This window comes from Pseudoalteromonas sp. H105 (assembly GCF_001469215.1).
GTDB lineage: Bacteria > Pseudomonadota > Gammaproteobacteria > Enterobacterales > Alteromonadaceae > Pseudoalteromonas.
Genome location: NZ_LOFH01000016.1, coordinates 1 through 57671 on the forward strand (window position 1 = coordinate 1; position 57671 = coordinate 57671).

Sequence of the window (57671 nt, forward strand, 5' to 3'; positions counted from 1 at the left end):
CCTTCTTCACACACGCGGCATGGCTGCATCAGGCTTTCGCCCATTGTGCAATATTCCCCACTGCTGCCTCCCGTAGGAGTCTGGACCGTGTCTCAGTTCCAGTGTGGCTGATCATCCTCTCAAACCAGCTAGGGATCGTTGCCTTGGTGAGCCATTACCTCACCAACTAGCTAATCCCACTTGGGCCAATCTTTAGGCGAGAGCCGAAGCCCCCTTTGGTCCGTAGACGTTATGCGGTATTAGCAGTCGTTTCCAACTGTTGTCCCCCACCTAAAGGCATGTTCCCAAGCATTACTCACCCGTCCGCCGCTCGTCAGCAAAGTAGCAAGCTACTCTCTGTTACCGCTCGACTTGCATGTGTTAGGCCTGCCGCCAGCGTTCAATCTGAGCCATGATCAAACTCTTCAATTAAAAGTTTTTTGTCTTTCGACAGCTCAATGAATTCTGAATTTATTTAATATCTTTCGATATTGAATTGACTGTGCTGCAATTCCTACCGAAGTAGTTATTGCTGTTGGTCACTCAGTTTCAATTGAGACTCTAAATTTTTTTGCCTCACTACCTAAGTAGCTTGGCTGTTAGAACTCAATCTGTACGAGTGCCCACACAGATGATTGCTTTATATTGTTAAAGAACGTTTGAGTTGCTTTAGCGACTCAAGGGAAGCGAAGTTTACGCTTTCCAATTTTTTTGTCAACACTTAACTTAAAAAATTTTTAATGTTAAGTTTTACTCGACTCACTTACCGTTTGTTCAGCGCTTTTCATTGCTGCCTGCCGGGTCAGTGGATGCGCATTATAGGGATTATTTGGAGGCGGTCAATGCTTTATTTTAGTTTTATTAAATTAATTGCAATTTAGTATAATATCCATACAAGCAAAGGGCTGTAGAGACAATTTAGTATAATAAACAAACAACAATATACTTATTTATGAGAGAAAAAAAAAGCGATACATCATTAGCCATGCATCGCTCTTATTTTTTCATAGATTACTATTGTGTACTAATTTCCCAAACCGCAATTGAACCTGAAATTTCGTTACCAACAATTAACAACGCTTGATTAGTTGCACTTTCAGCCGCGGGGATAAAACTCATCCCTTCTGGCGCAAGATCGCCGCTGACTTGTGATCCAGTTTCTAAGCCCCGATTGTAGAAGTAATCTTGAAACTTCACATCGTAAGGGTTGGTTATATCAAATACCATTATCCCACCCATTCGCTCTAAACCTACAAAAGCAAATAATCGGTCATTTATTTCACCTAATGCTAAAGCCTCTGGTTCAGCACCTTTATCATCTGATCGAGTATCGCCTTTGTTTTCGTCTTCATTATTATTAAATGCGTCACCATGAACAGAAGCTGTAATACGACCTATCGTATCTCCCGAGTCAAATACCACCAGCCCGTTACTATCCCAAATAGTAAACGAACGCGCGCCATACGCATAAAGTGCCTCGTATTGACCATCTTCATTATTATCGCCTTTTACCGTGGTTACTTTTAAACGACCAATATCGTTATCATCGTTGTTTAAGTAATCAAAGTTGCTAGCAAGAGTTAAGTCTTCAACACGGCTTTCGTCTATATAAGCAAGGCACCCATCGTCTTCATCATAATCTAGGCCACCTTTAGCTGTGCAATCTGCTTCATCAGTTGTATCAAAAAAGTACTCACGCGCATCGCCTTCATTCGCTGAAACAATAAAGTTTGCACCTTTCCAGCTAAAGCTTGAAATTGTGTCTGGTTGATACATGCCATATAGACCTGGGTATGATTTTAAATTTACACCACCATCTTTATCTGAGGCGTCAATTTGTAAATTAGCCCATGCTTTGAAGCCCAACCCTTTTAGCTCAAGGCTATTATCTTCAAGGTTAACAATAGCGAGGCCGTTATTTTCTTGAATTGATACATAAGCGTATTTATTATCTTTAGAAATGCTTACATATTCAGGCTCTAAATCCATCGCAACAGTGGTACTAATTAAATTGCCATTAATAGTGCGACCCGTTGGATTTGCAAAAACGAGTCCTTTCGCTTCAAGTGCTGCTTGCTGGTTGTTATAAGCAGCAAAACCAATATTCGTGGCGGTATCTTCAATCACACCCTCTACGACATCGATGATACTAATTGAGCCTTCTGGATCAATACTGTAGTCACCATTCGGTTCACCTTCATTTGCAACAACCACTTTTGTTCCGTTATGAGTAAACGTAACCATATCTGGTAAAAAACCAGCCGTAACGTTCTTAATGAATACAGGGCTGTCGCCACTGATGTCGTAAAACGCAATATGACCCGCTTCTCCAACGTTCTTTGCAGCCATCGCTACCGCGAGTAATTCATTATTTGAATCAATTGCTATGCTGTTTGCATCGCCTGGTGTATTTTCATTGAGGGAAAGTGTAATTGCAGTGCTCAAATTCGTGGTATTAATTATACCTTCGTTATCTTTTACAAGTGCGGCAGTATCAAAGGTATCAGCAGGGATAATATTTATCACAGCGGCATCACCTGAACTATTTATTGCGTATATCCATTTTTTTGATTTTTGATATGCGACAATTTCAGCTGCGCCTTCAGGACTTTGTGCATTGAGCACCGCACGACCAACAAGATTTATATTGAGGCCTGAATTTGCATTAGTGCCATCTATACCATCTGTTCCTGCGATTCCTTGCGCACCGGGCTCACCTTGAATACCGTTTACCCCATCATCCCCCTCAAGAGAGCAACCTGTAAGTACCGATAGAATAGATAGCGCAAGTAGTGTTCTTCGTAACATTATTATTTCCTTAGTATTGTAATTGGTTAAATATCAACACAAAGGCATGACAACAATATGGCACTTTTATTTAATTACTTTTATGCAATAAAAAAGCGAGTTTTTAAACTCGCTTTTTTAAAAGAAGAATACTTAATTACTTTTTAACGGGTCGCTTCCAACCATCTAGATTTCTTTGTTTTCCACGGGCTACAGCTAGTTGTTCATCTGCAACTGAGTTTGTAATAACAGAACCGGCGCCTATAGTGGCTGTTGCACCGATATTAACGGGTGCGACAAGTGAGGTATTTGAACCAATAAATGAATTATCACCAATAATAGTTTTAGATTTATTCACGCCATCGTAGTTACACGTAATGGTACCTGCACCGATATTAACCTTTTCACCAATTTCAGCATCACCAAGGTAAGTTAAGTGATTTGCCTTAGAACCTTTACCTAGACGCGATTTTTTCATCTCAACAAAGTTACCGATGTGCGAATTTTCTTCCATAATCGCACCTGGGCGCAAACGTGCAAAAGGACCCAGCGTACATTTATCAGCAACGCTTGCATCTTCAATTAAGGTATTTGCTTTTATAATCACATTATCGCCAACGGTACAGTTTTTAAGTACACAGTTAGGTCCCACCTCAACGTTATTACCTAAAGTAACTTTACCCTCAAATATAACGTTCACGTCAATCAGTACATCTTCACCTGTTCTCACTTCTCCGCGTACATCAATACGTGCAGGATCAGCAAGAGTTGCACCGTTTAGCATTAACTCTTCTGCTTGCCATGCCTGATAAGCACGCTCAAGACCTGCAAGTTGCACTCGGTTATTTGCCCCTTCAACTTCCATTGGGTGATCAGGTTGTGCAGAGCTTATTTCCACACCTTCGCTATGCGCCATGGCAACGATATCTGTTAAATAATATTCACCTTGGGCATTCTCGTTAGATAGATTACCTAACCAGCTTTTTAATAGCTTGCCATTTACCGCCATAATACCGGTGTTTACTTCAGTAATTAATAACTGCTCTGGTGTTGCATCTTTTTGTTCAACAATACCAACCAATTTTCCATCAACACGTAACATACGACCGTAGCCATTTGGGTTTACTAAGTTAACGGTTAATACTGCTAGGCCATTGCTAGGGGTTGCAGCAAGTAAACGCTCAAGGGTTGACTGCTTAGTTAGTGGCACATCGCCGTACAAAACTAAAACGGTGTCTTCGTCATGAATATGAGGATTGGCTTGCGCTACCGCGTGACCCGTGCCTAATTGTTCAGCTTGTAAAACCCAATTTACGTCGTTATCGGCTAGTTGTTGTTGTAATAATTCTCCGCCGTGACCATAAACTAAATTAGTTGAAGTCGCACCCAGTGCGTTGGCGTTATCAATAACATGTTGCACCATAGGTTTACCTGCAACTTTATGTAAAACTTTTGGAAGCGCTGAACGCATACGAGTACCTTTACCCGCAGCTAAAATAACTGTCGTGAGTGACATTAAAACAATATCCTTCTTTCTTTGTTTTAGTTAACTAATGCAACCAACACCTCAGTTTATGTGGTGACGCATGCCACTTCATGTGCGCATACTCGCAACAAAACTAATCCTGTGCTACGTACCTAAACTAGGTGAGTGTTTGCTTATATGCCTTTATTGTAGCGAGGTTTGGCGAAGGATATAAGTATAAGAAGTGATCTAATGCACTCTTTGCATCAATAATTTATTTTAAGCACAAAAAAGCCCACATAAAGTGGGCTTTTAAAAAACCAGATAGGCTTACTTATTACGTAATTGCTGAATAACACGTAGCTGGGCAATTGCCTCTGCTAGTTGAACAGCTGCTTGGTTATAATCTAACTCAGCAGTGCCACCTTGTGCCATTTGTTGTTCAGCGTCACGTTTAGCTTGCTCAGCAGCTTGCTCGTCAAGGTCTTCACCACGAACAGCTGTATCAGCAAGTACGGTCACTATGTTCGGTTGAACTTCTAGTGTACCACCTGCAATATAGATGAATTCTTCTTCACCAAATTGCTTAACTAAACGTACCATACCAGGTTTAAGGGCAGTTAGTAGTGGAGCGTGACCGGCATTTACACCTAACTCACCTTCACTACCACTTACTTGAATAGATTCAACTAAACCAGAAAATAATTTCTCTTCAGCGCTTACTACATCAAGATGTACAGTCATAGCTGCCATACTACCCTCCTAATTACATGCTTTTGGCTTTTTCTTGAGCTTCTTCGATAGAGCCAACCATGTAGAACGCTTGCTCTGGAAGGTCATCAAACTCACCGTTTAAGATGCCTTTAAAGCCAGCAATTGTGTCTTTAAGTGAAACGTATTTACCTGACGCACCTGTAAACACCTCTGCCACGAAGAATGGCTGAGATAGGAAACGTTGGATTTTACGTGCACGAGATACAAGTTGCTTATCTTCGTCAGAAAGCTCATCCATACCTAGGATTGCGATGATGTCTTTAAGTTCTTTATAACGCTGAAGAACTGTTTGAACGCCACGTGCTACACCATAGTGCTCTTCACCAATTACTTGTGGATCAAGCTGACGTGAAGATGAATCAAGAGGGTCTACCGCTGGGTAGATACCTAGTGATGCGATATCACGAGAAAGTACCACTGTTGCATCTAAGTGAGCAAACGTTGTTGCTGGAGATGGATCCGTTAAATCATCCGCAGGTACGTATACCGCTTGGATTGAAGTGATTGAACCTGTCTTAGTAGATGCTATACGCTCTTGTAGTACACCCATTTCTTCAGCAAGTGTAGGCTGGTAACCTACTGCTGATGGCATACGACCAAGAAGTGCTGATACTTCTGTACCCGCAAGTGTATAACGGTAGATGTTATCTACGAAGAAAAGTACATCGCGACCTTCATCACGGAACTTCTCAGCCATAGTAAGACCAGTTAACGCTACACGTAAACGGTTACCTGGAGGCTCGTTCATCTGACCGTATACAAGCGATACTTTATCAAGTACGTTTGAATCGTTCATTTCATGGTAGAAATCGTTACCCTCACGAGTACGCTCACCAACACCTGCGAATACTGAGTAGCCGCTGTGCTCGATTGCGATGTTACGGATAAGTTCCATCATGTTTACGGTTTTACCAACACCGGCACCACCGAATAAACCAACTTTACCACCTTTAGCGAACGGACATACAAGGTCGATTACCTTGATACCTGTTTCTAAAAGTTCAACTGAGCTTGATTGCTCTTCATATGAAGGTGCTGCACGGTGGATAGACATACGCTCGTCTTCACCGATTGGACCTGCTTCATCAATAGGCTCACCAAGTACGTTCATGATACGACCTAGGGTCTTTGTACCAACTGGAACTTGGATTGCTTTGCCTGAATTTTCTACTGAAGCACCACGACGTAAACCGTCAGTAGTACCTAGTGCGATAGTACGTACCACACCGCCACCTAGCTGCTGTTGAACTTCTAAAGTCAAACCAGCTAAATCGCCATCTGTTACTTTTAGCGCGTCATATACGGCTGGCACGCTGTCTTGTGGAAATTCGATATCCACAACGGCGCCGATAATTTGGACGACCTTACCTAAACTCATGTCTATTCCTCTCGTTAATCTTTGCCTGAAGCATTAAACTGCTGCTGAACCAGAACAAATCTCACTAATTTCTTGTGTGATTGCTGCTTGGCGAGCCTTGTTATAAACAAGCTGTAACTCGTCCATAAGGTCACCAGCATTATCAGTTGCAGCTTTCATTGCAACCATGCGGGCAGCCTGTTCAGAGGCAGCGTTTTCAACTACACCTTGGTATACTTGAGATTCAATGAAACGTACTAACAAAGACTCTAAAATAGCCTCTGGGTTTGGTTCATATAAGTAATCCCACGCATGTGTAGATACTTCTTCTTCAGCTTTTGGCAAAGGGAGTAACTGATCTACTATTGGCTCTTGCTTCATGGTATTAACAAAGTTGTTATATACCAGGAATAAACGGTCAATTTTGCCTTCTGAAAATGCATCTAGCATTATTTTTACAGGACCAATTACATCCTGCACAGAAGGTGTATCTCCAAGACCTGCTTTTTTAGCAAGTACTTGACCACCAAAACGTTGAAAGAAGCCAGCTGCTTTACTACCTAAAGTAGCAAAATCAGCATCTACGCCTTTCTCTTTCCACGCTTTAATCTCTAATGCAACTTTTTTAAACTCATTTGAGTTTAAACCGCCACATAGACCACGGTCAGTAGAGATAACAATATAACCAACTCGTTTTACTTCACGCTCTTCTAAGAACGGGTGAGTAAAATCAAGATTTGCTTGAGCAACACGACCAATCACTTTACGTAATTTTTCAGCATATGGACGGCTTGAAGCCACTCGTTCTTGCGCCTTTTTCATTTTAGACGCAGCAACCATTTCCATTGCGCTGGTGATCTTTTGAGTATTTTTAATACTGCCGATCTTGCTTTTAATCTCTTTTCCGCTGGCCATGACTCTCTCTCCGAATCAAGGTGAGCTTTAGCAAACTAAAGCGCACCATTAATAACTAAATTACCAAGTTTGCGTAGACTTGAACTTCTCTAGAAGTTCTTTAAGCTGCGCTTCGATCTCGGCGTTGTAGTTACCTGTTTCATTGATTTGAGCCATAAGCTCTGCGTATGTGCTGTTTGCATAAGAAAGTAAAGCTGCTTCGAAATCCATGATTTTAGCGATTTCGATATCTTTCAGATAACCTTTCTCAGCTGCAAATAACGACAAAGACATTTCAGCAACAGACATTGGCGCGTACTGTTTCTGCTTCATTAGCTCTGTTACACGCTCACCATGCTCAAGTTGAGCACGAGTAGCATCATCAAGGTCAGACGCGAACTGCGAGAACGCAGCTAATTCACGGTACTGAGCTAGGGCTAGACGGATACCGCCACCTAGTTTCTTAACGATTTTAGTTTGTGCAGCACCACCAACACGCGATACCGAGATACCAGCATTTACTGCCGGACGAATACCTGAGTTGAATAAGTCAGTTTCTAAGAAGATCTGACCATCGGTGATAGAGATAACGTTTGTCGGTACGAACGCAGAAACGTCGCCGCCTTGAGTTTCAATGATAGGCAATGCCGTCAATGAACCTGTTTTACCTTTCACTTCACCATTAGTGAATTTTTCAACGTAATCAGTGTTTACACGTGATGCACGCTCTAAAAGACGCGAGTGAAGGTAGAATACGTCACCTGGGTATGCTTCACGGCCTGGTGGACGCTTAAGTAGCAATGAGATTTGACGGTAAGCAACAGCTTGCTTAGATAAATCATCATATACGATTAATGCGTTTTCACCACGGTCACGGAAGTATTCACCCATAGTACAGCCCGAGAACGGTGCTAAGTACTGAAGTGCCGCAGATTCAGAAGCAGATGCTACAACTACGATAGTATTTGCAAGTGCACCGTGCTCTTCTAATTTACGTACTACGTTAGCAATAGTAGATGCTTTTTGACCAACCGCTACGTACACACACTTAACGCCTGTGTCTTTTTGGTTGATGATTGCATCGATTGCTAGTGCAGTTTTACCTGTTTGGCGGTCACCGATAACAAGCTCACGCTGACCACGACCAACTGGGATCATAGCATCGATAGATTTGTAACCAGTTTGTACTGGCTCATCTACTGATTGACGCTCGATTACACCTGGTGCAATTTTTTCTACAGGTTCAAAACCGTCGTTATCTAAAGCGCCTTTACCATCGATAGGAGCACCTAGTGTGTTAACAACACGACCAAGTAGACCCGCACCAACAGGAACTTCTAAGATACGACCAGTTGTGTATACTTTTACGCCTTCTGTAAGGTCAGCGTAAGGACCCATTACTACTGCACCAATTGAGTCACGCTCAAGGTTTAGTGCGATAGCATAACGGTTGCCAGGAAGCTCAATCATCTCACCTTGCATACAGTCAGCTAGACCGTGGATGCGAATGATACCGTCAGTAACAGATACAATTGTACCTTCGTTACGAGCTTCACTTACAACTTCGAACTTCTCAATACGTTGTTTGATCAGATCAGAAATTTCAGTGGAATTAAGTTGCATGCTCTTTTTCCCAATTACGATTGTAGTGTTGTGGCTAAGCGGTTTAATTTTCCGCGTACTGAGCCGTCGATTACAGTATCACCAGACTTGATAATAAGTCCGCCAACAACTGTAGCGTCTTCACTACAATTCAGCTTAACTTTGCGTGCGAAACGTTTTTCAAGTGTCGCTGCCAATGATTCTTGCTGCTCTGCAGCAAGAGGAGTTGCCGAAATCACATCAACATCGATTTCTTTGTCATAGTCTGCTTTTAAAGCAGAAAATAACTGAGCAACATCAGGCAGTGCAATCAAACGTCCATTTTCAGCCATCACCTTCACTAGGTTCTGACCTTGTTCGTTGAGCTGCTCACCACATAAGTTAATAAATAACTCAGCTTGTGCTGAAGCAGTAGGCAATCCAGCTAAAATGCTTGATGCTTGTTCATTGCTGGCAACGTGGCCAGCAAAGAACAACATATCATTCCAGCTTTCAATGGTGCCTTTCTCAACGGCAAGTTCAAAAGCCGCTTTAGCGTATGGGCGAGCGATAGTAGTCAATTCAGACATGCTCATACCCTCCTAATTACAGCTCAGCGACAAGTTTTTCAACGATGTCACTATGTGCGGCTTGATTGATTTCGCGCTCTAAAATACGTTCAGCACCAACCACTGCAAGAGTAGCTACTTGTTTACGTAGCTCTTCTGTTACACGGTTACGCTCTGCTTCGATTTCAGATTGCCCTTGAGCAATAATTTTTTCACGCTCTTGCTGACCACGAACAGTTTCTTCGTCAACAATTAGCACGGCACGCTTTTTAGCTTGTTCAATGATATCAGCCGCTTGAGCTTTTGCATCTTTAAGCTGATCAGCAGCTTTCTTTTGCGCAAGTTCTAAATCTTTTTCGGCTCTATCAGAGGCAGCTAAACCATCTTCGATTTTCTTTTGGCGAGCTTCAATTGCACCGTTTAGTGGTGGCCATACGAACTTCATACAGAATAGTACGAACACCGTAAACGCAATTAATTCACCGATAAGAGTGGCGTTTAAGTTCACAACCGCTCCTCCTTAAATAGTAAGCTGTTCAAAAAATAAAATTAAAGTACGAACAACAATACCATCGCGATACCAACACCAATCATTGCTACAGCATCGATTAGACCAGCTAGGATGAACATCTTAACTTGTAGTGAAGGAGCAAGCTCTGGTTGACGCGCACATGCTTCTAGGAATTTACCACCCATGTTACCGAAGCCGATTGCAGTACCGATTGCACCAAAACCGATAAGTAAAGCTACAGCGATATACTTAAGACCGATCATTAGTTCCATTTTTTTCTCCAAAGTTTCAATTGTATATTAAAGTTAAAGTAAAATTGTAAATCTAGTAATTAGTGATTATCAGAGCTAGCCATGCTTAAGTAAACGATTGTAAGCATCATGAATACGAATGCTTGTAGTACGATTACTAAGATATGGAATACTGCCCAGATAAAGTGCAACGGAAGTTGCATTAAACCAACTGCGCCGATCAAGATGAAAATCAACTCACCAGCATATAAATTACCGAACAAACGCAGTGCTAGCGAGAAAGGCTTAGCAACAAGAGCAATAAGTTCAAGTAACAAATTAAATGGGATCAAAAGAATTTGAACCAATGTGTTGTTTGAGCTAAACGGGTGAAGCGTTAACTCTTTAATGAAACCGCCAATACCTTTGATTTTAATTGAGTAGCCGATCATCAACAAGAAAACACCTAGCGCTAGCGCTGCGGTTAAGTTGATGTCAGTTGTAGGTACGATTTTCATGTATACATCGTGTGAATCCATACCGAACGCAGTTTCGCCAACAAAGCCAGCAAATGCAGGTAAGAAATCAACCGGTATTAAATCCATTAAGTTCATTAAGAATATCCAAACGAATATCGTTAATGCTAATGGTGCAATCAGCTTGCTCTTACCGTGGAAGGTATCGCGTACGTTGTCACCAACGAACTCTACGATCATTTCAATAAAACATTGAAATTTCCCCGGTACACCCAGTGTTGATTTTTTTGCGGCACTACGGAAGATCCATAAAAAGATAAGACCTAAACCGATAGACCATGCGAGGGTATCTATATGCCATGTCCAGAAACCACTATCCGCACATGCTTTATTGAAGGCAAGACCGGCATCGGTCGAGCACATCTTAGCATTGGTTAAGTGGTGCTGAATATGGCTAGATAGAGTAACTTCTTCTGCAGCCATGTTATATCCCAAAAGTTAATGTTTAAAAAAAACGGGTGCAAACAATCCAGTTAATAAAGCTAGTACATAAAGAGTAAAAAAAGGTAATAACATTACCGTAAAATGCTTTAGTACCAGCGCAAACAATATGATTGTTAGCAAAAATTTTAGTGCGTTACCTCGTTTTAAGGAGCTATACGCTTGATTTACCCTACTTGCACCCATATACCTGAATGCATAGATGGCAAATACACAGTGAGGAAGTACCGCAACAGCGCCTCCAGCTAATGCTGATAGACCGGCGTTGACTCCCCAACCGATAAAAATAATGATGGCAGCAACCAATGCTACACTACCTTGCAAACAGATTAATTTAAATGCAGCCAATTGATAAGGCGCTGCTAACTTATTAGTCACGTTTCGTTAACCTTATTAGCGTTCTATTTGTCAGGGTATGAAAACTGGCGAAATTATACTGAATCCTGCCAGTTTTGCAACTTGAGTCGGTGTATTGTGGTGCAAAATAGCGACAATTGTCTCATTTTGGACATGATATTAATTAATGCTCGGAATAGTCTTGATTTATACGGTGTAAAATTCCATCTAACTCATCCAAATTAGTGTAGGAAATAACCAACTTCCCTTTGCCTTTTTTATTGTAGTTTATCTCAACTTTAGCACCTAAATTATCAGCTAGTTGCTGTTCTAACTGTTTGACATCTGGATCTTTTTCTACAGTCTCTTTTTTAGGTGCAGGCTCTAATATAGAACGGACTAACTTTTCGGTTTCGCGCACTGTCAGTGCTTTGGCAACGGCTAACCTGGCAGCATCAGATTGAGATTCACCTTCTAACGCTAATAAACAACGTGCATGACCCATTTCGATGTCACCATGCTCTAACAATATTTTAACATCGTCGTTTAAGTTATTTAAGCGAAGTAAATTAGTCACCGTGGTGCGAGATTTACCTACTGCATCAGCCACTTGTTGGTGTGTTAATTCAAATTCATTTAATAAACGGCTTAATGCAATGGCTTCTTCCATGGCATTTAAGTCTTCACGCTGGATATTTTCAATAAGCGCGATAGCAACAGCCGCTTCATCTGGCACATCTTTAATAATGCAGGGGACAACATCAAGTTTCGCTATTTGTGCAGCTCGCCAGCGACGCTCACCCGCTATAATTTCATAACTATTGTCTGCAACAGGACGCACCACAATAGGCTGAATAATACCTTGAGAACGAATAGAGCTAGCTAATTCTTCAAGGGCTTCTTCAGACATGTCTTTGCGCGGTTGGTATTTACCTGAATGTAAGAACTCAATAGCCAACTTTTGTAATTCAGATTTTGAACCATCCACTGATTGCTCTATTGCAGGCGCTAATACAGTGGAATCTTGACTTACTGGTGCTGGTTTTGATGAACTAAGTAAAGCATCAAGCCCTCGGCCTAAACCGCGTTTTTTAGCAGACATGTTATTTTTTTACCTCAAAGTTAGGCGACAATAGGAGATTTTTTTTCTTTTCTGCGAAGCATTTCACCAGCGAGGGCTAAATACGCTTTAGCACCACTTGATGCGCGATCATAGTACATAGCAGGTGCACCAAAGCTTGGCGCTTCTGCTAAACGAACATTACGTGGAATGACGGTGCGATATACTTTATCACCAAAGTGTTGTTTTAATTGCTCTGATACATCATTTGCTAATCGATTCCGCGGATCATACATCGTACGTAGAATCCCCTCGATTTGTAGTTTTGGATTAACCATTTTTGCAAGTTGAGTAATGGTATCCATCAATGCTGTCAATCCTTCTAGTGCATAATATTCACATTGCATAGGCACTAAAATAGAATCTGCAGCAGCCATTGCATTTACCGTTAACATATTTAGAGAAGGTGGGCAGTCGATAAAAATAAATTCGTATTGGTCTGCTATTTTTTCTAATGCATTACGTAAGCGTACTTCTCGAGCAAAAAGCTCCATCAGCTTTACTTCAGCAGCAGTCACATCACCATTAGCAGCAATTAAGTGATACTCACCAGAGGTTTCTTTGCATACAACTTCATCAATGGGTTTTTCTTCGATTAATAAATCATAGATAGTTGCAACATCACTGTATTTATCAACACCGCTTCCCATGGTTGCATTACCTTGTGGATCGAGATCGATTAATAGCACTTTGCGTTTTGTTGCTGCCATTGAAGCGGCTAAATTTACAGCCGTGGTGGTTTTACCCACGCCGCCTTTTTGATTTGCTATTGCGATGACTTTTGCCACAGTGCTCTGATCCCTAGTCTTTAGAAAGAATAATTAAATGTCTTTGTGCATCTAACTCTGGTACTTCCAATGCTATCTTTTGCTCAAATTTAATGCCTGCAGGTAATGATTCTAGCTCGTCACTAGGAAACACACCCTTTAATGCTATAAATTTACCTGAATGATCAATCAAGTGCGAACACCAGTCAACCATATCTTGCAATGAAGCAAATGCACGACTTAACACACCATCTAATTTAACACTTGGTTGGTATTGTTCAACTCTAGACTGTACTGGGGTGACATTTTTAAGGCCAAGCTCATGTTTAACTTGCATTAAAAATCTTACTCGCTTGCCTAAACTATCTAATAAAACAAACTGAGTATCGGGTAGCGCTATCGCTAAAACAATACCTGGTAAGCCAGGGCCGGTACCAACATCAATATAATGATGACCGGGTAGGTGAGGAGCAACAACTAAACTATCCATGATGTGTTTAATCATCATTTCCTCTGGCATACGCACAGACGTTAGATTATATGCTTTGTTCCATTTGTTAAGTAGCTCAACATATTGAACGAGTTGCTGCTGTTGTTTTTCAGTTAGCGCAATATCAGTTTGCGCTAACAAAGAGGTCAATTGTTGCTGTAACACAGTATTCCTTAATCGTTACGCAATTTTACGTAACAAGCCTTGCTTCTTTAGATACACTAATAATAGCGAAATCGCCGCAGGGGTGATACCAGAAATACGCGATGCTTGACCGATAGTGTCTGGGCGGGCTTCTGTTAACTTAGCAACAACCTCATTTGATAACCCTGAAACAGTCGAATAATCATAATCTTTTGGTAATACCGTTTCTTCGTGTCGTAATTGTTTATTGATCTCATCTTGCTGGCGTGCAATGTAACCAGCATATTTAGTATGGATCTCAACTTGCTCAAGTGCCGCTGCATTATCAAATTCAGATCCAAGGCCATCAATAGCCATTAGATCGTTATAACGAATTTCAGGACGACGCAAAAGATCTTCTAAACTTGCTTCACGTACCAATGGTGTTTTCAATAAGTTATTTACTTGATCAATCACAGCATGATCTTTATGGATCCACATTTCTTTAATGCGTTGTGATTCTTTTGCGATCACATCCATTTTTTCATTAAATGATTGCCAACGCTCATCATTGACTAACCCTAGTTCACGGCCTTTTGCAGTTAAGCGAATATCCGCATTATCTTCACGTAGTAATAAACGGTATTCAGCACGGCTAGTAAACATGCGGTATGGTTCTTTAGTACCGAGTGTTGTTAAGTCATCAATAAGTACGCCCACATAGGCTTCGTCACGACGTGGAGTCCATGGTTCTTTACCTTGAACTTGAAGCGCTGCATTCATACCCGCAATTAAACCTTGTGCCCCCGCTTCTTCATACCCAGTGGTGCCATTGATTTGGCCAGCAAAGAATAAACCATCAATAAATTTAGTTTCGAGTGATTTCTTTAAATCGCGAGGATCAAAAAAGTCATACTCAATGGCGTAGCCTGGGCGACAAATATGTGCATTTTCAAAACCAGCTATTGATTGGACGATTTCAAGTTGAACATCAAATGGTAAGCTAGTTGATATTCCATTAGGGTAAAGCTCATATGAGGTTAATCCTTCTGGCTCGACAAAAATTTGGTGTTTATCTTTATCTGCAAAACGAACGATCTTGTCTTCAATAGAAGGGCAGTAGCGTGGGCCAATGCCTTCAATTACACCTGAATACATTGGCGAACGGTGTAAATTATTACGGATCACATCATGCGTTTTTTCATTAGTGTACGTGATGTAACACGGGATCTGTTGTGGATGATCTGATTGCTTACCTAAAAATGAAAATACAGGCGTCGGTGCATCACCGGGCTGTTCTTGCATTTTTGTAAAATCAACAGTACGTGCATCAATACGTGGTGGAGTTCCGGTTTTTAAGCGATCAACCCGAAATGGTAATTCACGTAAACGATCAGCCAAAGCAATTGAAGGTGGATCACCTGCACGGCCGCCTTTAAAGTTCTCTAACCCTATGTGTATTTGACCACCTAAGAAAGTGCCTACAGTCAATACAACGGAAGGTGCACTAAAGCGTAAACCCATTTGGGTAACAACGCCTTTAACTTGGTTATTTTCAACAATGAGATCATCACATGATTGTTGAAAGATCTTAAGATTATCTTGGTTTTGTAGAATGTCTTGAATGGCTGCTTTATATAAAGCACGATCTGCTTGTGCACGTGTTGCACGGACAGCAGGGCCTTTAGAAGAATTGAGTGTTCGAAATTGAATGCCCCCTTTATCAATGGCCTGAGCCATTGCACCACCGAGTGCATCGATTTCTTTAACTAAATGACCCTTACCAATTCCACCAATGGCAGGGTTGCATGACATTTGGCCTAAGGTATCCATGTTGTGAGTTAGCAAAAGCGTATTCATTCCCATACGCGCAGCAGCCAATGCAGCTTCAGTACCTGCATGTCCACCACCAACAACAATAACATCAAAATTTTCATGAAAAATCATTTCAGGATCCTACTTAAATCAACCAGCAAACTACCAAGGGGAGCGTATTCTACCTATAAATTGACAGAAGATAAATGATTAAACAGTGGTCAAGATCTAAGTAAGTGATCTCTAATAATATAAAGGATCTTTTAAAGAGATCTTTTATTTCTATTACTACTACTGATCAGGTTTTCTGTTGATAAGGTTTAGTTCATATATAAAAACATAGACTTAGATCAGATCTAAAGGTGTTTATATGATCGGATCAACACGAATATAAGCTCTGATCAAAACAGTCACTTATACACAGGGGGTATTCAAATGGATCTTATCCCATGGATAATAACCCTTTAAAACGCAGTTAGATCATAGGTTATCCACAAACCGATCTAAATTATAAATAAATTGTGCATAACTTTAGCTGGTGGATTAGTATTAGATCACAGTGATTTTAGGTTGTTTATTTCGATCCACTGTGGCAACCAAGCTAAAGCAGTCTCTTCAGGTAGGCTTTCGTCAAGGATATTCAGTTCAAGCCGTTGTGCCGTACAGTGTGCGCCTTTACTTAAAAGTAACGCTTCTAAATTGCGGCCTGCAAGATTGTAAGTGTCATAGCTAGTATCACCTAAGCCAATAACACTAAATTTTAATCCTTTTAAATCAAGTGCTTGTTTAATACTTTCAATAAAAGGGAGTAAGTTTTCAGGGTAATCACCAGCGCCGTATGTTGATGTACACAAAAGCCAGATTGTGTTGTCTTGGTTAATATCATTAAAGCTAGGCTGATCATGCACTTCAGTTGGAATTCCTAAACTAATTAGCTGTTCTGCCAATTGCTCACCAACATATTCGGCAGATCCCATTTGGCTGCCAATTATAATATTTACCGAACACATAAATTTACTGATCACTCACCTACTTAATTTGCAGCTATGATAGCTAACTTTATTGCTCAGTAAAGAGAATACTTTAACTTTGTATAACTTTTTGTGAGTGAAAACTATTCATTCTGCTTAGTTTTATCTTAATTTATTGAAATTTATGAACAAAATAAAATATTCCTAAATGTAATCATCTGATAAAGCTGTGTGTAATTAGTGTGGAACCCTTGGGTTTTTACGAGTTGAACAATATTATAAATGACTAAGTTATTGATATTTTATAAGTAATGATGTGTTTATTTATATTGATAAATCAATAAGCACTATGTGGATAGATCTGCTGTGAATAACGATCATTTACAATAGTAAAAAAAATTGATGACATTGAATATTTTTCGATTACAGCCAAATTTACAGCTATTTTTCTAAAAAACGTGAAATTAAGCTAAAAATAATAAGGATCCTTGCTTCTTTTTTATAAGAAATAGGGAGGTTTATTAGAAGATCGTCGATTTGTGGATAAGTTTTTTTGTTTTATTAAGTGATCCTTCGCACTGGTTAACGCATTTTTCACTTTAGGATCGATCAACACAGCTTATTCCTGAGGGTTAAATCAGTTTTAATATCGCTTAATTTGAAGCTTAAATATTATAATAAAGGCTAGAATTTGGTTTTATATTAACTTAAATACACGTAAATTTACGTTAATCAACTTGGTATCAGACGGCTTTTTGAACATTCGAGTGAAGAAATACAGCTTTAATTGGGGGAGAGAGTCTCGTTTTTTAAAGTCATCCACGAGTTGTACGATTCACATTTTGATTTTTGAAAAGGAATTCTGAGGGTTTTATGTAAGAAGTTTTAAACTAAAAAAGGTCAAAAAGAGTGTATTCACACTCTTTTTTACTACACAAAATAACGTTATTTACCGATACAATAAGTGAAAAAACCAATAAAAACAGTAGGTTTATATTTTTTAGGTGGGTCTGTGGTGGCCCACTTTCGCATTAGAAAATATCGTGCAAGTAAACTAAAGGAAAGTAAGCCCGATCACCAAGTTTAATCATCGATAGTTTATAGATGCTTTTCTGTTAAGAGCTTTTGCTGAATGTTTGATGAAATCACTCAGATCATCAGCACTTTCAACCTTATTACTAAACAGCCAGTCATCTAGTTCTAATCGATTAAAGATGATTCTTCTGCCATTAGGCTTTGAATGAGGGATGATCCCTGCGTGAGTGAGTTTATAAATATAGCTTTTAGCTAACCCCGTATAGATCACGCATTCATCTACGGTTAGATTGGATACAGTACTTAGATAGCTTTTTATCTGTACTTTTTCTAGTAAAGTCATCTTTTCAACATTGCTTGGTCTGTCATTATTGCTCACGTTCATGGTCTACTCTCTAAAATCTTTGGGAAAACGGGAATATTGGGAAAATCAAATTAATTCATCACGTTAAGTTGGGAAATAAACTTGGGAAAGTGTCTCATCTAAAGCTAAATCAGCCACAATTTGTTGTGGTAGCACCTTAAAGTAGCGACCACCAGGTGGCCCACCTGCGATTACTTTCTTGAATGTTCCTCGACCTTCACGACTTTCCAACCAATGATTTTTACACATTAGTTTAATCGTATGAGAAATATCAGTTCTATAACTAACCTTTAAGCCTTCCATAAATGCATCACGAGTTACGAACCAAGCAAGCTGACCATCTTTTTCTATTGCGTAGCCGAAGTTATCACCCAAAAACTTACCTTCAGGTAATAATTTCCGTCGCCAAAGTTTTAATGCAGCTGGTAATTGTTTTATCAACTTGTCATCTTCTGAGTCACTAGAAGAGCCACGTATTTCGAGCCAAGCATCAAATGCTTCTTTTGCACTTTTTTCAGCAAGGCCTTTAGGCCAAGGCATAAGCCCAGCTGAAGCTGCTAACTCACCACTCACGCCATGTAACGCAAATCTTTTTGCTGCTTCAATAACCTGATTGCCATTATTTTCTTTTGTTATTTCCCAATGGGTTAACATCGCTTTGATATTGCGATTTAAAAGAGTAGGGAGATCATCAATAGTGCTTAAGTACTCAACCCATTGTGGCATGACCGTGCCGTGATTTTCGTTAACGGCTTTCCAAATAGATTCAGAGAAGTCATTCATGTTGTTATGACCATAAAGATCGTCATAAGCACCATGTTGCCTTTGGGCTGGTACTTCTAAGAAACGGATTTCTTGACCTGCTTTTACGCCTTTATGTATTGATGAAAGTTTTTCTTCAAGTCCCATTTCACCGGTACTTAAAAAGATAAGTCGCCACTTTTTTCGCTGGCTTTGGGAGCCATCTTTATTACTGCGTGATTTTGACATTCCATTAGCTATTGTATAAATGGACTGATCGACGACCTCAGGGTCTACCTGATGCAGTTCATCTAAGCAAAGCAGTAAGTTATTGTGTTCTACCGCTATTGCTTCTAACCCATTAGCGGTGCTTCTCCATGCATAATAGAAGTCAGTACCTGAGTACAAGCTTGCAGCCATGATTAAGATCGTTGTTTTAGATACTTTGGACTTACCAAACAGGTGAACACCACAACTGGGCCAATTTAACCAATGAAGCAGGGGGGCACACAAGCCTGTGCAAACAGTAAATGCAAGTAATGGGTTATTAATACAAAGAGTACCAACCTCTTTCTGCCAACTAGATAAGGTACCTGCGGAACTTAAAAAATCAGCTTCTTTTGTGCCTGAGTAAATAACTTGCTCTGCTCCATTACTTACGCACCAACTGGGTGTAACAAAGCTATTATTTAGCCAGCCTGTTTGAGTCGCGCTTTTATATCGTTTTTCTGGCCTTGCTTGAATCAGGTAAGATGTTATTGGGTCCCATATACCTTTACGACTTGAAAGTGCAAGGCCTGTATCTACAAGCAATTCTTTTAACACTTTACCTTGATCATTAATAATGTGGCGTCGTGGTATTAGCTTGCGTATGCAAATACCGTCTAAGTTTTTCCACTCAACAAGCAAGCCGTAGTCTCGAGTACTATTACCTCCTCTTGAAATGCCAAGCACTTGAATTGGGCCACACAAGAACCTTGGTTCTGAATCGGCTGTTGGGGTGTAAAATAAACCTGTTTCTCTAAGCTCAAACATAATAAAGCTCCTTTACTTTGATTTCTTTTAGTTTCGTTTGGAGTTATTTGAGCAGGAAATTTCATGGGATGCTGGGAAAAACTAGGGGGAATTTCAGTGGGTTTTTCAGCCCTTTAAAAATGCGGTGTTGATATTATGGGTACTCCTTTTTTACATAAAATTGGCGTAAAAATGACGTTTTTGAACGTAAAAAATTAGGCATGCCTAATTTTTTCGCTAGAAATATTGGATATCAGTCGAATTTATTGAGGTTGTCGCGATTAAAATGAAATAGCAAAGCAAAAAATATCACCAACGTTGGAACCATGGCGTATCCTGTAAGTAAAGGAGCCATTGCTATATTTTCCCCTCTTTAATTGCTTCAAATAAATTATGCTTCAGTATGTTGTAGTGCCGAGTAGAGCGAATAGCCAGCACCATTAACACCCACATTTGAAACCATTCATAATCAGTCATAAGTACACCTTAATGTCTCGTATTACCTAAGTAGATATTACCTTCCCAATTACAAAGCTCTAAAATCCAGTTACTAATTTTCAAACGTTTAGTTGGGTTAATGCCTGTGAAAGGAAAGAAAATTTGAGCGCTACGATTTTTGAACGTTGAAAAGGGTTCCAATCGAATATCCCAAATATCGTCATGTTCATTCATAACATCAAATGCAAACGCTTTTTGTGTGGTTAAAGCAATGAACATCTCTTTTTCCGTTTCATTGCGAAGATTAAGCTCTAAACCTAATGGTTCACACTCGCCCTCAATACCAGCTAAGCGAATCTTCAGCTCATCGTATACAGGCTTAAATGGCCAAAGCTCTTTATTTATCATTATTTCTCCTTTCAAAAATTAGGCATGCCTAATTTATAGATGAGTATCGTAGAGCTCACCACGAGCCTGAGCATCCTCAGCCTCTTCACGAGTCATATGCTCTCCATCAGCGATAATATTTCCCATACCATCATCAAGTTTATCTAGTTGTTCGCTTTCATTTTTGGCTGTTTCGCTGCAACTAAAAAATGCACTTGCTACGAACAAAGCTACAACAACCAATATTCCCAAAAAGCCTTCGAATCCCATTTTTACCTCCAAATAAATTAGGCATGCCTAATCCGATCGATTCATTGTCTTACTTTTAGTTAAGCTAATAAGTTCTTTTAAATCAATATGGAGGATGTCTTACACGTTAAAATTTGAAGCATTAAAAATAATAATTTTCATGTGGTTATAGTAAATTATTCAAAATATATACTTTTACTTTTCTCAAAAAATAAGAATAAATAACTAGCTTTTTGCTCAATTATTGCCATCCTATTAATGCTTAACTTATAAGCGTTAATTTTTAAATCAATCTAATGGAGTAGAATTATGGCTGTTAAACATGTGCCAACTGGAATTGTTCACAAAGGAAGTAAAGGTGGATCTACAGGGTGTGGTTTTGATACTAAAAAGGAAGCCACCCACTGGGTAGAATCCCACTCTAAAATCAACTGCGATAAAAACGGATGTAAAAACTGAGGATTAGTAGAGCAATAAACTAGGGCGATGTTAGTGTATTCGCCCATTCAAAATTAGGCATGCCTAATTTTAACTGCCCAAGTAAGCATAGGTTATTTTCAAACGTTCATGACCTAACTCTTGGCTAATTTGCTCACGAACTTTGGTATCGTGCTCATAATCAGTGGGCGACAACTCTCTTCTATGCGGGCCACCATCGGCAGGGCATTTCCAACCCGTAAGCTCTAAATAGCGCTCTCGAGCGTAATGATGACGCAGTCCGTGGTTTTTATTTAATCCAACTCGAATTGTTTCGCGGTCGTACTGTTCCATTTGTGACTTATAGTTTTTGTCAGGTTCGATAAGTGCGCCTTTAGTAACAGCTGCAATATCACGAATAAGCTGTCGTTGAGATTCTTTTAAGATCGGAATTTTGCGGTATTTGCCACCCTTAGCCCATGAGCCTTTTATTTGCAGAGTGTTAGCGTCTATCAAAGCATAAGATAAGCTGAATTTCATACACTCCTCTTTTCTAAGCCCAAATTCTTGCTGCAAACGCAGGGAAAGCTTGATCAAGTCACTTTTGATCTTGGCATGCTTATCCATGTCTAACGTTTTTGACTTGCCAATGGGGTTGTTGCGAACTCTGGGAATGCCGTAATCATCATTGCTGCGTGAACAGATATTAGGTTTACCTATTTTCTCAGCAATCCAACGCAAGGCCGCCATTCTGTTTTTAATCGTTTTTGGTGCTAAACCTTCATCTTGCCAACGCGTTACAAGGTGATTGATATGTTTGGTTTTAAGACCTGATGGATCTCTTAATCTATAACCATGGCTTAGTAGCTGTGCTGCTGCAAGGTTTAAAACGTTGCTCCGGGTAGCTCTAGTACTAAAGCTGCTTTCGCGGTGTGTGTCGTTCACCATTTGGTGAAGACGATATCCTAATTGGCTCATTTCATGTTCCTCATAAATTTAAAAAGTAATTTTGAAAGTATTGAGAAAAACACGAAACCGAAGACCAGGGGGCGAAACGCCAAAATAGGTAAGTTTTAAAGCCATATGAACGGTGCGTAACCGAGCATATTGTCGTAAGACATAAAGGCTAACTGGCCTAAAGCAACAAAGCTGAGCCGTGTGATTTCTGTTGAAATACAGCGCGAACTACTGTGGTTTATATTTGTGTTGTTTATAGTGGGGTGGTCGTGTGACCCATAATGCTGCGAGTGCAGCTCCTCAGGAACGTGTTGCGGGCAGTGAATACGCCCTTTTTCTTTATGCTCATTTCGAGCTAGTTCATAATTAAAATTATCACAGTGATCAGAGATTGCAACACCTTTTTGACGCGTTCAAATCTCCATCCCTCTTCTGGCCCTGCAATTTTTCAGGGTGGATTGGATGTCGAGGCATCATGAGCAGTAGCCTCGACGGGCGACTCTACGAGTCGTCCCTACCTCTTTCGAGTAGGGACGACTCGTCACCAATATGTCTAAAAATACGTAAGTATTAAGCCCTAAAAGAAATTATTAAATAAAGATAATATGATTACGTTAATATTTTAGTTGGCAGTCTTTAGAGTTAGATATGAAATAGATGATAGAACTTTGTATCTAGCTTAACCGAAATCTTCTAGTGATACACCAATCTCTGCTGCTAGCATTTGGATTAAGCGACTGTCTAATGGCCAATTATTTATAAGGGTTATTTTGTTTCTTTTTATTAGCCAATAAAGAAAAATTACTATGCTTTGGGAATAAAAAGGGTATTCATTTCTACCTTGCAAAATTAGTTCTACGATATGCTCATTTTTTTCAACAAAACTAGTCAGCTCACCAATAGTATTCTCGTTAATCAGAGTTTTGAATGCATCTAAGATTACGATTGAAGATTTTTGTGCTTGAGTGCAGTTGAGACCAATTTTTGAATTATATAAATCATCTAAATGTTCTTGAAATGACAAGCTTTCCACCGTTCCACAGTTTAAAGAGTTATTTACTGTAGAAAAGAAATCATCAGTTGTTTCTATCAAAGCCATACTTTTAGCAACAGTCCGATGAACACTAGCTTGTACAAGTGTTTTCGCTTTATAAACGGCATCATGAGTTAATTCAGCGTAAGCATGCTGTAACAATGTTCTAATCTGAATCTCGCATGGTGTGCCAGCAGATATATCAGTTCCATTATAATTGATATTATTTTTTGCTTTTACTACATAATGGACTGACTGATAAGTAAAAAGTAATGGCTCTTTATCCCTTTCACTTGAGAAATGTCGGCATTCTATAAAATCCCAAAGACAACTTTTTTGTTTTATAACATTTGTAACTTCTTCTATATGTTCAACAAGTAGTACCACAAATCGGCAAGCAACTTTGTCCTCTATTTCATCATAAGGATCTATATAACCTTTATCTCGATAAAAAGCTTTATCTATTAGTGAGTTTTCATCTTTTACTCTTGGATTAACTGGTTGTTTCAAAAAAGAAAATAGATCATATCCCTTTTCCTTAAGGGTCGAATTAATCTCTGACACAACAAAATCACCCCATGTTTCATACATGGGGCGTTCTTCATTCCATTTAGATAAAAACTCTTTTTCATTCATTCTTGAGATACAATATTGTCTTTAACTAATATATTAGTCCAATTTACAGGATTACCGTTACTATCTTCAGAGATTGTTTCAATTTCAACCAGTTCTTGAAAAACTTGTGATGGGGCGGAAACTTTTACATGTTTACTAAATGATAGCTTACGTGTTTTTAAGTTACTTTCAATATGTTTAATATCTTTAGCAAAGGCGCTGGTTGGTAAGTCTTTATCTTCTAAGAAGTTAGTAAAAGAATCTCTAATACTTTCTTCAAAATGTCGGCCTGCAAATTCTACAGGGCTAATAGAATCTGAATTTTCTCGTAAATATGAATTTAATGAATTTCTTATATCGTAACGCTCTTCTTCCGTAACATCTAGTTCCTGAATGAACTCGCAGGTGGCATCATAAAATTCCTTTGTGGTTTTGGCACTGCTTTCTGGGTAACCAAACCCTAAAAAGTTTGCATAAAAATAACGGGCAGCGGCTTTACCATCGGTTTGACTTATTTGAGTATCACAAACTAAAGCATCCCATTTACTATTTAAATCACCATCAGTATCTAATTCTCCTTTTTCAAAGAAACCAGCTGTTTTATAAAGTTTTGTAGCAGGAGTTAACAGTGCTTCTTCGATGTATTCTAATGTTATTTCGTTACTGTTTTCATTAGTAAGCTTTTGATATGCACTATAGATCTCAGCTTTCATTATACCTACGAATTTTTTTGGTGTTGCTCCGTATGTACCGCTAAAAACAACAACTATTCCGCCAGGGATATTTCTTTTCGTTTGGGCATCAGCGAGCTTGTTAGCTAAATTATATGATAACTGAACATACTCATCGCTGATTTCTGTTTCAGATAGCTGATTCACGATATAGGGCGTATCAGTTTGTTCTTGATTAATGATCGTCATTTCTACTGCTTTTGACTCTGCACCTAATGCATCAATAACACGAGATTTAAAGGTGAGCATGGCGTCAGCATCAAAGTTAATAAAATCAAAACTTTGTTTAGGTGATATCTTGTTCCCATCAGGATCTCGCTGGTAAATTTGATGGATAATAATTTTATTAATTTGTAAATTTATAATATTCATTTTTATTTTCAACGTCCTATTTATGACTTTTTATGCTCTAACTTTTGAGAAGAGAGAACAATACTCTTCCATGCATTTTGATCAATCTCCCAAATTTTTTGGTATTCTTCGAATAGATCGTCAATTTTTTGATTGTTTTTTGATTTTCGAAAGTCTAACTCATTTTTTAATTGATAAAGACTCAGAAGTGTTATTTTTTGTCTAACCCATAACTTCTTGTAATCAAATAAAACTCCCCAACCATTTATAATTGTTAATAGAGCTCCAACTATGAGTGCTAAGTTTTTCTGTAGTTGAGTATTTTCATTAGATACATCAAAACCTAAGATTAGTGTTATGAGTGCTCCCAAAATTATTGAGAGCCCATTTATTAAACCTGTTTTAAACTTATTTTTTTTTGATTTTTTTTTGATAATAGTAATGCTTGACTCTAGTACACTACTAAAGAAATCTTTTTTATTATTTTGTTCCAAAATTTATGTTCCGATGTATCTGCAAATTAATAGAGTAAACTTCATGATCTAGACTAAAGTTACACAATAGATTAATACTATATAAAAACTATCGATAACAGAAGTTTATCTATAAATAAACCACTCCTTTCAAATCCTGTAAAGCCATAAATCGGAACCCCGCAAGCGGGGCCCCCTTGCTTCGCAACCCTTCGGGCGATTTCTAGCTTGACTGGCTTTTCTCTGCGTAGTGAAGGTTATCCAAGAGGTATGCGGCGCTCTGAGTGGCAAGCACTCGACGCTTTCACACCTCTTCGATACAACTGGCTTTTCAAATAAAAGCGGGGAAAGAGGGAAGGCAAATAAATTTATATTTATATGTTTTTATTATATTTTCCCAGTTTCCCATATTTCCCAACCTAATATCCTTTATTGAAATAGGCTAGGTAAGGTGGTCATCGCCTCTTTTCGCTTACGATCTATGATGTCTGTATAGATTTGTGTTGTTTTTAACTCTGAATGACCAAGCAATTTTGAAACGGTATAAATATCGACATCATTAGTTAGCATACGTACAGCGAATGTGTGTCTCGCACAGTGAAAGGTAATGTGCTTTGTAATCCCCGCTCTGAGCATCCACTGTGTTAGGGCAACATTTGTATAGCTTGAGTATCTTAAACCTTTAAAAACACGTTCATGGGCTTCTCCTGGCGAATCTAAAAGCATAGTGGCATCAGATGGAAGGTATAAGTACTGAAGTTGCCCTGTTTTAATGTGATTAAAAGTTGCTCGTGGATCTATCATTGTGAGTTTTTCCCACGTTAGCTTTTGAATATCACTCCAGCGCATACCTGTGAGGCATCCGAATAAGAATGCTCGCTTCAGTACATCATACCGGCACTCTGTTTTATAAAGTGCAGTTACTTCTTCCTCTTCTAAGTAATTACGAGGGTTTTGTTCTATCTTGATGCTTTTTACTTCGTTTACAGGATTTCGGCGAATAATGCCTTCGTGAAATGCTTTGTTTAAAGCCGCTCTCACTTTATTGAAATAGCATGATGTAGTATTTGAAGAAAGTAGCTTATCTGATTTTGTTCGTGCATGTTTTATTAGGTATGTTCTGAACCCAAGTAATACATCAGCATCGAAGTCAGCAAAGGATAAAGGGTTACCCTCACAATATCTCTTTAGATGCATTAACGATGATTCCCACAATGATACGTTTGATGGGCTATCAGTGTGCTCTTTGTCATTAATTATTTGCTGCATGTAGCTATAAAAGCTTTCTTGCTGTTTTTCTGAGTCTTCAAAGTGGTGCTTGTTGTTAGCTAAATCGACAATCGCTTGCGCTCTTATCTTTTCTGAAATATCTAAGGTCTTTTTATTGTGGTCACGTTGGAACTTGTCCTTAGGGTTGGCATAAATGAACAAGTCCATTGATTGTCTTTTACGGCGTTTAACTCGTTTGCCGTTTTCGTTTAGGTAAGAACCATAATTTCTGGTTAATAGTAGTTGTTGGCGGCCTGTGCTATCAGGTGACTTTTTCTCGATAGTTAATTTCATAATAACTTCCTCTTTGGTGGACCAATAGTGGCCCACATCAAAGAAGTAGGTGGGCCGTTCAAGACCCATATTATGAAACTAAAGGAAACTATTGAAAGATAAAAAAGTTATTAAATGTATGAATAAATTAGGTTTTTTAACTTAAGTTGGATGTTTGTTTCCTTTAGTTTACCTTGTTATTTACCAATACAAAATGAGCTGAATATTTTGCCAAGCAAATCATCAGAGGTAAATTCACCGGTTATTTCATTTAGGTAATGCTGGGTTAAACGTAGTTCTTCGGCGAGTATTTCACCGGCTATATGCATCTCTAATTGCTCTTTACCGGTATGTAAATGATGGGCGGCGTTGTCTAAGGCATCTAAATGACGACGACGTGCCATAAAACCACCTTCACTTGCGCCATCAAAACCCATGCACTCTTTCAAGTGGTTACGCACGAGCTCTATCCCTTCTGCATTTTTGGCACTTAGGCTTATCACTGGATATTGCTGCATGTCACTAATGCCGACAGTATCGCCAGATAAGTCGGCTTTATTACGAATTACCGTCACGCCCATACCATCAGGTAGTTTTGCCATAAATTCAGGCCATATAGCGTGTGGATCGGTATCGGCTGTATCGGTACCATCAAGCATAAATAACACGCGATCAGCTTGGTTTATTTCATCCCACGCGCGCTCTATGCCTATTTGCTCCACTCGGTCAGGACTTTCTCGAAGGCCTGCAGTATCTATGATGTGCAGTGGCATGCCATCTATGTGGATATGCTCACGTAATACATCTCGTGTGGTGCCTGCAATCTCAGTCACAATAGCGGCTTCACGTCCTGCAAGGGCATTAAGTAAGCTTGATTTACCTGCGTTAGGACGACCAGCTATAACAACACGCATGCCTTCTCGCATAATACTGCCTTGCTTGGCTTGATTGGTTACGTTGTTGAGTTGCTCAATAATGGTGTTTAAATCACCAGAGACTTTACCATCAGATAGAAAATCGATCTCTTCATCAGGAAAATCAATCGCTGCTTCAACATACATGCGCAAGTGAATGACTTTTTCGACGAGGGTATCAATATGCTTTGAAAACTCTCCTTGAAGCGATTGTAATGCGCTTTTTGCCGCTTGTTCACTCGTGGCATTTATTAAATCAGCAATGGCTTCTGCCTGGGTTAAATCCATTTTATCGTTCATGAAGGCGCGTTCTGAAAATTCACCCGGCTTGGCAAGTCTTACACCGTCAATCTGGCTTATTTCCTTTAGAAGCATATCCAGTACGACTGGGCCGCCATGACCTTGTAGCTCCAGTACGTCTTCACCGGTAAATGAATTTGGACCCGCAAAGAAAATAGCAATACCTTGGTCAAGTTGTTTACCTGCAAGGCTATTAAAAGGCACATAATCGGCATAGCGTACTTTGGGGCAACGACCAATAATATGTTCTGCAACATGCTTTGCTAAGCTGCCTGAAACGCGAATAATGCCTACACCACCACGTCCTGGTGCGGTTGCTTGGGCTGCAATTGTGTCTTGATTGATCATGCTAATAATTTGCCAATTAAATGAATAATGATATGTGCGTATTGTAACCTATGGATTTATTTGTAGCGAATAGCAGTGGTGAAAAACAGGCAATAAAAAAGGCGACCTAAGTCGCCTTTATATAAGTAGTGGCTAAGTTAGCCTCTTACTTTTATTCCTTTTTTTTCCATACCACGGTAAATGTAGAGCATCTGCGCGATTGAAATAAGGTTTGATACTAACCAGTAAAGTACTAGGCCTGATGGGAACCATAAGAAGAACACAGAGAAGATAACTGGCATGTAAGTCATCATTTTTTGCTGCATTGGATCTGTTACTGTCATCGGCTGTAGTTTTTGCGTAATAAACATACTTGCGCCAAATAAGATTGGCAGGATGAAGTATGGGTCTTTTGCAGATAAGTCAGTTAACCATAGGAAAAACTCAGCATGGCGTAACTCTGTAGATTCTAAAAATACATAGAACAAGGCTAAGAAAATAGGCATCTGTAGCAAAATAGGGAAGCAGCCACCCATTGGGTTTACTTTCTCTTTTTTGTACATTTCCATAGTTGCTTGACCGAATTTTTGACGGTCATCACCATATTTTTCTTTAAGTGCAGCCATTTTTGGTTGTAACGCACGCATCTTCGCCATTGAAGTATATTGGGCTTTAGTAAGCGGGTACATTAATGACTTAACAATAATGGTAATGGCAATAATCGCCAGACCCCAGTTACCTAAACCACCAATGCTAATATCAAATAAACCAAAGAATGAACCTTCACCTGAGTATAAAAACTTAAGCAGTTCAAATAGTGGTTGCGAGATAAAAAATAACCAACCGTAATCAACCGTTAAATCAAGGTCAGGGTGAATTGCTTCTAACTTGTCAGACTCTTTCGGGCCCATGTAATAAGTAGCACCAATGCTGGCTTGTTGGTTCGCTTGAATATTTACCGGCTCACCTTTTGCACCGATGATGGCCGCATTGCCTTTAGCAATTAAGCTATACAGAGTATTTTGCTGCTCTTGTACTGGTATCCAAGCACTGACAAAGTAATGCTGAATAAAGGCAACATAGCCACCTTGGGTATTAATACTTAGGTTTTTATCAGCCATGTCTGAAAAGCTGTACTTTTCATATTTTTCTTCGCTTGAACCATAGGCTGCACCAAGGTAGTTTTGGTCAACTAGGCTGCCTTTTTCTTGCACAGTACGCTTAATTTGCGTGTAAAGCTGCACTTGGATAGGGGCTGCGGTGTTGTTATTTACTGTGTATTCTAAAGCCACATCATATTGGCCTTTTTTGAATACATAGGTTTTTGTAAACGTCACACCGTTGTTATCAGTGAATGTCAAAGGAACGCGAAGCTCATCGCCATTCATCGTGAAGCTTTTTTGCTCTGTGCTGTAAATTGGACGACCATTTGCTGATGCATCAGGGCCATTTAAACCAATTAAACCACTTTGTGAGAAGTATTGATTACCCTCAAACTCACCCAAAAGCATAAAAGGGGTTTCATTACCTTTTACTTCTTCATATTGGATTAAGTCTGCTTCAACAATATCACCACCGCGGGTATCAATTTTTACAGTGAATACGTCAGTTGTGATATCGATTACTGAACGTTTTGCACTGGTTGCTGCAGTTGGTAAGTCACCATCTGTTGATGAGGGTACATAATCATCAGAATCAGGTGAGTTAGATTGTAGTGTTTGTGTGTTGGCACTAGGATCGGCTTTTGGTGCGTTGTAATCGTTATTCCATTCTTGGAACAATAAAAACGATACAAGCATCAAACCGATGAATAAAAACGTGCGTTGCGATTCCATAACAGCTCTTATTTCTCGTGTTGGTGGTTAATATGGGTTTTTTTATCAGGTACGGGATCGTCTCCGCCTGAATGTAAAGGATGACATTTTAATATGCGTTTGAGCGCTAACCAACTGCCTTTTAACGATCCATGCAAATTAATTGCCTGAATAGCATAACTAGAGCAAGTGGGATTAAAACGACAATGCGGACCTAACAATGGACTTATCCACTTTTGATAACCGCGAATTAATAACACTAAACAGAACGTTGGAAAAGCAACAAGTGGTTTAAGTAACCTCATGATGTTCTATCCTCTGTGTATATTTAGTGGGTTGATACCATGAATTTAAACACCCAAAACGGACTTTTAAATGCATGATTAAAAGGTGAGCTAAAGATACCTTAAATAACCCTATAATTCTATTGCTATTGGCTTTGTTTATTTGATTTAGCCGATTTATTAGGGCGTCTTTTAAATGGAGGTGGTTTAGGTGCACCCGGTTTGCAGCGTTCATTGATTTTACGCCACAATTTAGTTAATTGCTTAGTGAGCTCTTCATTTGACTGTTCATCAATGCCACTTTTAACCATTAACACAATATCGATGTTATCAATGGTGTGCTGATTTAAACGAAAACTTTCGCGAGCAAGTCGTTTAATACGGTTACGTTGGCAAGCTTTTTTAACGCGTTTTTTAGCAACAGTAAGTCCTAAGCGAGGTTTTGCTTGGTCATTAGGTTTTGCTAATAAGGTAAAAAAAGGAGTTGCAGCCCGAGCGGGTTCATTAAATATGCGAGAGTAATGCGAGGGAGTTAACAGACGTAACTCCCTGCCAAAGTTAAAGTCTTCCACTTATATATTAAGCAGAAAGAACTTTACGGCCTTTAGCGCGGCGACGAGCTAATACTTTACGGCCATTTACAGTTGCCATGCGAGCACGGAAACCGTGTGCACGTTTGCGTTTTAAAACGCTAGGTTGAAAAGTTCTCTTCATAACAATTCCATCCGATCGGTTAAAGGTTAAAACATCCTATGCAGGTCGCGATCCTGGCACAGGTGCCATTGCGAGCGCGAGATATTATAGATGACGGCCCCGAAAGTCAATCATAATTACACAGATAATAAAGTACCAGCTAAACTATAAAGAGTAGGATCCACTAGGATCCTTATAATTAAGAAGTTTTCCACAGCCTCTGTATAAAAAGTGCATAAAAGCTTTGGGTAAGTAATTTAGATCGTATATTTCCATCGCGATCCAGTCCATTTTTTGTTATGATCAGTGTGTAAGGTTGAAAATATATTTCTTTTATAATCAGTGTTTTATGTATTTTTTGTGCTGAGATCTTGTTTTTCAGAAAAATCAATATTGTACTTGTGGATAAAGTGCATTCATAATAGTCGGTCTTGGGTTAATAAATTGCCTAAATAATAGTAATAAAAGTATAATTTTCTGGTTGATTAAGATGGCCGGGAATAAAAACTAAATCTTTGGGAGTTTAACTGTGTATCTGTCGGTTTGGCAAAGTTGTTTATATGTATTGCAAGATGAATTGCCTTCGCAGCAGTTCAGTATGTGGGTTAGACCATTACAAGCAGAAAGTACCGAAGATACCCTGACTATTTATGCGCCAAATCGGTTTGTTCTTGATTGGGTAAGAGAAAAGTACCTTAACCGCATTAATGAATTACTCGTCGAAATTTGTAAAGACGAGGCACCAGAATTGCGTTTTGATGTAGGCAGTAAACCTATATTAAACACGCAGATGACAGCGCCAATGGCAGATAATTCTGCAGCACCTGTTAATCAACCAACCGCAAAGCAACAACCAAAAGCTGTTAAACAAGCTGTTGAGCCTGCACCAAAGTCTGGTTATAAATCTAACATAAAAGAAAACTATACGTTTGATAGTTTTGTTGAAGGTAAATCTAACCAGTTAGCTAAAGCTGCGGCAACGCAAGTTGCTGATAATCCTGGTGCTGCTTTTAATCCTGTATTTATATATGGTGGTACCGGCTTAGGTAAAACGCACTTATTGCATGCGGTCGGCAATGGCATTATGGCAAATAAGCCAGATGCAAAAATAGTGTATATGCATTCAGAACGATTTGTTCAAGATATGGTAAAAGCGCTGCAAAATAATGCGATTGAAGAGTTTAAACGTTACTATCGTAGTGTTGATGCGCTAATGATCGATGATATTCAGTTTTTTGCCAATAAAGAACGTTCACAAGAAGAATTTTTTCATACTTTCAATGCCTTGCTTGAAGGTAATCAGCAAATAATTTTAACTTCAGACCGCTATCCTAAAGAGATCGAAGGGGTTGAAGACCGCCTTAAATCACGTTTTGGCTGGGGTTTAACCATTGCGATTGAGCCGCCAGAGCTAGAAACGCGCGTGGCTATTTTGATGAAAAAAGCACAGCAAAGTAAAATTAATTTACCGCATGAAGTGGCTTTTTTCATTGCGAAAAAACTTCGTTCAAATGTACGTGAATTAGAAGGTGCACTGAACCGTGTTATCGCCAATGCTAATTTCACTGGGCGCCCAATTTCAATTGATTTTGTAAAAGAAGCACTGCGTGACTTACTTGCTCTGCAAGACAAGCTTGTCACTATCGATAACATTCAACGTACTGTTGCTGAATATTATCGTATCCGTGTATCTGACTTACTATCTAAGCGCCGTAGTCGCTCTATTGCACGACCGCGTCAAGTTGCAATGGCATTGTCAAAAGAATTAACTAATCACAGTTTACCTGAAATTGGTGACGCGTTTGGTGGCCGTGACCACACAACTGTATTGCATGCGTGCAGAAAAGTTAAATCACTGCGTGATGAAAGCCACGAAGTGAAAGAAGATTATCAAAACCTAATAAGAACATTGTCATCTTAAGGCTGACTTTATTATGCAAATAACCATACCAAGAGATCAATTTTTAAAACCTTTAGTGCAGGTGTCTGGGGCTATTGAGCGCAAACATACCTTGCCGATTTTATCTAACGTTTTGTTAGAAGTCGTTGATGGTCAATTGGCCATGACAGGTACTGATCTTGAAATAGAGCTCGTTGCTAACGTATTTGTTGGTGATGATGTTGAAGACACAAAGTTAACTTTACCAGCTAAAAAGCTGCTGGATATTTGTAAAAGTTTACCAGATGGATGCGAATTAACATTATCTAGCCAAGATCATCAATTGCTATTAACCAGCGGGAAAAGCCGTTTTTCATTAACGACACTCGCAGCTGAAGACTTTCCAAATCTTGAACAGTGGGACGGCGAGGTTGAATTTCAGCTAACACGTATAGAGTTGCGTAAGTTATTAGAGAGCACACATTTCTCTATGGCTAACCAAGACGTGCGTTATTATTTAAATGGTATGTCGTTTGAAGTAGATAATGCCGATATTAAAACAGTTGCCACAGATGGTCACCGATTAGCAATTGCACAAAAACAACTACCGCAATCGTTAAATACACAACGCCAGCTTATAATTCCGCGTAAAGGTGTTCAAGAAATTATGCGTTTGATGGTAGCCGATGATGAATTGGTGACGATTCAGTTCGGTGCTAATCATATTCGTATTATTGATACCGAATTTACTTTTACGAGTAAATTGGTTGACGGGCGTTTCCCTGACTATCGTCGTGTTCTTCCTCGCGGTGGTGATAAGGTGATTACAGCCAATCGTGAATGGTTACGCAGTGCTTTTCAACGTGTTTCTATCTTATCAAACGAAAAGTTTAGAGGCGTACGTTTAAACTTATCTAATGGTTTTTTAAAAATCACGGCTAACAACCCAGAACAAGAACAAGCAGAAGAAGTGGTTGAGGTTAATTATCAAGGTGATGATTTAGAAATTGGTTTTAATGTTTCTTATGTACTCGATGTACTTAATACGCTTAAAACAGACGATGTATTATTTACGTTGGCCGATTCTAACAGTAGTGCATTAATAGAAGGTGCAGGTGACGAAGAAGCCATGTACGTTGTTATGCCAATGCGCTTATAAGGTATTATGAGTTTAAGTCATTTGAGCCTCAATAATTTTAGAAATATTGAGGCGCTTACATTAGAACCTGTAAACGGTATTAATGTAATTTACGGTGAAAATGGCAGTGGAAAAACCAGCCTCTTAGAGGCTATATATTACCTTTCTCATGGCAAGTCTTTTCGTACACCAAAACATAAAAGTATTATCAAGCATCATCAGAGCAAGTTTACGATTCATGGTCGAAAGTCGCTTTATAACCTTTCGATACCTATCGGTATTAGTAAAAGTACCAATGGTGATACAGAGCTTAAAATACAAGGTAAAACGAGCCGTAGAGTCTCTGAGCTCGCGCAATTGATGCCTGTCCAAGTTATCACACCTGAGAGTTATTCTTTATTTTTTGGTGGGCCTAAAGAGCGACGTAAGTTTTTAGATTTAGGGTTGTTCCACGTGGAACAAGACTTTTTTTATTTATGGCAATCATTTAATAAAGTATTAAAGCAACGTAATGCGCTATTAAAAACGAAACCGCGAAATTATTTTGACCAAATCAAGTTTTGGGATAAAGAATTTGTTAGACTGGCTGAACAAATAAATACGTTAAGAATTGCGTATATAAGTAGGTTTAAGCAACAGTTTTTTGATAAAATGTGCGCAGACTTGTCGCTTATTAGCGACCTAGAAATAAATTATCAAGCGGGTTGGAAAGAGACAGAGTCACTTAACGATGCTCTTGAGCAAAACTTTGAGCGCGATAGTCGCCAAGGTTTTACAAGTAAAGGCCCACATAAGGCCGATTTTAATTTTAGTGTTTCTGGTAATAGCGTTGAAAATACATTTTCACGCGGTCAATTGAAGTTATTGCTTTATGCGTTAAAAGTAACGCAGAATAGTTTGATTGAGTCAGAAACTGAAAAGCAATCAATATTGCTAATAGATGATTTACCTTCAGAGCTTGGAGAGGATACGAAAGAGAAGGTTGGCCGATTATTGTCGCACTGCCACTCTCAAATATTTATTTCTGCAATTGAATCTGAAAGTATTTCTGCTGTGGTGGAACCCATGCAACGAGAACTAGAAATGTTCCACGTGAAACATGGCAACCTAATAACAAGATAAGTGGGATTAACCATGTCTGAGAATTACGATTCGTCGAGTATTAAAGTACTAAAAGGATTAGACGCAGTAAGAAAGCGTCCTGGAATGTATATAGGGGACACCGATGATGGTACGGGCTTACACCACATGGTGTTTGAGGTCGTTGATAACTCTATTGATGAAGCTTTAGCTGGCCACTGTGATGATATCTACGTCACAATCCATTTAGATGGTTCAGTCTCTGTTCGAGATAACGGCCGTGGTATTCCAACTTCAATCCATGAAGAAGAAGGTGTTTCAGCAGCAGAAGTAATCATGACGGTACTTCATGCTGGTGGTAAGTTCGATGATAACTCTTATAAAGTATCTGGTGGCTTACATGGTGTGGGTGTTTCTGTTGTAAATGCGCTGTCAGAAAAACTAAAACTAACTATTCGACGCGAAGGTAAGTTACACGAACAAACATACTCCATGGGTGTACCTGATGCACCGCTGGCTGCAATCGGTGACTCTGAAACCACTGGTACTGAAATACGCTTTTGGCCAAGTGGCGAAACATTTACTAACTTAGATTTTCATTATGACATCCTAGCTAAACGTTTACGCGAACTGTCATTTTTGAACTCTGGTGTAAGCATCATCTTAAGTGATGAGCGTGAAGAAAATAAATCTGATCACTTCAAATACGAAGGCGGTATTCAAGCATTTGTTGAATACTTAAACCGTAATAAAACACCAGTGCATAAAGGTGTGTTCCATTTTACTCACGAACGTGAAGAAGATGGTATTAGTGTAGAAGTATCCATGCAGTGGAACGACGCGTTCCAAGAAAATATTTACTGCTTCACAAATAATATTCCTCAACGTGATGGTGGTACTCACTTAGCCGGTTTTAGATCTGCGCTAACTCGTACACTGAATACTTATATGGAAAAAGAGGGCTTTAACAAAAAAGCTAAAACGACAAGCAATGCGACGGGTGATGATGCTCGTGAAGGCTTAACTGCTGTTGTAAGTGTTAAAGTGCCAGATCCTAAGTTCTCATCACAAACAAAAGATAAGCTAGTTTCAAGCGAAGTTAAATCGGCAGTTGAACAAGCAATGGCTGAAAAGTTCACTGAGTTTTTATTAGAAAACCCAATGGACGCAAAAATCGTTGTTGGCAAGATTATTGATGCTGCTCGCGCGCGTGAAGCAGCCCGTAAAGCGCGTGAAATGACACGCCGTAAAGGGGCTATGGATTTAGCTGGTTTGCCAGGTAAACTTGCTGACTGCCAAGAGAAAGACCCAGCACAATCTGAACTATACATAGTGGAGGGTGACTCAGCTGGCGGTTCAGCCAAGCAGGGTCGTAACCGTAAAAATCAGGCTATTCTTCCGCTTAAAGGTAAGATCTTAAACGTTGAAAAAGCACGCTTCGATAAAATGCTGTCTTCGCAAGAAGTGGCGACGCTGATCACAGCATTGGGTTGTGGTATTGGTCGTGACGAATACAACCCTGAAAAATTACGTTATCACCGTATCATAATCATGACCGATGCTGACGTGGATGGTTCACACATTCGTACCTTGCTATTGACGTTCTTCTATCGTCAAATGCCTGAAATTGTCGAACGTGGATATATTTATATTGCTCAACCGCCGCTTTATAAAGTGAAAAAAGGTAAGCAAGAGCGTTATATCAAAGATGATCCAGCACTTGTAGAGTACCTGACATCATTAGCGTTAAATGGTGCTGCACTTTATACCAGTGCAGATGCAACAGCACTTGAAGGTGAAGCGCTTGAGAGTATTGTTCATGATTACCAAAATACAGTTAAAGTTATTGAGCGCTTAAAACGTAAGTATCCGAATACGGTTATGAATCGTTTAATCTATCAAAGTGAGCTTAAAGCAGAGCACCTTTCTGATGAAGAAAAGGTTATTGCTTGGACAAAAGAGCTGATTGAAGACTTAGTAGAACGTGATGAAGATGCCACTATTTTCCATGCAGGTACTGAGTATGATGCAGAACGTAACTTATACTATCCTGTTGTGAATATTCGTCAGCACGGTGTAGATAAGAAGCATGTTTTACATTATGACTTCATTACTTCAAAAGACTATCAACGTATTGCTGTGACAGGTAAAAATATCGCAAATATCCTTCAAGATGGTGCATATATTCAACGTGGTGAGAAAACAAAACCTGTTGATAACTTTGTGGATGCATTAGAATGGTTGATCACAGAATCTAAGCGTGGGATCTACATTCAACGTTATAAAGGATTGGGTGAAATGAACCCTAGCCAACTGTGGGAAACGACAATGGATCCTGATGCTCGTCGTATGTTACAAGTAACGATCGAAGATGCTGTTGGTGCTGATCAGTTGTTTGCTACATTGATGGGTGATCAAGTAGAGCCTCGTCGAGAGTTTATCGAAACGAACGCACTACGCGTAGTTAACCTCGATGTTTAATTACGAGTAATAATTTAAATAAGGAGCCTAATGGCTCCTTTTTTATTGGCTGCAAGTGCACAAACTGCTTAAAACATGACTACGCACGAGGTATACTGAGGGTAATTTTCACGCTACATCACAGCAGATACTAAAAGCCAAATATGCAAAAATATGACGTTAAAACCTTTCAAGGTTTGATCCTGGCTTTACAGGATTACTGGGCACAGCAAGGCTGTGTCATTATTCAGCCACTCGATATGGAAGTTGGCGCGGGTACATTCCACCCACAAACATTCTTAAAGTCTATTGGCCCAGAGCCAATGTCTAGCGCATACGTACAACCGTGTCGCCGTCCTACTGATGGCCGTTATGGTGAAAACCCTAACCGCTTACAACATTACTACCAGTTTCAAGTAGTATTAAAGCCATCGCCTGAGAACATCCAGGAGCTTTATTTAGGCTCTTTAGCTGCTGTAGGCATTGATACGCTAACTGATGAAGTGCGCTTCGTAGAAGATAACTGGGAGTCACCTACGTTAGGTGCCTGGGGGCTAGGTTGGGAGATCTGGCTAAACGGTATGGAAGTAACGCAGTTTACTTACTTTCAACAGGTAGGGGGCATTGAGTGCTCACCAGTGACCGGCGAAATTACTTACGGCTTAGAGCGTTTAGCAATGTACATTCAAGGCGTAGACAGTATTTATGACCTTGTTTGGGCTGACGGTCCAATGGGACGCGTTACCTATGGTGATGTTTTTCACCAAAACGAAGTAGAGCAATCAAAATACAATTTTGAGCACGCTAACGTTGAAGACTTGTTTGCACAGTTTGATAAATGTGAAGCAGAAAGCCAAAAGCTCATTGAAGCTGGTTTACCATTACCTGCCTACGAGCAAGTAATGAAAGCATCGCACGCATTTAACTTGCTTGATGCTCGTCACGCTATTTCTGTGACAGAACGCCAACGTTATATATTACGTGTTCGTGCATTATCTAAAGCATGTGCACAAAGTTATTATGATGCTCGTGAAGCGCTTGGCTTCCCGCTTTGTAAGGATTAAGCATGTCAGTACAAAACTTATTAGTAGAAATTGGCACCGAAGAGCTGCCACCAAAAGCACTGCGAAAACTTGCAGAAGCATTTGCTGAAAATCTAACAGCAGAACTTGAAGGGTTAGAGCTAGCTCATCAAGGCGTTAAATGGTATGCATCACCACGTCGTTTAGGTTTACAAGTAACAGCGCTTGAAGCCAAACAACAAGATAAAGAAGTTGAAAAACGTGGCCCTGCAACAAAAGCTGCATTTGATAGCGAAGGCAATCCAACTAAAGCGGCCATGGGTTGGGCGCGCGGTTGTGGTATTGATGTTAAAGACGCACAAACTCTTGAAACAGATAAAGGCGCGTGGTTGTTACACATTGCTAAAGTAGCAGGTAAAGAAACCACCGCATTATTAAATGACGTAGTGAATAAAGCGTTAGCAAAACTGCCTATTCCAAAGCCAATGCGTTGGGGCGCGAATAAAACACAATTTATTCGTCCTGTGCATACCGCCACTATTTTGTTTGGCGATAAGCTCATTGAAGGCGAAGTACTTGGTAAAGCAATTAGTAACCAACTTCAAGGTCATCGTTTTCATCATCCAGAAAAAATTAGTATTAACCACGCGGACGATGTTTTTGACGTACTCAAATCTGCGCACGTTGTTGCCGATTACGAAGAGCGTAAAGCACAAATTCGCATCCAAATTGAAGCTGCCGCAAAAGCGGTTAATGCTGTGGTTGCTATGGACGAAGACTTACTAGAAGAAGTCACTTCTTTAGTTGAGTGGCCAGTTACACTGACCGCAACGTTTGAAGAAGCATTTTTAGATGTACCAGCAGAAGCGCTGATCTACACCATGAAAGACGACCAAAAATACTTCCCGTTACTTGATCAAGACGGCAAGTTGCTTAATAAGTTTTTGTTTGTTTCAAACATTGAAAGCAAAAACCCAAGTGTTGTTATCGCGGGTAATGAGAAAGTAGTCCGCCCACGTTTGGCGGATGCGCAATTCTTCTTTGAAACAGATAAAAAGAAAACCCTAGAAAGCCGTTTAGAGTCACTTGATAGCGTATTATTTCAAAAGCAACTGGGTACGCTAAAAGATAAGTCTGAGCGTATTGCGGCACTTGCTGGTTACATTGCTGAGCAACTAGGCGCAGATAAAGCATTAGCAGAGCGTGCGGGCTTATTAAGTAAAACAGACTTAATGACCGAAATGGTGATGGAATTTACTGACGTACAAGGTGTTATGGGCATGCATTACGCACGCCATGACGGTGAAGCTGAAGACGTAGCCGTTGCGCAAAATGAGCAATACATGCCACGTTTTGCAGGCGACAGCTTACCAACAAACTTAATCAGCTGTGCAGTCGCGATTGCTGATAAGTTTGACACGCTGGTGGGTATCTTCGGAATTGGTCAAGCACCAAAAGGCGATAAAGACCCGTTTGCACTTCGCCGTGCTGCAATTGGTGCATTGCGTATCATGGTAGAGAAAGAGCTGCCATTAGATATCCTAGACTTAGTTGCTAAATCACAAAGCTTATTTGGCGAAAAGCTAACTAACCTAAATGTATCGACTGATGTGTTTGAGTTTATGCTTGGCCGTTTCCGCGCGTGGTATCAAGACGAAGGCATTCAAGTTGATGTTATTCAAGCCGTACTTGCACGTCGCCCAACTAAGCCTGCTGATTTTGACCGCCGAGTTAAAGCTGTAAGTCACTTCCGTACATTAGACGCCGCAGAAGCTCTTGCAGCGGCTAATAAGCGCGTAAGCAATATTCTCGCTAAGAATGACATTACGAGCCAAGGCAAGGTCGATGAGAGCCTATTAAGCGATGATGCCGAAAAGGTACTTGCTTCACAGGTTGCTAAGTTTGCAACTGAACTTGCACCACTTTATGCCGCCGGCGATTACCAAGAAGCATTAGCGCAATTAGCGGGTATCCGCGAAAGTGTTGATAACTTTTTTGATAACGTTATGGTTATGGCTGACGACGAAGCAGTTAAGCAAAATCGTTTAGCACTATTAAGCCAATTAAGTGGCTTATTTTTAGATATTGCTGATATTTCTGTACTACAGAAGTAAGTTCAGCGTAGCTTAAAAAGCCAGCAGCTATGCTGGCTTTTTTGTATTTAAGGTTAACCTATGAAACGTATTATAACGCTTGCGGTCGTTAGCTTATTAACCGCATGTTCGAGCCAAGTTCAACTTCCTAGTATTGATGATGTACTACCTAGTAAAGAGCTAGATAAAACCATGTACTTACGTGGCGATTTCACCTTATGGGATGCAGAGCCACAATATCAGTTTGAGAAAGTAGCACCTGGGATTTACCAAGCTAATGTTAAGTTTTCAACACCTGGCAAAGTATACGAATTTAAAATTGCCGATGCCGACTTTAGCGAAGGCTATAATTGTGGTTATAGCGAAGCTGCACCAGCAGGGCAGTCACTTACATTAGGACAAGCCTCATTGGCAGATTGTAATACTATTTATAATTATTTTAGCTTCACCCCAGCAGCAAAAGGTCGCTACATTGTTAGCATCGACTATCGAGACTATGATCAACCGAAAGTGACGATAACGAAGAGATAATATTTGTAAGCAGCAGGTTGGGTATATGAAGCCCAACACAAAAGTTAGGCTAATACTTTTACTCAAACATAAATCAACAATGTATTTAGGTTGTTAATGTGTGATGGTTACTTTTCTAAATGTTGGGTTTCGTAAGACCCAACCTACAGTCCTTTCTTCACCAAGTACCTATACGGTATTTCATCAACTTCTTTAGCCACCAGCGTGTGATCCATGAATGTGCAGAAGCTGGGAATGTCGCGGGTGGTTGAGGGGTCGTCGGCGGTGATCAATAAGGTTTCGCCTTCTGCCATTTTGCGCACAGCACCGCGGATCATCATGACAGGCTCTGGGCAGCGAAGGCCGATGGCGTCTAATTGGTGATCGGGGTTATCAAAACTCATGGTGGTGACCTATATTTAGTGGCGTTTAACGATTAATTTAGGGTCGCTAGTTTAACGGCCTAAAGTTAAGAAATAAAGTAACACCACTTATCACGTTGAAATTAGATTCAGCAAGTCATCAACGTATGTACGAAAAACAATTTTTCATACATAGTTGTGTTATTCGCATTTCATTATTTAAAAGCAAGGAATTGGCTATGGCGCTAGTTTACTCTTTATTATGGATACCATTTTTAAATGTAGCGATACATTTTCTGATTAAGTTTAAACAGCTGAACAAGTACGACATATACATCTATTTCGTAATAAATGGTGTATTTATTTCTAGTATTCTTACAGGTGCAAAATCTATTTGGTGTGGTTGGCTGGTGGCTATGGTGTCTTATTTGCTAATTAGTAAATTAGCCTTTTTTAAAGGTAAATAAAAAGGCAAAGAGTTTAACTCTTTGCCTTTTGTCACCAAGTAAAACATAACCTCTTTAGGGAGGAAGGTTACTAATTAGTCTTGTACACGTTCAAATACAGTTGCGATGCCTTGGCCTAAACCAATACACATAGTCGCTAAACCGTATTTAGCATTTTTGTCTTCCATTAAGTGAATTAATGATGTGCTAATACGCGAGCCTGAACAACCCAGAGGGTGGCCAAGAGCGATTGCGCCGCCATTTAGGTTCACTTTTTCATCAACCACATCTGCAAGACCTAAGTCTTTTAATACAGGCAATGATTGCGCTGCGAATGCTTCGTTAAGCTCTGCAACGTCGATATCATCAATAGTGATACCCGCTTGTGCCAGTGCTTTTTTACTTGCTGGTACTGGGCCGTAACCCATGATTGATGGATCGCAACCTGCAACTGCCATCGCTTTTACACGGGCACGAATTGGTAAGCCGAGTGCTTTAGCTTTTTCTTCGCTCATTACTAACATGGCTGAAGCGCCGTCAGAAAGTGCAGAAGATGTACCCGCGGTGACTGACCCAGATGCAGGGTTGAACACAGGGCGAAGCTGCGATAAACCTTCTACCGTTGTTTCTGGGCGAATTACTTCGTCATCTTCAACAAGGATTAGTGAACCATCTGCAGCGTGACCTTCCATTGCGAGAATTTCTCGGCGGAAACGGCCTTCAACCGTTGCAGCATGTGCGCGCTGGTGTGAGCGATAAGCAAACTCGTCTTGCTGCTCGCGGCTAATGCCGTGAAGTGTTGCAAGGTATTCAGCAGTTAAGCCCATTGAGCCAGACGCTTGTGCAATTGAAGTTGCTAAGCCAGGGTGGAAGTCATTACCGTGAGTCATAGGTACGTGACCCATGTGCTCAACACCACCAATTAAGTAAGTGTCGCCAGCGCCAGTCATAATTGCACGAGCTGCGTCATGCAATGCTTGCATTGATGAGCCACATAAACGGTTTACTGTGGTTGCCGGTACTGAATGTGGAATACCTGCGAGTAGTGATGCATTACGTGCAACGTTAAAGCCTTGCTCTAATGTTTGCTGTACACAACCCCAATAAATGTCGTCAATTGATGCTGGATCAACTGCGGGGTTGCGTTCTAGTAAGCCCTTCATTAAGTGAGCGCTTAAGTCTTCCGCACGTTTGTGTTTGAATACGCCGCCTTTTGAGCGACCCATTGGTGTGCGGATACAATCTACAATTACTGGATTATTCATGATATTAACCTTCCACCTTATAGAAAACACGGCCTTCTTCAGCCCATTGGCGAGTTTGCTCTGATACTTGGTAAATCGCACCTAGGTGAGCATATTTGTCTGCGGTTGCAACAAAGTTTGCTAAACCCGTTTGATCTAAATAACGGAACGCACCGCCTCTAAATGGAGGGAAACCAACGCCGTAAACAAGCGCCATATCCGCTTCTTGTGGTGAAGCAACAATGCCTTCTTGTAAACATAAAAGCACTTCGTTGATCATTGGAATCATACAACGGTCAATGATTTCTTGTTTATCGAATTCTTTTGGTGCATCTGTAATTGGTGCAAGTAGCTCAGTTGCTGTTGCATCACTAGATTTTTTAAGACGACCACGACGATCTGTTTCGTACTTGTAGAAGCCCGTTTTGTTTTTCTGACCAAAACGTTTTTCGTTAGCAAATACAGTCACAGGATCTTTTTCTGCACGCGCCATACGCTCAGGGAAGCCGTCTGCCATTACGCCAGTACAATGATAAGCCGTATCAATACCTACTACGTCAAGTAGGTAAGCCGGACCCATAGGCCAACCAAATACGTTTTCCATTACTTTATCTACTTTTGCAAAGTTAGCGCCTTCAACAACTAATTTGCTAAAGCCTGCAAAGTAAGGGAATAAAACACGGTTTACAAAAAAGCCTGGGCAATCGTTAACAACGATAGGTGACTTGCCAAGTTTAAGGGCATAATCAACGACTGCGTTAATTGTTTTATCTGAAGTTTTTGCACCACGGATAATTTCAACAAGTGGCATTTTTGGCACTGGGTTAAAGAAGTGCATACCACAGAAGTTTTCTGGCTTATCAAGCGCTTCTGCTAGTAAATCAATACAGATAGTCGATGTATTTGAGGTAAGAACCGTGCCTTCTGGCATGTTCTTTTCAAGATCAGCTAATACCGCTTGCTTAACTTTAGGGTTTTCTACAACCGCTTCAACAATGATGTTGGCATCTTGTAGGTCTGCATCGTTAAGTGTCGGTTTGATTTTGCTCAGCGTTGCCAACATTTTTTCCATTGGCATGTGGCCACGCTTCACTTTTGCACCTAATAGCTTAGATGCTTCACCCATACCTAAATCAAGTGCATCTTGTTGGATGTCTTTCATTATAATAGGTGTGCCTTTATACGCAGATTGGTAAGCGATACCGCCACCCATGATGCCTGCGCCTAATACAGCGGCTTGTTTAATTTCTACATCGCTGTGCTTAGCAAGTTTACGTGCTTTACCTTTGATGAACTGGTCATTTAAGAAAATGCCAGTTTGTGCTGCTGCTTCGTTGGTACGTGCAAGTTTTGCAAAGTTAGCATTTTCGATTGCCATTGCTTCATCGCGCGTGCAATTTGCCGCTGCTTTGATAGTACGCACAGCCATAACCGGAGCAGGATAGTGGCCTTTGGTTTTACCCATTACCATACCTTCGGCCATTGCGAAGCTCATGCCTTGCTCAACACGGTTTAATTTAAGTGGTTGTAGCTTAATGTTGCGTTTTGCATGCCAATCTAACTTGCCAGCAATTGCTAAATCAAGCGTTGAAATACTTGACTCTAAAAGTTTGTCAGCACTAACTACCGCGTCAACTGCGCCTACTTTAAGGGCATCAGCTGCGCGATTTTCTGAACCTGATGTGATCCAAAGCATGGCATTATCCGCGCCCACGATACGTGGTAAGCGAACTGTGCCACCAAAACCAGGCATGATGCCAAGTTTAACTTCTGGCAAGCCAATTTTTGCGGCAGTACTGGCAACACGATAATCGGTAGCAAGTACCCACTCACAACCGCCACCAAGTGCTAAGCCGTTTATAGCGCTTAGTGTTGGGAAGGGTAAATCTTCTAAAGCGTCAAAAACATCTGTGGCATCTTTGATCCACGTTACTAATTCAGCTTCTGGTTTAGTAAACGTTGGTAAAAATTCGAAAATGTCGGCGCCAATAATAAAGTGATCTTTATCACTGGTAAAAATCATGCCTTTGATATCTTTGTTTGCTGCTAATTCTTTTAATGCAGAGGCGCAATCTTTCAAGGTTTGCTGAGACAAAGTGTTTACAGAACCTGCAACACAAAATTTGAACTCGGCGATATTATCCTTGATGAAAGCAACTTCAAAGGAATCGCTCTTATATAACATTATTATTCTCCCTAGTTAGTGAACTAAGACTGGTACGATGAGTTTGCATTTCAATCAGTGTGCTTGCTTTAAATAAAAAATGCAACGAAAAATTTACTATGCTCTGTTACTACTGGTTAAAATATAGCTGGTTTGATGCTAAGGTGTAGGCGAAGTTTTTAGCTGAATTTATATTTTTATTTTTGAGTGCTTTTAATCCTAAAGGTCATCATGAAAAAACATTTATTAGGTTGGACGGCGGCTGCATTATTTCTCCCTTTTCTTTCTGCCGGAGCCAATGACGAACACCGAGCTTTTTTAAGCGCAGAGAAACAAGCTCGTTCGAGTAATTACAACAAATTTAAAGAAGCAGTTGATGTACTCGATCACCCTTTGAAGCCTTACGTTGAAAAGGCTTATTGGCAACGACACCCCAATATCAAACACCAAACGGAAATAGAAAACTATTTAACCATTTATCAAAATACACCTCTGGAGTGGCCTGTGCGTAAGGCATGGCTCAAGTATTTGAGCAAATCTAACCGTAAAGCCACCTTTATAAATAATTATAAGAAGACCAGCAATAACGAATTAACGTGTACATATTTACAATATCAGCTTGATCTAGGTGCGCCAGAAAAGGCGATCCTTAATCAAGTAAGTGATTTGTGGGTGGTTGGTAAGTCACAGCCCAAAGAGTGCGACTCGTTATTTAGTTTGTGGCGTAAAAAAGGTTATTTAAACCAAGATCGTGTTTGGCAAAGAATTACGTTAGCTGCGCAAGGGGGAGATAGAAACCTACTGCCTTATTTAAAAACCTTACTGCCTAAAAAAGAGCAGTACTTAGCTGATCTCTATCGTAAGGTCAGAAGTGACCCTAGTGCATCTGCTGGACTCTACCGTTATAAAAATAAAACAGTGAAAGAAAGTGAAATTGCGCACTATGGCGTAAAGCGCCTAATCTGGCGTGATAGGAGCTTAGCACTCAAAGCGTGGGAAAAGCTTGAGAAAATGTTTGATTACTCTGACGAGCAAAAAGCCGATGTTTATTATACGTTTGCTTTGTCTTTAGCATCAAGTGGCCATCAGCAAGCTCGATTTTGGTTAAATAAAGTCCCTAAAGAGCGTCAAGATAGAAAACTAATGCAATGGCAGCTAGGCAACATGCTTAAAACACAAGATTGGTCTGGCATTGTTGCGTTCTTCACAGGCAAAGAGAATTTGAGTCTTGGCCAGCAATATTGGTTAGCATATAGCTTAGAGCAGCGTGGTGATGTAGATCGCGCAAAAGCAATTTGGCAAACAGTGGCAAAAGAACGTGACTATTATGGTTTTTTAGCTGCAGCCCGATTAAATATTCCCGTGCAACTAAACTCATTACCTTTGCAAGTGAGTGATAAGGTTGTCTCTGAGGTGGCAGAAGCGCCGGGCTTTAAACGTGCAAAAGCGTTGTATGAACTACAGCGTTTTGCGTCTGCGCGCCGGGAGTGGAATTATTTAACGCGTACTTCTAGCGAAAAAGAAAAATTAGCCGCATCAAAGCTTGCTGCTGAATTAGATTGGTATGACAGTACCATATACACCTTAGCGCAAATTAAGGCATGGGATTACGTTGAGTTACGCTTTCCATTTGCATTTCAAAACTTATTTGAGCGATACAGCAAGCGCAATCATATTGATGTCGCATGGAGTATTGCAATTTCTCGTCGAGAAAGTTCATTTGCGCCCGATGCACGTTCACATGCTAATGCACGAGGCTTGATGCAGTTATTACCGAGCACAGCTAAGTATGTTAATAAAAGTACGGTTTCAAGTCGGCGCTTAAACCAGCCACAAACGAATATTCGACTAGGAACTGAGTATTTGGGCTATTTGAAAAAGAAAAACAAGGGTAACGAAGTACTCGCTACAGCATCTTATAATGCAGGTTACCACCGCATTAAACGATGGATACCTGATGACGCAATGCCTGCCGAGCTGTGGGTAGAGCTCATTCCGTATCGTGAAACACGTAATTATGTAAAAAATGTTTTTGCGTATCGTCAGGTATACCATACTCGCATGGGCCGAGAAGGGAATATACTTGCGCCGATACTGGATATGAAAATGGGCGAGTAATTGAAAAAGGTATATAACTAGCAGGCTCTGTAGTGCATCTGTAAGTTTTATAACTAAACGCCCAGCAGGTTGTTTTAAAAAGATTTATACTGCGTTATTTATTTTAACATCAGAATCATTTTAAGAGGCAATCAATAGCACGCTTAAAGCGCTTTTAATGCTAACTTAAACTCACATCTTGAGGTGGTTTGGGTATATATGAGTCTATGGTAGACTCTTACACAAGTTAAATTTAACAAATGGGTTTACTATGGATAAATTAGCCGTTTCTTACGCCGAACATATTGCAACACTGCAGCAGCGTACGCGTACTATTATTGATCGTGAAGGTTTAGAAGGTTTAGTCATCCACTCAGGGCAAGCTAAACGTCAGTTTTTAGATGATATGTATTATCCGTTTAAAGTTAACCCCCATTTTAAAGCGTGGTTACCAGTCATCGACAATCCTCATTGTTGGATAGTGGTTAATGGTAGCGACAAGCCAAAGCTTATCTTTTATCGCCCAGTTGATTTTTGGCATAAAGTACCTGATGAGCCACGTGACTTTTGGGCTGATTATTTTGATATTGAGCTATTGCTTAAGCCTGATCAGGTTGAAAAACTACTACCATACGATAAAGAAAAGTATGCTTACATTGGTGAGTATTTAGAAGTTGCTCAGGCACTGGGTTTTAGTATCATGAACCCTGAACCAGTATTAAATTACTTTCATTACCACCGTGCGTATAAAACACAATACGAGCTTGAGTGTTTACGTCAAGCAAACCGTATTGCAGTGGATGGGCATAAAGCGGCGCGTGATACTTTCTTTGGTGGCGGCTCTGAGTTCGATATCCAACAAGCATATTTGATGGCAACACGCCAAAGTGAAAACGAAATGCCATATGGCAATATTGTTGCGTTAAACGAAAATTGCGCCATTTTGCATTACACCCACTTTGATCCTATTGCACCTAAGCAGCACGATTCATTTTTAATTGATGCGGGTGCAAACTTTAATGGCTATGCAGCGGACATTACCCGTACGTATGATTTTAAAAAATCAGGTGAGTTTGCGGATTTAATCAATGTCATGACAGAGCATCAAATTGCGTTAGGCAATGCTTTAAAACCGGGTCTGCTTTACGGTGAACTCCATTTAGATTGCCATCAGCGCGTTGCACAAGTACTGAGTGATTTTAATATAGTGAAGTTACCTGCAGCAGAAATTGTAGAGCGCGGTATTACATCAACGTTCTTCCCGCATGGACTTGGCCATCACCTGGGCTTACAAGTACATGATATGGGAGGTTTTATGGCTGATGAAAGTGGTGCACACCAAGCACCACCTGAAGGGCATCCATTCTTACGTTGCACTCGCTTAATTGAGAAAAACCAAGTGTTCACCATCGAGCCTGGTTTGTACTTTATTGATTCGTTATTAGGTGATTTAGCGCAAACGGATAACAAACAGTTTATTAACTGGGAAAAAGTTGAGGCATTTAAGCCATTTGGCGGCATTCGTATCGAAGATAACATCATTGTACACGAAGACAGCTTAGAGAATATGACGCGCGATTTACACTTAGCTTAAGTGATAAACCAGCGATAGAAGGGGCCTTTTGGCCCCCTTTTTTTGGTTGAATATTGGGTTAAATAAATTATGTCAGAATATAAATACCCCGCAGCCGATGTATTTCATCAAGAAGAAATAAAAAAAAGCACCTTTATTGTGCATATTGCCCACACTCCGGATTTAGCTGCAGCAAAAGCATTTATAAAAAGCATTGAAGAAAAGTACGCCGATGCACGGCATAACTGTTGGGCGCATGTAGCAGGTAACCCTGGAGGCAGTCATGTGTATGGTTTTTCAGACGATGGTGAGCCAAATGGTACCGCTGGCAAGCCCATGCTAAATGTACTTGTTGGCTCAGGTTTGGGTGAAATTACGGCAGTAGTGACTCGTTACTTTGGTGGTATTAAGCTGGGAACGGGCGGGTTAGTGCGTGCTTATGGTGGTTCGTTAAATAACGCACTCACTCAATTGAGCACAGTGATTAAAGTCCCAAGCGCTATATTAACAGGGGGTAGTGATTACAGTATTCAAGGTGCTATTGAGCAATTGTTAAAAACAAAATACCAGGTACTTGATATCGAAAAGCAATATACTGCTAATATTGAATGGATTATCACTATAGATAGCCGTGAAGCTGCGCTAGCGATTAAAGATATTTATGATTTGAGCCATGGCGCGGTTGAGTTAAAGATTAAAGAGTAAGACAATAACAATAGTTAATAACGATACCTTAAAATAAAAGCGATAGCTCAATGCAATTTCGTACCATAATAAAAATCTTAGGCCAGCTTGTTGTACTGTTTAGTATTACTATGGTGCCCCCAGCGGTTGTTTCGCTTATATACAAAGATGGTGGTGGTGTTCCTTTTGTCTTAGCCTTTATTTTTAGTGTTGTTATTGGTCTGATGGCTTATTACCCGAATAGGCAAGAAGATGGTGATTTAAAAGCACGAGAAGGCTTTTTAATTGTCGTCCTATTCTGGCTTGTACTGGGGGCATTCGCTTCAATTCCGCTTATTTTCTTGAGTGAACCCAACTTATCTTTAGCAGATGCTGTGTTTGAAGCCTTCTCAGGGCTTACAACCACAGGGGCGACCGTATTAACGGGGATTGAGTATTTACCTAAATCGGTATTGTTTTATCGCCAACAGCTACAATGGCTTGGCGGTATGGGGATCATTGTACTTGCAGTGGCTGTGCTGCCAATGCTTGGTGTCGGTGGCATGCAGCTTTACCGTGCTGAAACGCCAGGTCCGGTAAAAGACTCTAAGATGACACCTCGGATAGCGGATACGGCAAAGCACCTTTGGTACATTTATGTATTTTTAACTGCAAGCTGTTCAGTGGCTTACTGGGCTGCGGGTATGGATTGGTTTGATGCTATTTGCCATGCTTTTTCGACAATCGCTATTGGTGGGTTCTCAACGTACGATGCATCTATTGGACATTTTGATAGCCCGCTTATCAATTTTATCTGTGTGGTGTTTTTAATCATCGCAGCAATTAATTTTACTTTGCACTATGCTGCGGTCTCAAGCCGTAATATTGCGGTTTATATTCGTGACCCTGAATTTAAAGTATTTTTGTTTATACAGCTTGCGCTGGTGGTTATTTGTTTTACCGTTTTATCGTCCAATAACATTTATGCTGACGGTGATGAAACCTTAGATCAGGCATTATTTCAAGCTGTATCGATGAGTACCACCGCAGGGTTTGCAACGGATAATTTTTCGGCTTGGCCATTGTTTTTACCTATACTATTAATCTTCTCTAGTTTTATAGGCGGGTGTGCAGGCTCAACCGGTGGGGGAATGAAAGTCGTACGTGTATTCTTACTATACTTACAAGGCGTGCGTGAACTGAATCGGCTTGTGCATCCGCGGGCAATATACTCTATTAAGTTAGGTAGAAAGGCATTACCAGATAAAGTTGTGGAAGCTGTATGGGGATTCTTTTCTGCGTATGCGCTTGTGTTTGTAATTATTATGTTGGCGTTAATGGGGACGGGAATGGATAACATAACGGCTTTCTCTGCAACGGCGGCGTGTTTAAATAACCTTGGCCCTGGTTTGGGTGAGGTGGCGAGTCATTATGGTGCTGTCAGTGATACTGCGAAATGGCTGCTTACCCTTGCAATGGTATTTGGGCGGCTAGAAATATTTACTCTCTTGGTGCTATTTACACCCACATTCTGGCGTGGTTAGCGTTGTTTTCAGGTTATATGTTTAGCAGCAATCATATAGATTATCGATATTAAAGAAGCGGTCTAAGGCAATGCCAAAAACAATGCAATTACACAATTTAGAGAAGCTTGCGTTTATTACCGCAGGTACCTTAGTGGATATCGAGGTACTTACGCCTACAAATAGTAAGCGGATGAAAACCGAGTTTGTCGGACTGCTCAATGATCATTTTGTTGTGCTCAATTACCCTTCGCCACGACGCTTAGGCAATGCAGGTGAGTACCTCAAAGATGGGACGGTAATTATAGTGCGCGCTGTGCTAGAAAGTGGCGGCGGGCAGGTGATTGCATTTCGTCAGCAAGTTATGTCTGTTACTTCCCATCCCAAAAGACTTATTTTTTTACATTTTCCCGACCAGGTTCAACTATTTAGCTTACGCTCGCAAACCCGCATACCTACTTTACTGCCTGCCTCGATCCAACTCAGCGATGAGCACAAGCTTCAAGGTATCATTAAAGATGTATCTGTTACCGGGGTAATGTTTGCGCTAAAAAGCGAAGATGATTTAAGTAACCTCAAAGATACACCATGTAAAATATTGCTCGATGAAAGAGATAATGAAGTGAACGAGTTTTCAGGACAAATTTGCAGTGTGCGAAGTTTAGCTGATGATACTCAGCTTGGTATTCAGTTGAACGTGAGTGAAGATGAAATGAATAAATTTATGAAAGATCACTTAATCGACTTGTCTATTTTAGAGCCGTTAATTTAACCACACAGTTAATCGTAGCCGTGATAAATCAACCGATAGAAATACGTCATCAAGCATAAGTACTTTGTTTTATAGCAAACAGAGTAATACCAATCCGCAATAATACTTAATCATTTTGCGGGGCTAAACGTGTCGCTACCTGCGTTAAAACACTCTCATTTAGAACAACTAAACAGCGAATTTTTTGCCAAGCTATCAACACGTTTTTCCATCCTCAAAATAAATCACTTAATTAAGCGAATGGGTATAAAAATATAACAACCTAAATCTAACCACAAACAGCAAATGAAGGAGGCGACTTACTGATATTCGCTTATTTGCAACACATTTCTCTTTTTTCTCAAAATACGTCACTAGTCCAAAATACAATGTTTAATTTAATTTTAAAGGGATATATATCAATTGCTTACAGGGTATTTTTTTATTTAAAAAATACGCTAAAAAAATGCTATTCAGTATGGATTTACCTCTTTTAAAAAAACGAACCTGAATAGTATCAACGCAGTCTGGCATTGTGTCTTTTTGCTTTATGGTAAGTTACTAAATATTATAGATATTATTTATTCTTCATGGTGTCTGTTGCTAAAAGGCAACAGTACATGATGGTTTATTAAGTGTTTTATCTAAAATCCCTGCCTAAGCAACTGTTTTTATTTTGTTTATTAATATTGGCATCGAAGTTGTAATACTTAGCTCGAACGAACCGAGAACGTGATTAAGTATTTAATCGCAACGTACATAAACTTTGAAGGAAGATTGATTATGAACACATTAAAGAAAGCAGTAGCCCTAATTGCACTAGCCTCTTCATCAGCAGCCTTTGCTGCTACCAATTTCGATACACTCGACGTAGACGGTAATGGTGCAATCAGCCAAAGCGAAGCATCCGTTGATTCTGCATTATTAAGTCAGTTCAAAATACTTGATACCGATGGTAATGGCGAGTTGTCAAAAGAAGAGTTTGCAAAGGCTTAAGAGCGCCGCAAGGATATTAGAAAAGGATTTTTTTAATTAACGCAATATTCAGAGATTGAAGGAATTTTATTATGAGCACATTAAACAAGGCAGTAGCCCTAATTGCATTAGCCTCTTCATCAGCAGCCTTTGCTACGACAGGCTTTAACACCTTAGACGTTGATAGTAATGGCGTAATAAGCCAAAGCGAAGCCGCTGTTGATGCGAAGTTAATAAGCCAATTCAAAGAGCTTGATATAGATGGTAATGGTGAGCTTTCACAAGAAGAGTTTTCTAAAGCGAAGTAGTAAAGTGTTTTGCGGTTAATGTATTCGCACGTGTTTAAAGCAGCTTATCACTAAGCTGCTTTTTATTTTATAAGAAAATAGCGCTAACCTGAAACAGCTTTTCAACAACGTGAATATGTTTTTTATCAATTAGGAACATGATCACATGGTCGCCAGTGTGGATGATTGTATCATCATGGGCAATAAGCACGTCGTCGTTTCTTACAATCGCGCCAATCGTTGTTCCAGCTGGAAGTTTGATGTCAGCAATGGCACGTCCAACCACTTTAGAGGTGTGTTCATCACCGTGTGCAACAGCTTCAATAGCCTCAGCAGCCCCTTTACGTAGTGAATAAACATTTACAATATCGCCGCGGCGTACATGAGTCAGTAGTGCCGAGATTGTTGCTTGTTGCGGCGATATTGCAATGTCAATTTCGCCGCCTTGTACTAAATCAACGTAAGCGCCACGCTGTATTAGCACCATGGTTTTTTGAGCGCCCATTCGTTTTGCAAGCATGGCAGACATAATGTTTGCTTCATCATCGTTAGTAACTGCTATGAACACATCTACTTGCTCAATGTGTTCTTCAGATAGCAGCTCTTGATCGGATGCGTCACCACAAAACACAACGGTGTTATCTAGTAACTCAGATAATTGCTCAGCACGCTCTTTACTACGCTCAAGTAGTTTTACACTGTGGTTTTTCTCAAGTGACCGAGCAAGCCCTGCGCCAATATTACCGCCACCAGCGATCATGATCTTTTTGTATGAACGCTCTAGCTTTTGCAGTTCATTCATTACCGCGCGAATATGTTTAGTCGCGGCGAGGAAGAATACTTCATCATCGGCTTCTATTACCGTTGTGCCAAGTGGCTTGATGGCTTTACCTTGTCGGTAAATTGCGGCAACGCGAGTTTCAACGTTAGGTATATGCTCCTTTAAAGCAGAAAGAGCATAACCAACAAGCAGACCACCGTAATAGGCTTTAACAGCCACTAATGAAAGCATGCCATCGCCAAACTGCAGTACTTGCAACGCGCCGGGATAATCGATTAAACGGCGAATATACTTAGTCACCAATTGCTCAGGGGCAATATAGTGATCAACAGGTAAATCGTCGTTTTGGAATAGCTTTTCACGGTACTTTAGATATTGCTCAGAACGAATGCGGGCAATTTTAGTCGGTGTATTAAAAATACTGTACGCCACTTGGCAGGCCACCATGTTAACTTCGTCTGAGCTGGTTACCGCAATGATCATATCGGCGTCTTCAGCGCCGGCCCTACGTAATACATCGGGATGTGCGCTGTGGCCAGTAACACCTTGAAGGTCGTACTTGTCTTGTAACTCACGTAAACGATTGCCATCTATATCAACAACCGTTATTTCGTTTTGTTCACCTACCAAGTTTTCGGCGAGTGTGCCGCCTACTTGACCGGCACCGAGTATGATTATTTTCATTAGTTATCTTATGCGCTTTTTTTAACAAGCTTAGCGTAGTAAAAACCGTCACTCTCACCCGGAAGTAATTGCAGCCCAGGGGTTGTTACGGTGTCCTTATCGTGTAGCGGTATATGGTCAACATCAGTGTTATTGGCTAAAAAATTGGCTACTTGCTGTTGATTTTCTTGAGGTAACACAGAGCAGGTAGCATAAATTAACGTACCACCAGGTTTTAATAATGGCCAAATGCTATCTAAGATATCACCTTGCAGGGTGGCTAAGTCATTAATATCTGATGCACGGCGAAGCCACTTTATATCTGGGTGACGACGAATTACGCCAGTTGCAGAGCATGGAACATCAAGTAAGATACGATCAAATTGCTGCTCATCCCACCATGTATGGGGTTGCGAGGCATCAGCACATTGTAAGTCGGCACCTAAGCCTATTCGGGTTAAGTTTTGTTTTACCCGTTCAAGGCGAGTTGCATCGCTATCAAGGGCAAGAACATCTGCATCAGCCAGTTCTAAAATGTGGCATGTTTTACCACCTGGGGCTGCACATGCATCCAGTATGTGCTCGTCATCTTTTGGATCAAGCAAGCGAGCGGCTAGCTGTGCTGCTGCATCTTGCACTGAGCAAGCACCCGTATCAAATTCTGGCAGCGAGAAAACATCGCGCGGCTTATCAAGTTTAATACCATCGACAAAGTCAGGGTTTACAGTGTGTTCAATATCATTTGCGGTCAACATTTCACTGTATTGAGCTGTAGTGTACTGTGCTTGATTCACACGTAACCACATAGGGGCTTGAAGCTGGTTCGCCTCTAAGATTTGTTCCCATTGCTCAGGATAGGCTTCTTTTACTTGTTTAATAAACCAGTTTGGGTGGTTGTATAAACACACCGGGATTTGTTTCGCTTTCTCTTCAAGTTCTGCTTGTTGGCGTTGAAAGCTACGTAAAATAGCATTGATCAACCCTTTTAATCCAAGTGCTCGCAGTTGCGCTAAAGCATTCACTGTTTCACTGATTGCAGCATGCGGAGGAACGCGCATATGCTGTAGTTGGTAAATACCAACATACAACAAGAACTGGAAAATACGGCGCTTTCCTTTAAGTGGCTGCTCCACTAAATGTTGGCAATAGTTTTCTAAACTAGGTAAATAACGTAATACGCCATAGCAAATTTGTTGTAGAAGGGCTTTATCTTTTGGCGATAAACCTTGGCTTGCGAATGGCAGTTCTTGATTTAGTGAAGCACCTTTATCGACTACGTTATATAAAGTTTCAGCGGCTAGCGCACGTACGTTTGGAACATTACTCATTATTTTCGCCTAAGACGCAGCCTGGAGTAACCCAGTCACTGCGACCGTTTAAAAAGTCTGTCACAGCCATTGGTTTTTTACCTTGTGGCTGTAATTGGGTTATTTTTAGCGCCTGTGTGCCACAAGCGACTACAATACCGTGTTTGTCACTGTGTAAAATAGTGCCTGGTGTGCCTTGTTGTTCAACCACTTCACTTTGGTAAATTTTTACTGTGTTCTCGCCCATCAGGGTAAAACACACAGGCCAAGGGTTAAATGCACGAATATTGCGTTCAATTTGCACAGCGTCCATTGACCAATCAATATTGGCTTCGTCTTTTGATAGTTTTTTTGCATAATTTGCCAAGGCATCATCTTGCACCTGAGGTGTTAGTTCGTCATTGGCTAATTTTGTGATTGTATCAATCAGTGCGCTAGGGCCTAAATCAGCGAGTTTAGTGTATAAACTTGCACTGGTTTCATCAGTAGCAATAGGGCAGCGACTAATATGCAGCATATCACCGGTGTCTAACCCTTCGTCCATTTGCATTATGGTGACACCTGTTTCATTGTCGCCCGCCCAAATAGCGCGCTGGATCGGCGCTGCACCACGCCAGCGTGGCAAAATTGAACCATGCACATTTAAACAACCAAGGCGAGGAGCCTCTAAAATTGCTTTTGGCAGTAATAGCCCATACGCAACGACAATCATTATATCTGCATTTAAGCTGCTTAATTCAACTAATGCATCGTCACTTTTTAATGATGCAGGTTGAAAGACAGGTAAGTCATTGGCTAAAGCAAGCTCTTTAACCTCGCTGGCTTTTAGTTTTTTACCTCGCCCAGCAGGGCGGTCTGGCTGACTATAAACACCAACAATTTGATGTTCAGAATCAATAAGAGCTTGTAAATGGCGCGCAGCAAAGTCCGGCGTACCAGCAAAAATAATGCGTAGTGGTTTTGTCACTGAGTTTTCCTAAGGTGCTTATTACTGTGCTGCAAATTTAGCTTCTTTTTCAAGCTTTTTACGAATACGTTGACGCTTTAATGGTGATAAGTAATCAATAAATAATTTGCCTTTAAGGTGATCCAGCTCATGCTGAATACAAATAGCCAAAAGCTCATCGGCATCTAGGCTATATTCTTCACCTTTTTCATTGAGGGCTGTGACAGTGACTGTTTCTGCGCGATCTACTTTTGCGTAAGAATGCGGCACCGATAAACAGCC

Annotated in this window: 52 protein-coding genes and 1 rRNA gene (1 of these 53 running past the window's edge); 15 read left to right on the forward strand and 38 right to left on the reverse strand. The window is 40.2% G+C overall.

What is annotated here, in order from left to right:
* The 21 genes from ATS75_RS18870 to ATS75_RS18970 all read right to left on the reverse strand — a co-directional run.
* A 16S ribosomal RNA gene (locus ATS75_RS18870) occupies nt 1–411 on the reverse strand; the annotation flags it as partial.
* A 582-nt stretch (nt 412–993) separates the two neighbouring features.
* Entirely contained in the window at nt 994–2787 is a 1794-nt protein-coding gene (locus tag ATS75_RS18875) for a choice-of-anchor I family protein (RefSeq protein ID WP_058561977.1), read from the reverse strand.
* Nucleotides 2788–2923: 136 nt separating this feature from the next.
* Complete coding sequence (gene glmU, locus ATS75_RS18880; RefSeq protein WP_058561978.1) at nt 2924–4282, reverse strand: bifunctional UDP-N-acetylglucosamine diphosphorylase/glucosamine-1-phosphate N-acetyltransferase GlmU; 1359 nt, start codon at nt 4280–4282, stop codon at nt 2924–2926.
* Nucleotides 4283–4561: 279 nt separating this feature from the next.
* Complete coding sequence (locus ATS75_RS18885) at nt 4562–4984, reverse strand: F0F1 ATP synthase subunit epsilon (RefSeq protein ID WP_058561979.1); 423 nt, start codon at nt 4982–4984, stop codon at nt 4562–4564.
* Nucleotides 4985–4997: 13 nt separating this feature from the next.
* Entirely contained in the window at nt 4998–6383 is a 1386-nt protein-coding gene (gene atpD / locus ATS75_RS18890; RefSeq protein ID WP_058561980.1) for a F0F1 ATP synthase subunit beta, read from the reverse strand.
* Between the two features lie 33 nt (nt 6384–6416).
* Complete coding sequence (gene atpG / locus ATS75_RS18895; protein ID WP_058561981.1) at nt 6417–7277, reverse strand: F0F1 ATP synthase subunit gamma; 861 nt, start codon at nt 7275–7277, stop codon at nt 6417–6419.
* Between the two features lie 60 nt (nt 7278–7337).
* Entirely contained in the window at nt 7338–8879 is a 1542-nt protein-coding gene (gene atpA / locus ATS75_RS18900) for a F0F1 ATP synthase subunit alpha (protein WP_013466263.1), read from the reverse strand.
* 14 nt (nt 8880–8893) lie between these two features.
* Nucleotides 8894–9427 carry a F0F1 ATP synthase subunit delta gene (atpH, locus tag ATS75_RS18905; RefSeq protein WP_058561982.1) on the reverse strand — a complete coding sequence of 178 codons (534 nt, stop codon included), beginning with the start codon at nt 9425–9427 and terminating at the stop codon, nt 8894–8896.
* Nucleotides 9428–9443: 16 nt separating this feature from the next.
* The gene (gene atpF / locus ATS75_RS18910) at nt 9444–9914 is read right to left on the reverse strand and encodes a F0F1 ATP synthase subunit B (protein WP_058561983.1); all 471 of its coding nucleotides are present in this window, start codon (nt 9912–9914) and stop codon (nt 9444–9446) included.
* 41 nt (nt 9915–9955) lie between these two features.
* The gene (atpE, locus tag ATS75_RS18915) at nt 9956–10189 is read right to left on the reverse strand and encodes a F0F1 ATP synthase subunit C (protein WP_010561330.1); all 234 of its coding nucleotides are present in this window, start codon (nt 10187–10189) and stop codon (nt 9956–9958) included.
* 59 nt (nt 10190–10248) lie between these two features.
* Nucleotides 10249–11106 carry a F0F1 ATP synthase subunit A gene (gene atpB / locus ATS75_RS18920; RefSeq protein ID WP_058561984.1) on the reverse strand — a complete coding sequence of 286 codons (858 nt, stop codon included), beginning with the start codon at nt 11104–11106 and terminating at the stop codon, nt 10249–10251.
* A gap of 15 nt (nt 11107–11121) precedes the next feature.
* A complete protein-coding gene (locus tag ATS75_RS18925; protein ID WP_058561985.1) occupies nt 11122–11502 on the reverse strand; it encodes an ATP synthase subunit I in 381 nt (126 codons plus the stop codon).
* A gap of 142 nt (nt 11503–11644) precedes the next feature.
* Nucleotides 11645–12562, reverse strand: coding sequence for a ParB/RepB/Spo0J family partition protein (locus ATS75_RS18930; RefSeq protein WP_058561986.1), 918 nt, complete (start codon nt 12560–12562; stop codon nt 11645–11647).
* Between the two features lie 20 nt (nt 12563–12582).
* A complete protein-coding gene (locus ATS75_RS18935) occupies nt 12583–13368 on the reverse strand; it encodes a ParA family protein (protein WP_058561987.1) in 786 nt (261 codons plus the stop codon).
* Between the two features lie 13 nt (nt 13369–13381).
* Nucleotides 13382–14002: a 16S rRNA (guanine(527)-N(7))-methyltransferase RsmG gene (gene rsmG, locus ATS75_RS18940; protein WP_058561988.1), complete on the reverse strand. Its 621-nt coding sequence runs from the start codon at nt 14000–14002 to the stop codon at nt 13382–13384.
* Nucleotides 14003–14017: 15 nt separating this feature from the next.
* The gene (mnmG, locus tag ATS75_RS18945; protein ID WP_058561989.1) at nt 14018–15907 is read right to left on the reverse strand and encodes a tRNA uridine-5-carboxymethylaminomethyl(34) synthesis enzyme MnmG; all 1890 of its coding nucleotides are present in this window, start codon (nt 15905–15907) and stop codon (nt 14018–14020) included.
* A 422-nt stretch (nt 15908–16329) separates the two neighbouring features.
* Nucleotides 16330–16785: a flavodoxin domain-containing protein gene (locus tag ATS75_RS18950; protein ID WP_058561990.1), complete on the reverse strand. Its 456-nt coding sequence runs from the start codon at nt 16783–16785 to the stop codon at nt 16330–16332.
* 1048 nt (nt 16786–17833) lie between these two features.
* Complete coding sequence (locus ATS75_RS18955) at nt 17834–18166, reverse strand: excisionase family DNA-binding protein (protein ID WP_016900014.1); 333 nt, start codon at nt 18164–18166, stop codon at nt 17834–17836.
* A gap of 63 nt (nt 18167–18229) precedes the next feature.
* The gene (locus tag ATS75_RS18960) at nt 18230–19921 is read right to left on the reverse strand and encodes a DUF927 domain-containing protein (protein WP_058561991.1); all 1692 of its coding nucleotides are present in this window, start codon (nt 19919–19921) and stop codon (nt 18230–18232) included.
* A 465-nt stretch (nt 19922–20386) separates the two neighbouring features.
* Nucleotides 20387–20746, reverse strand: a complete 360-nt coding sequence (locus tag ATS75_RS18965; protein ID WP_058561992.1) for a hypothetical protein — start codon at nt 20744–20746, stop codon at nt 20387–20389.
* A gap of 33 nt (nt 20747–20779) precedes the next feature.
* Nucleotides 20780–20995 carry a hypothetical protein gene (locus tag ATS75_RS18970; RefSeq protein WP_058561993.1) on the reverse strand — a complete coding sequence of 72 codons (216 nt, stop codon included), beginning with the start codon at nt 20993–20995 and terminating at the stop codon, nt 20780–20782.
* A gap of 288 nt (nt 20996–21283) precedes the next feature.
* On the opposite strand from ATS75_RS18970, the gene ATS75_RS20530 reads away from it, so the two are divergent.
* A complete protein-coding gene (locus ATS75_RS20530; RefSeq protein ID WP_152996249.1) occupies nt 21284–21433 on the forward strand; it encodes a hypothetical protein in 150 nt (49 codons plus the stop codon).
* Between the two features lie 69 nt (nt 21434–21502).
* On the opposite strand, the gene ATS75_RS18975 is transcribed toward ATS75_RS20530, so the two are convergent.
* The 10 genes from ATS75_RS18975 to rpmH all read right to left on the reverse strand — a co-directional run bounded on the left by ATS75_RS18975 (nt 21503) and on the right by rpmH (nt 31446).
* Nucleotides 21503–22369 (reverse strand): phage integrase N-terminal domain-containing protein, encoded by an 867-nt coding sequence (locus tag ATS75_RS18975; protein WP_058561994.1) that lies wholly within the window; start codon nt 22367–22369, stop codon nt 21503–21505.
* 658 nt (nt 22370–23027) lie between these two features.
* Nucleotides 23028–24017: a GTP pyrophosphokinase family protein gene (locus tag ATS75_RS18980; protein WP_058561995.1), complete on the reverse strand. Its 990-nt coding sequence runs from the start codon at nt 24015–24017 to the stop codon at nt 23028–23030.
* Complete coding sequence (locus ATS75_RS18985) at nt 24014–25099, reverse strand: nucleoid-associated protein (protein ID WP_058561996.1); 1086 nt, start codon at nt 25097–25099, stop codon at nt 24014–24016. Before ATS75_RS18985 ends, ATS75_RS18980 begins: the two co-directional genes overlap by 4 nt.
* 20 nt (nt 25100–25119) lie before the next feature.
* Nucleotides 25120–25572, reverse strand: a complete 453-nt coding sequence (locus tag ATS75_RS18990) for a DUF4231 domain-containing protein (RefSeq protein ID WP_058561997.1) — start codon at nt 25570–25572, stop codon at nt 25120–25122.
* Between the two features lie 408 nt (nt 25573–25980).
* Nucleotides 25981–27114, reverse strand: a complete 1134-nt coding sequence (locus ATS75_RS18995; protein WP_058561998.1) for a tyrosine-type recombinase/integrase — start codon at nt 27112–27114, stop codon at nt 25981–25983.
* A gap of 176 nt (nt 27115–27290) precedes the next feature.
* Nucleotides 27291–28655, reverse strand: coding sequence for a tRNA uridine-5-carboxymethylaminomethyl(34) synthesis GTPase MnmE (mnmE, locus tag ATS75_RS19000; protein ID WP_058561999.1), 1365 nt, complete (start codon nt 28653–28655; stop codon nt 27291–27293).
* A 137-nt stretch (nt 28656–28792) separates the two neighbouring features.
* Entirely contained in the window at nt 28793–30469 is a 1677-nt protein-coding gene (yidC, locus tag ATS75_RS19005; protein ID WP_058562000.1) for a membrane protein insertase YidC, read from the reverse strand.
* An 8-nt stretch (nt 30470–30477) separates the two neighbouring features.
* Nucleotides 30478–30753, reverse strand: coding sequence for a membrane protein insertion efficiency factor YidD (gene yidD / locus ATS75_RS19010; protein WP_058562001.1), 276 nt, complete (start codon nt 30751–30753; stop codon nt 30478–30480).
* 125 nt (nt 30754–30878) lie between these two features.
* Nucleotides 30879–31304, reverse strand: a complete 426-nt coding sequence (gene rnpA / locus ATS75_RS19015; RefSeq protein ID WP_058562002.1) for a ribonuclease P protein component — start codon at nt 31302–31304, stop codon at nt 30879–30881.
* Between the two features lie 7 nt (nt 31305–31311).
* Complete coding sequence (gene rpmH / locus ATS75_RS19020; protein WP_004335215.1) at nt 31312–31446, reverse strand: 50S ribosomal protein L34; 135 nt, start codon at nt 31444–31446, stop codon at nt 31312–31314.
* Nucleotides 31447–31954: 508 nt separating this feature from the next.
* Between rpmH and dnaA the strand changes: the two genes are divergently transcribed.
* The 7 genes from dnaA (at nt 31955) to ATS75_RS19055 (ending at nt 41628) form a co-directional block, all read left to right on the forward strand.
* The gene (gene dnaA, locus ATS75_RS19025) at nt 31955–33346 is read left to right on the forward strand and encodes a chromosomal replication initiator protein DnaA (RefSeq protein ID WP_058562003.1); all 1392 of its coding nucleotides are present in this window, start codon (nt 31955–31957) and stop codon (nt 33344–33346) included.
* Nucleotides 33347–33359: 13 nt separating this feature from the next.
* Complete coding sequence (dnaN, locus tag ATS75_RS19030; protein ID WP_058562004.1) at nt 33360–34463, forward strand: DNA polymerase III subunit beta; 1104 nt, start codon at nt 33360–33362, stop codon at nt 34461–34463.
* Between the two features lie 6 nt (nt 34464–34469).
* Nucleotides 34470–35564 carry a DNA replication/repair protein RecF gene (gene recF / locus ATS75_RS19035; RefSeq protein ID WP_058562005.1) on the forward strand — a complete coding sequence of 365 codons (1095 nt, stop codon included), beginning with the start codon at nt 34470–34472 and terminating at the stop codon, nt 35562–35564.
* 12 nt (nt 35565–35576) lie between these two features.
* Nucleotides 35577–38003 carry a DNA topoisomerase (ATP-hydrolyzing) subunit B gene (gyrB, locus tag ATS75_RS19040; RefSeq protein WP_058562006.1) on the forward strand — a complete coding sequence of 809 codons (2427 nt, stop codon included), beginning with the start codon at nt 35577–35579 and terminating at the stop codon, nt 38001–38003.
* Nucleotides 38004–38146: 143 nt separating this feature from the next.
* On the forward strand, nt 38147–39046 hold the full coding sequence (glyQ, locus tag ATS75_RS19045) for a glycine--tRNA ligase subunit alpha (RefSeq protein ID WP_058562007.1): 900 nt from the start codon (nt 38147–38149) through the stop codon (nt 39044–39046).
* Between the two features lie 2 nt (nt 39047–39048).
* Nucleotides 39049–41118: a glycine--tRNA ligase subunit beta gene (glyS, locus tag ATS75_RS19050; RefSeq protein ID WP_058562008.1), complete on the forward strand. Its 2070-nt coding sequence runs from the start codon at nt 39049–39051 to the stop codon at nt 41116–41118.
* Nucleotides 41119–41178: 60 nt separating this feature from the next.
* Entirely contained in the window at nt 41179–41628 is a 450-nt protein-coding gene (locus tag ATS75_RS19055) for a hypothetical protein (RefSeq protein WP_058562009.1), read from the forward strand.
* A 143-nt stretch (nt 41629–41771) separates the two neighbouring features.
* Here the strand turns inward: ATS75_RS19055 and tusA are convergent, their stop codons facing one another.
* The 3 genes from tusA to fadB all read right to left on the reverse strand — a co-directional run bounded on the left by tusA (nt 41772) and on the right by fadB (nt 45844).
* Nucleotides 41772–42011: a sulfurtransferase TusA gene (gene tusA / locus ATS75_RS19060; protein WP_058562010.1), complete on the reverse strand. Its 240-nt coding sequence runs from the start codon at nt 42009–42011 to the stop codon at nt 41772–41774.
* A 499-nt stretch (nt 42012–42510) separates the two neighbouring features.
* Complete coding sequence (fadA, locus tag ATS75_RS19070) at nt 42511–43680, reverse strand: acetyl-CoA C-acyltransferase FadA (protein WP_058562012.1); 1170 nt, start codon at nt 43678–43680, stop codon at nt 42511–42513.
* 4 nt (nt 43681–43684) lie between these two features.
* Complete coding sequence (fadB, locus tag ATS75_RS19075; RefSeq protein ID WP_058562013.1) at nt 43685–45844, reverse strand: fatty acid oxidation complex subunit alpha FadB; 2160 nt, start codon at nt 45842–45844, stop codon at nt 43685–43687.
* Between the two features lie 210 nt (nt 45845–46054).
* Here fadB and ATS75_RS19080 point away from each other — a divergent pair, with 210 nt between their 5' ends.
* From ATS75_RS19080 to ATS75_RS19110, 7 genes are all read left to right on the forward strand, one after another.
* A complete protein-coding gene (locus ATS75_RS19080) occupies nt 46055–47941 on the forward strand; it encodes a transglycosylase SLT domain-containing protein (RefSeq protein ID WP_058562014.1) in 1887 nt (628 codons plus the stop codon).
* Between the two features lie 250 nt (nt 47942–48191).
* A complete protein-coding gene (pepQ, locus tag ATS75_RS19085; RefSeq protein ID WP_058562015.1) occupies nt 48192–49514 on the forward strand; it encodes a Xaa-Pro dipeptidase in 1323 nt (440 codons plus the stop codon).
* 69 nt (nt 49515–49583) lie between these two features.
* Nucleotides 49584–50198, forward strand: a complete 615-nt coding sequence (locus tag ATS75_RS19090; protein WP_058562016.1) for a YigZ family protein — start codon at nt 49584–49586, stop codon at nt 50196–50198.
* 50 nt (nt 50199–50248) lie between these two features.
* On the forward strand, nt 50249–51700 hold the full coding sequence (locus ATS75_RS19095) for a TrkH family potassium uptake protein (RefSeq protein ID WP_058562017.1): 1452 nt from the start codon (nt 50249–50251) through the stop codon (nt 51698–51700).
* Nucleotides 51701–51782: 82 nt separating this feature from the next.
* A complete protein-coding gene (locus tag ATS75_RS19100; RefSeq protein WP_058562035.1) occupies nt 51783–52451 on the forward strand; it encodes a flagellar brake domain-containing protein in 669 nt (222 codons plus the stop codon).
* 762 nt (nt 52452–53213) lie between these two features.
* A complete protein-coding gene (locus ATS75_RS19105; RefSeq protein WP_058562018.1) occupies nt 53214–53426 on the forward strand; it encodes an EF-hand domain-containing protein in 213 nt (70 codons plus the stop codon).
* A 71-nt stretch (nt 53427–53497) separates the two neighbouring features.
* Nucleotides 53498–53713, forward strand: coding sequence for an EF-hand domain-containing protein (locus tag ATS75_RS19110; RefSeq protein WP_058562019.1), 216 nt, complete (start codon nt 53498–53500; stop codon nt 53711–53713).
* A gap of 67 nt (nt 53714–53780) precedes the next feature.
* On the opposite strand, the gene trkA is transcribed toward ATS75_RS19110, so the two are convergent.
* The 4 genes in view from trkA to def are tightly spaced (at most 21 nt apart) and all read right to left on the reverse strand, a layout consistent with a single transcriptional unit that may run on beyond the window.
* Nucleotides 53781–55157, reverse strand: a complete 1377-nt coding sequence (gene trkA, locus ATS75_RS19115) for a Trk system potassium transporter TrkA (RefSeq protein WP_058562020.1) — start codon at nt 55155–55157, stop codon at nt 53781–53783.
* 8 nt (nt 55158–55165) lie between these two features.
* Nucleotides 55166–56464, reverse strand: coding sequence for a 16S rRNA (cytosine(967)-C(5))-methyltransferase RsmB (rsmB, locus tag ATS75_RS19120; protein WP_058562021.1), 1299 nt, complete (start codon nt 56462–56464; stop codon nt 55166–55168).
* Nucleotides 56457–57410: a methionyl-tRNA formyltransferase gene (gene fmt, locus ATS75_RS19125; RefSeq protein WP_058562022.1), complete on the reverse strand. Its 954-nt coding sequence runs from the start codon at nt 57408–57410 to the stop codon at nt 56457–56459. The genes rsmB and fmt overlap by 8 nt, the downstream gene beginning before the upstream one ends.
* A 21-nt stretch (nt 57411–57431) precedes the next feature.
* Nucleotides 57432–57671, reverse strand: partial view of a peptide deformylase gene (def, locus tag ATS75_RS19130; protein ID WP_058562023.1) — the end only. Its footprint extends 267 nt past the window's final position; 240 of the gene's 507 nt are visible here — the last part of the coding sequence; its start codon lies beyond the right edge, outside the window — the gene reads right to left on this strand; its stop codon occupies nt 57432–57434.

Bases quoted from the DNA above. Each gene is read 5' to 3' on its own strand.
- ATS75_RS18875 (WP_058561977.1), bottom strand. From the start codon at position 2,787: ATGTTACGAAGAACACTACTTGCGCTATCTATTCTATCGGTACTTACA.
- glmU (WP_058561978.1), bottom strand. From the start codon at position 4,282: ATGTCACTCACGACAGTTATTTTAGCTGCGGGTAAAGGTACTCGTATG.
- ATS75_RS18885 (WP_058561979.1), bottom strand. From the start codon at position 4,984: ATGGCAGCTATGACTGTACATCTTGATGTAGTAAGCGCTGAAGAGAAA.
- atpD (WP_058561980.1), bottom strand. From the start codon at position 6,383: ATGAGTTTAGGTAAGGTCGTCCAAATTATCGGCGCCGTTGTGGATATC.
- atpG (WP_058561981.1), bottom strand. From the start codon at position 7,277: ATGGCCAGCGGAAAAGAGATTAAAAGCAAGATCGGCAGTATTAAAAAT.
- atpA (WP_013466263.1), bottom strand. From the start codon at position 8,879: ATGCAACTTAATTCCACTGAAATTTCTGATCTGATCAAACAACGTATT.
- atpH (WP_058561982.1), bottom strand. From the start codon at position 9,427: ATGTCTGAATTGACTACTATCGCTCGCCCATACGCTAAAGCGGCTTTT.
- atpE (WP_010561330.1), bottom strand. From the start codon at position 10,189: ATGGAACTAATGATCGGTCTTAAGTATATCGCTGTAGCTTTACTTATC.
- atpB (WP_058561984.1), bottom strand. From the start codon at position 11,106: ATGGCTGCAGAAGAAGTTACTCTATCTAGCCATATTCAGCACCACTTA.
- ATS75_RS18930 (WP_058561986.1), bottom strand. From the start codon at position 12,562: ATGTCTGCTAAAAAACGCGGTTTAGGCCGAGGGCTTGATGCTTTACTT.
- mnmG (WP_058561989.1), bottom strand. From the start codon at position 15,907: ATGATTTTTCATGAAAATTTTGATGTTATTGTTGTTGGTGGTGGACAT.
- ATS75_RS18950 (WP_058561990.1), bottom strand. From the start codon at position 16,785: ATGTGTTCGGTAAATATTATAATTGGCAGCCAAATGGGATCTGCCGAA.
- ATS75_RS18955 (WP_016900014.1), bottom strand. From the start codon at position 18,166: ATGAACGTGAGCAATAATGACAGACCAAGCAATGTTGAAAAGATGACT.
- ATS75_RS18960 (WP_058561991.1), bottom strand. From the start codon at position 19,921: ATGTTTGAGCTTAGAGAAACAGGTTTATTTTACACCCCAACAGCCGAT.
- ATS75_RS18965 (WP_058561992.1), bottom strand. From the start codon at position 20,746: ATGATAAATAAAGAGCTTTGGCCATTTAAGCCTGTATACGATGAGCTG.
- ATS75_RS18970 (WP_058561993.1), bottom strand. From the start codon at position 20,995: ATGGGATTCGAAGGCTTTTTGGGAATATTGGTTGTTGTAGCTTTGTTC.
- ATS75_RS20530 (WP_152996249.1), top strand. From the start codon at position 21,284: ATGGCTGTTAAACATGTGCCAACTGGAATTGTTCACAAAGGAAGTAAA.
- ATS75_RS18975 (WP_058561994.1), bottom strand. From the start codon at position 22,369: ATGAGCCAATTAGGATATCGTCTTCACCAAATGGTGAACGACACACAC.
- ATS75_RS18980 (WP_058561995.1), bottom strand. From the start codon at position 24,017: ATGAATGAAAAAGAGTTTTTATCTAAATGGAATGAAGAACGCCCCATG.
- ATS75_RS18985 (WP_058561996.1), bottom strand. From the start codon at position 25,099: ATGAATATTATAAATTTACAAATTAATAAAATTATTATCCATCAAATT.
- ATS75_RS18995 (WP_058561998.1), bottom strand. From the start codon at position 27,114: ATGAAATTAACTATCGAGAAAAAGTCACCTGATAGCACAGGCCGCCAA.
- mnmE (WP_058561999.1), bottom strand. From the start codon at position 28,655: ATGATCAATCAAGACACAATTGCAGCCCAAGCAACCGCACCAGGACGT.
- yidC (WP_058562000.1), bottom strand. From the start codon at position 30,469: ATGGAATCGCAACGCACGTTTTTATTCATCGGTTTGATGCTTGTATCG.
- yidD (WP_058562001.1), bottom strand. From the start codon at position 30,753: ATGAGGTTACTTAAACCACTTGTTGCTTTTCCAACGTTCTGTTTAGTG.
- rpmH (WP_004335215.1), bottom strand. From the start codon at position 31,446: ATGAAGAGAACTTTTCAACCTAGCGTTTTAAAACGCAAACGTGCACAC.
- dnaN (WP_058562004.1), top strand. From the start codon at position 33,360: ATGCAAATAACCATACCAAGAGATCAATTTTTAAAACCTTTAGTGCAG.
- recF (WP_058562005.1), top strand. From the start codon at position 34,470: ATGAGTTTAAGTCATTTGAGCCTCAATAATTTTAGAAATATTGAGGCG.
- gyrB (WP_058562006.1), top strand. From the start codon at position 35,577: ATGTCTGAGAATTACGATTCGTCGAGTATTAAAGTACTAAAAGGATTA.
- glyQ (WP_058562007.1), top strand. From the start codon at position 38,147: ATGCAAAAATATGACGTTAAAACCTTTCAAGGTTTGATCCTGGCTTTA.
- glyS (WP_058562008.1), top strand. From the start codon at position 39,049: ATGTCAGTACAAAACTTATTAGTAGAAATTGGCACCGAAGAGCTGCCA.
- ATS75_RS19055 (WP_058562009.1), top strand. From the start codon at position 41,179: ATGAAACGTATTATAACGCTTGCGGTCGTTAGCTTATTAACCGCATGT.
- tusA (WP_058562010.1), bottom strand. From the start codon at position 42,011: ATGAGTTTTGATAACCCCGATCACCAATTAGACGCCATCGGCCTTCGC.
- fadA (WP_058562012.1), bottom strand. From the start codon at position 43,680: ATGAATAATCCAGTAATTGTAGATTGTATCCGCACACCAATGGGTCGC.
- fadB (WP_058562013.1), bottom strand. From the start codon at position 45,844: ATGTTATATAAGAGCGATTCCTTTGAAGTTGCTTTCATCAAGGATAAT.
- ATS75_RS19080 (WP_058562014.1), top strand. From the start codon at position 46,055: ATGAAAAAACATTTATTAGGTTGGACGGCGGCTGCATTATTTCTCCCT.
- pepQ (WP_058562015.1), top strand. From the start codon at position 48,192: ATGGATAAATTAGCCGTTTCTTACGCCGAACATATTGCAACACTGCAG.
- ATS75_RS19090 (WP_058562016.1), top strand. From the start codon at position 49,584: ATGTCAGAATATAAATACCCCGCAGCCGATGTATTTCATCAAGAAGAA.
- ATS75_RS19095 (WP_058562017.1), top strand. From the start codon at position 50,249: ATGCAATTTCGTACCATAATAAAAATCTTAGGCCAGCTTGTTGTACTG.
- ATS75_RS19100 (WP_058562035.1), top strand. From the start codon at position 51,783: ATGCAATTACACAATTTAGAGAAGCTTGCGTTTATTACCGCAGGTACC.
- ATS75_RS19105 (WP_058562018.1), top strand. From the start codon at position 53,214: ATGAACACATTAAAGAAAGCAGTAGCCCTAATTGCACTAGCCTCTTCA.
- ATS75_RS19110 (WP_058562019.1), top strand. From the start codon at position 53,498: ATGAGCACATTAAACAAGGCAGTAGCCCTAATTGCATTAGCCTCTTCA.
- trkA (WP_058562020.1), bottom strand. From the start codon at position 55,157: ATGAAAATAATCATACTCGGTGCCGGTCAAGTAGGCGGCACACTCGCC.
- rsmB (WP_058562021.1), bottom strand. From the start codon at position 56,464: ATGAGTAATGTTCCAAACGTACGTGCGCTAGCCGCTGAAACTTTATAT.